Raw genomic sequence first — 57671 nt, forward strand, 5'->3', positions numbered from 1 at the left:
GTTCCGGCATCGAGTGCCGTGATGGCGGAACCGATCGGATCCCGCTGCTGCGCCAACTCTGCCACCAACTGGTCGAGGCGCTCGACCGTCGCCGAGAACTCGGGTCCGCTGCGTGCCAACGTGCCCATCACCGTGTTCAGGTTGTCGATCAGATCCTCGATCACCACTCCGTTGTCGGCCAGTGTCGAGACAAACGAGGAAGTCTTGGCGAACAGTGATCCGACCGTTCCCTCCTGGCCTTGCATGATCTGCAACAGCGACGACGTCAGATCGTTGACCTCCTGCGGACGCAGTCCATCGATGACCGGCTTCAATCCGCCCAGCAGAACGTCGAGGTCGAGTGCAGGCACCGTCTGCTCCTCGGGAATCTGGCCCCCCGGCGCCAGCATCCGGGTCGATCCGGCCCCGTCTGAGAGGTCGAGGTACCGGTCGCCCACCAAATTGAGGTACTTGACGGTGGCGTGTGTGCCTGCGGTCAGATGTACATTCCGATCCGCATTGAAGGTGACCTCGACGTGATGGTCATCCTGCAGGGATACAGCTTCCACGGTCCCCACCCGCACCCCTGCCACCCGAACGGTGTCCCCGGGCCCGAGTTCCGAAACATCCTCGAAGCGTGCCGAATAGCTGTGGGTGGAGCCGGTCCGGAAGTCACCGAAGACCACCACCAGAAATGCTGACAACACGATCATGACAATCGCGAAGATCCCGAACTTCGCCGCCTGCGGGCTCCGGAGGACACTCATCTCGCCCTGCCGTCCATGATCGGACCGAACAGTGCCCGCTGCAGGCTGTCCACGTTGACCTCGAGGCCGCGTCGGTCGGCCGCAAAGGGATTCGCCCCGACGTCGGCGACCACAAACGGGGGCTTTTCCTGATAGCCGACCGGCAGCACCTGACACTGTGGTCCGCCCGACGCCGCGATTTTGGGCAAATTGTTCGGGTATCTGTACGGCTCGGTGCCCCACAAGAAGTTCGCTGACAGTCCGAGCCCGGGAACGTCGACGGCCGGCGAGTCCGCGAGATAGGCCATGCCATCGAGCGAGCAGGTCAGCGCCTCGTTGTATTCGTTGGTCAGGGCAAGGGTCGGAACCAAGACCGCCGCCGCCGAATCGAGCAGCGGGCCGTTGGTACGCAACACCCTGTCCCCCACGTCCGCCAGCCCGATCACGCTGGCCAAGAACGCATCCAGGTTCTGTTGCTCCTCGACGATCGACTGACTCAGGCCGGTCGCATTGTCAACGGTGGTGACCAGAGCGGGCGCGGCATCAGCATAGGTCTCGAGGACCTCCGGAGCCATCTCGAGGTCGCGCTCAAGCGCAGGCAGCCCCGGTTCAACCGCGGCGAGGAAGGTATCGAAGTCCACCAGCATCTGGCCGACCTGATCGCCACGACCACTCAGTGCCGTGGAGATCGCACCCAGGGTCTCGTTCAGCTTGTCGGGTTCGATCTGGGACAGCACGGATGTCAGCTGTTCGAAGATGGTGTTGAGTTCCACTGTGACCCTGCGGGAATCGAGCACCTGCCCGGCGTACATCGGTTTCGACGATGGGTTCTCCGGGGGCAGGAACTCGACGAACTTCGCCCCGAACACCGTCGATGACGCGATCTCGACACCAACGTTGTCCGGGATATCCTGCAGCTGGGACGGATTCATGTCGAGTTCGATCGAGGCCTGACCGTCGGGCAATGAATCGATCGAACTGACCCGGCCGACCGTGACGCCCCGCATCTGAACCTTCGCGTCCGGATACATGACCAGGCCCGCACGTGGCGACAGGACCGTGACGCGAACGGTATCGGTGAAGCCACCCCGGAACATGGTCACGGCGACAACCAGGACCGCGACAACCAGCAGTATCGATCCCAGACCGACCAATGGTCGAAGAACATTCGGCGACACGCTGTTTCGCCTAGCCCGACAGGTTGAAGTTGCCGTTGGAACCGTAGACGGCCAACGAGACCAGCAAGGTAACCGAGACAACCGCGATCAGCGACATCCGCACCGCATTGCCGACCGCCACACCGACTCCGGCCGGACCCCCACTGGCAAAGAAGCCGAAGTAGGTATGGATCAACATGATCATCAAGGCCATCAGGAATGCCTGCAGGAACGACCACAGGAGATCGATCGGGTTCAGAAAGGTCGAAAAGTAGTGCTGGTACAGCCCCGAGGATTGGCCGAGGATCACCACCGTGGTGAACCAGCAGGCAACAAACGACGCCGTCAGCGCGATCGCATACAGCGGCGCCAGCACGATCATCCCCGCGATGATCCGGGTACCGACCACGTACTTCATCGGGTCGATGCCCATGGACTCCAGGGCGTCGATCTCCTCGTTGATCCGCATCGCACCCAATTGTGCTGTGGCACCGGCACCGAAGGTGGCGGCGAGCCCGATTCCGACCACCACCGGCGCAGCGATGCGCACGTTGATGAATGCCGACAGGAAGCCGGTCAGCGCTTCGATCCCGATGTCACCCAGCGAGCTATAGCCCTGGACGGCCAATGTGCTGCCGGTGGCAAGTGTCAGGAACCCGACGATCACGACGGTCCCGCCGATCACCGCGAGATTGCCTGCCCCCATGCTGGTCTCTGCGATCAACCGGAGCGTCTCTCGTTTGTATTGCCACGCCGCGCGCGGAGACCCGATCAGCGCCTTCGCATAGAAGATCGTGTGATCTCCGATTCCGCCGAGCGTCTTCACCGGCCGGTTCAGTTCCCGGACCGTCCGGCCGTACATCGTGCTCGGTGTCATGCCATCCCCCTCATCCGGCGGTCAACTGGACGCCGACCGCGGTGACCACGACGTTGACCACGAACAACGCCATGAATGCGTACACAACCGTTTCGTTCACCGCATTGCCCACCGACTTCGCGCCACCAGAGACGGTGAGCCCCCGATAGCACGCCACCAGACCTGCGATGAGGCCGAACAGAAGCGCTTTGATCGACGAGATGACCACCTCGTTGATCCCGGTGAGCAACGTGATCCCGGAGGCGAAGGCACCGGGATTGACATTCTGGACAAACACGGAGAAGACATAGCCCCCGACCACCCCGATGATGCAGACAAGACTGTTGAGCAGCAGCGCAACCAGTCCCGACGCGACCATCCGCGGCGTCACCAGTCGCTGCACCGGATTGATCCCGAGGACCTCCATGGCGTCGATCTCTTCACGGATGGTCCGCGATCCGAGGTCCGCGCACATGGCGGTGGCCCCGGAGCCCGCCACGATCAGGACGGTGACCATCGGGCCGACCTGCGTGATCGCACCGAAGGCCGCGCCGGCACCGCTCAGATCGGCGGCGCCGAGTTCACGCAGAAGAATGTTGAGGGTAAAGCTGACCAGAACCGTGAACGGAATCGCAACAAGCAGTGTGGGAACCAGCGATATGCGCGCAACGAACCAGGACTGTTCGAGCGTCTCCTTACCCTGAAAGGGTCTGCGGAACAGGAACTTCACCGCATCCGCCGACATCATGAACAGGCCACCGACCGATTCGAACGGACCGGACAGTTTGGGGCCGCGATAGCCCCCGGACCGGCCGGTGCTACTCCGTTGCCATCCGGCCATCAGAATGCCTGATCCTCGCCGACAGCCTCTGCATGCCAACCAATTCCCCACCCGCTCGACATCCTTGGCGATTGCATCCGCTCACCTCGTTGCGCAAGAAACCTGATTCGGCGGCCACATCACCTCATGCTCGATGACATTGCCCGCCAGCTGATTTGGCAAAACACGCGAAGGCAAACCGGGCCCGGGCTGCGGGCCGTATTGCCATCACACAAGTACGATCGAGCAGACGTCCTCATCATTACTGTTGCAGGCCAGTCGATCTCGACCAGCAGCCAGCCCTGACCACCAGAGGTATCAGCCACCCCTTTCGCGCCCTGAAGACACTCATACCGGCGTGCGCAGCGAGGGCGCGACCCCCTCGCCATCTGCCTGCGAGGCTGAACTTACACGCATAAGTAGATGGTGTGAGCAAAACCGCAGAGATTTTTCGAAACACCGGGGAGCCGCTCACGACCGCATCCGCCGGCACCGTCCCCAGAATCGAAAATACCGGGCACCAACACACGGATTGCGCAGTGTCCCAACAGGAATTCAGTCGATTTCCGAATCCGCCATCAGTCGACGGCTGTCCGATATATGCTCCGCACATCTGCAAGAGCCCAACTCCCGCGTAGGAGAACAGCCCTGCTGGGCCGGTCCTTCCCCTGGAGTCGGCGACGTCCATCGGCGAGATCGGCAGTACGGACGACCGGCACCCGAGAACGCGGCTCCCGCAGTACGGGTCATCTGGACCTGGCCACACCCTGACACCCGAGCCTCCCCAATCCCATCGGGTGTCCGTTGGAGGAGGATGTCAGTTGAGAACACATCGCATGTTTGTCGTCGCGATGGCGGCCGTGCTGCTGGTTGCCGGATGTAGTGATCGCGGCGGAGATGATGATGGTGGAGACGACGGTGGCGGTGGAGGTGGAACCGGATCCTCGTCCGCCGATACGGCCTCATCCACTTTCGGCGACCTGAAGGATGTATGCCAATCCGGCTCGGCCGCAGGCTCACCCACGCAAGGTGTCACCGACACCGAGATCCAGGTCGGAGTCTTCACCGACCTGGGATTCACCCAGAACCCGGAGTTCGTCAACGCGGCGAAGGTCTTCACCTCCTGGTGTAACGCACAGGGCGGTATCAACGGACGCAAGATCGTAGCCAACACGCGTGACGCCAAGTTCATGGAGGCGCGCCAGCAGATGGTGACCGCCTGCAGCGAGGACTTCGTACTCGTCGGTGGCGGTAGCGGCTTGGACGGCCTCGGTGTCAAAGAACGTTTGAACTGCCTGCTACCGAGCTTCCCGGCACAGGTTGCGCAGCTCACCTCTGCCGGTTCCGACCTCGAGATCAGTGCCGATCCCAGCCTCACCCAGGGATACGACCCGTACTACGGATTCCGAAGCTGGCTGATCAACGACGCTTACCCAGAATCAAAATCCGCGATCGGCTTCGTCAATGGCGACTCCCCCGTCACGAAGGTCCTCGGCGAACAGGCCGTCGAAGCCGTGGAGGCCGCGGGTGGCACATTTGTCTACAACGACCTGTACCCGGCGATGGGCGTGTCCGATTGGACACCTTACGCACAGGCGATCAAGAGCAAGGGCGTCAAGGGCCTGCTGTTCTATGGCGACTTCCGACAGCTCGCGAAGCTCGAAAGCGTCTTGACCGGAATGGACTACAAACTCGACTGGATCGACACCAACAACAACGCCTACGGACCGGAGTTCATCGAACTTGCCGGGACGTCGATCGATTTCCAGAACAACTATCTCGATCTCGGCGGCAACCTGCCGCTCAACAGCAACGAGCCGGCAATGCAGGATCTGCTGGCGCTCTATGACGAGTACGCGCCGGACGCCAACCTGACGTTGCCGTCCATCCGCGCGATGTCATCGTGGTTGCTGTTCGCCAAGGCCGCGGCAAGTTGTGGCGACGACCTGACCCGGACCTGCATCTACAACGCCGCCAAAGCGGAGACTGCCTGGACCGGTGGTGGCCTGCACACGGCAAGGAACTTGGCGCAGCCAGTGCCACCGACGCCCTGCTTCAACGTTGCCGAAGCCGAACCCGACGGTTGGACAGCCCCCGATTTCGGAGCGGATCAGGGCCCGTATCGATGCAATATCCCGGTGCACAAGTACACCGGTGACTACCCGCAGCCGATGACGTTGGCAGATGTCGGGAAGAGCATGGACGACGTGCAGTAGCCCGGCGGCGAGATCCCTCGACACCAGAATCGGGGGTTGTGGTGGATCCACAACCCCCGATTCTGACTGTTTTGGCTTGATTCGAGCCGGTCAGACGCCCTTGACCGCGTCCGCGATCGGGGTCTCACCGTTGACGAACTCGATGGTCGTGCCGACACTCGACGGCGTATCGAGAACTGCCGCAATCACCGCTGCGACATCGTCGCGACTGACATCAGCTTGCTCGGCTCCACGTTCCTTGGTCGCGATACGTCCGGTGCCGGGTTCGTCGGTGAGCGTGCTGGGGCCGACAATCGTCCACAGCAGCGTGGTCTTACGTAGGTACTGATCTGCCTGCGCTTTGGCCTCGGCGTAGGCATAGAACGAATTGTCTTTCGGCACACCATGATCTGGCCCCGCACCAAAGTAGGAAACCATCACATATCGCGGTACACCGACCTTCAGTGCGGCATCGATACTTCGGATCGCGGCGTCCCGATCGACGGCGTACGTGCGCTCCGGACTTCCACCGCCGGCGCCTGCGGAGAACACCACGGCGTCGTGGCCCTTGATGACCTCACCGATCTCATCGGTCGACAGGTTTTCGATGTCGGCGATCACCGGTCTCGCACCGGTCGCCCTGATGTCGTCGGACTGGTCGGGGTTACGGATCAGCGAGCTGACCTGGTGGCCTTCGTCGGCCAGCAGCTTCGCCAGCTTGCGCGCAATCTTGCCGTGACCTCCGATGATGGCGATCTTTGACATGTGAATCCCTCCGTCGTCGTTGACTCGCACTCTGATGGGCACTTAGTAGTGCAACAAGGCCCACACCGTCGGCATTCCAGTCATACGTGCCGTGCGGGGGTGTTCAACGACCGCGACACTAGTCGCCGGCACCGTCCTGCGAATAGTCGCGGATAATCTCTTCCAGAACTTCGCGGATGCGATCGGCATGGGTGATGGCGGGACTGGCCGTGTCGGGCCAGGTCTCGATTTCGGCCAGCATCCAGTCGACCCAGGAGATGATGTGGGTGAAGTGGCCGACCATGAACTTCGCGGCGAACGCCAGCAGATGCTGGCGGCTGGGAAACGATCCCGCTCCGGGAACGATGAGCAGCTTCGCGTTGCCGACGAAGATCTGCCGTTTCATTTCGGCCTGTGTACGGACGGTGCGAAGGGTGTTCCGCAAGTCGTCGATGGTGCCCTGTTCCGCCACGCACACCCGCAGCAGACCTTCGAATTCCATTGACGGAGCGCGGGTTTCAGTCGACATCCATTCGGCGAGCGCGGCGCGCCCTTCCGGGGTGATCGAATACACGGTCCGGCTGCGCTGCGTGCCGGTGGGTTCGGTGCGGGCTGACACGAGACCAAGCGCGACAAGCTTCTTGGGGGCGTTGTACCGCTGCCGATCGGCCCGCGGAACGATCTCCGACATGCCTCGGCCGATTTGTTCGGCCACTTCGTAGGCTGACCAGTCCCGAGGTGCCAGTATGCCGAGGATGGCATACGACATCGTATTGAGGTCGCCTTGTGGCACAGCAACCCTCCTGCACGGGCAAATTAATGAAAGCAGTTGTTAGCTTAGCAACAGGAATATGAGGCGCCCGATCGGATCGTCGGGCACCTCATATCGCCTGGTCATCGGTGGTGGCTAGCCTCCGCTGGTGTCGTCGGCGACCTCGTCAATGTCGCCGTCGGCATCCTTCGGCGGCATGACGTAGATGAACGGGACGAGTTCCGAGGCCACGCGCGCGGCGGCGGCCTGGCCGTCGATGGTCGGCGCGAGATTCGCCCACACCACCATGGTCACGTCGTTGACCGGGTCGTAGCCCATGAACGAGTTGTACCCCGGCATCTCACCGATGTGCCCGTACATCGGACCCATTTGAGCGATCCCGTACCCGTACCCGGCACCGTCCGGCTTAGCCGGGTCAGAGGGCTGCACACTGTCTATCCGCAGCTTCTGCGTCGCCTCGTCTAGCAATTCGCCGTCGCCCATCGCCTTCACCCAGGTGGCCAGGTCATTTGCGGTGGCGATGCCCTGTCCGGCCGACCACGTCCACGACGGGTTGTCGTTGGTGGTGACTCGCGGCTGCACGGTTCCGGCCTCGATCGCCGCGATCCGCTCCGGGGACAGCCCCGGTTCGTCGAGCGTTTCGATGTTGCCGCTGTAGGAGTAGCCACTGGCATAGGGCGCGGGGATAGCCGTGTCGGTGTTGGCGGGGAAAGAGCTGCCCGTCATTTCCAGCTTGCTGAAGAACCGGTCCTGGAAGATCTGGGCGATCGGTTTGCCGTCGAGCTCTTCGGCGATGAGTCCGAGCAACACCGTGTTGGTGTTGGAGTAGTGATACCCGGTGCCCGGTGCAAAATATGGAGGATTGGCGAACGCCAGCGCCAGCAATTGCTCTGGTGTCCACACCTTTTGGGGATCGTTGTCGAGCGCTTGATTGAGTTCGACTGTATCGGTGTAGTTGAACAGCCCGCTGCGCATGTTCAGAAGCTGGCCGATGGTGATGTTCTCACCGTTGGGGACGTCGGGACGGTACTTGCTGACCGGGTCGTCGACGGAAATCTTGCCTTCCTCGACGAGCTGCATGATCGCGGTACCGGTCCAGGTCTTGGTGTTCGAGCCGATTCGGACCTTGGTGTCCAGGTTGGGTGCGTCGGTCGAGCCGCTGGCGGTGGTGCCGAACGACTTGACGTACTCACCTTGTGGGGTACGGATCAGCACCATCATGCCGATCTCGCGGTACTCCGTGGCGAGATCGTCGACCGTCTTGTCCATGGCCGCGGTGTCGAACGGCACGAGTGCGCTGTTCGATGATCCGCTCGAGCTCGTGGATGTTCCCGTACTCGCCGCAGTGCTCGACGAGGACGAACTGTCCGAATCGTCCGAGCATGCGGTGGCGACCAGTGCCGCCGACAGCAGCACGGCCAGTGCCGCGGGCTTGGCGCGGCTCGGTCGACGCCGTCGCGTGGCCCGCGGACCTACTTCTAGTGGGGACATGAACTTTCTCCTCGAGTGGTGATCTCACGGACCGCGCTGCGGTGGTTTCCACAGCGTGGAGAACTCATTGCGGTGCTCGCGTGAAGGTGCCGAGGCCGTCTTTGTCGAGATACTCGATGGTCAGCGAACTGGCCGGTCCGGCGACGGTGAACGTGGCACCCGTTGGGCCCGCGGCATTTTCACCGACCGGCTCGAACCAGTAGGTGTCGCCGGCGTAGTGGGTGAGCGGGTAGCTCTGTTGCAGATCTTTGCCGATCCGCAGGACCAGGTTGTTGCCCTCGGCGACCACCTCGGCCGGACCGTAGTACGGGCTGGTGTACATCCCGGTGTAGTCGCTCGCCGGGCGGGCCTGCGCGGCATCGGCCGGTGGGGTGGCGTAGTCGACGTCGGAGCGTTCGGAATCGATGACCATTTTGAATTGCTCGGCGATGAAGGGCGCCCAATCCACCGTCAGCTCACCGTTGCTCACGTAGTCGAGGAACTGAGAGGTGAGGGTCTCCGACACCCCGACCGGGGCCGTGTTGGCCAGCACCACGATCCCGAGCTGCTCACTCGGCAACATCTTGACGTCGGTGCTGGCTCCCAGCGAGAACGCGCCGGCGTGACCGACCTGTACCCGACCGTGGTCATCGGTGTTGACGTTGAAACCGAGGCCGTAGAAGCCATCTCGCGCACCGGGAGTATCCGACGGATGGGCGAAGGAATGCGCCTGATGGGTGAACTGCAGAGCCGCTGGATCGACGATCTGGCGACCCTCGAACTCGCCGCCCGCCAGTTCCATACGGATCCATTTGGCCATGTCGTCTACCGACGAACTCGCGCCGCCTGCCGGCGCCTGCTGCTCGGGATCGCGGACGTACTTCGCCTCCCAGGTCTTCGCCGCGGGATCGACCACCACATGATTGGACGCATGATTGGGCGCGTTGACCCACTCGTCGAACGAGGAGGTCGTGTTGTCCATGCCGAGCGGTTCGTAGATCCTCTGCTCCGACAGCTCTGCCCACGTCATTCCCTCGGCATTGGCGGCGGAGACGCCGGCGATCGAGAATCCGTAGTTGGTGTAGTCGTAGTTGTCGCGGAACCTTTCCAGCGGAACCTGGTTGAGCCGACTGAGCACCTCGGGATAGGTGTAACCGAGATCCTCGAGAGTGTCGCCTGCGTGGTCGGGCAGGCCGGAGCGGTGCGACATCAGATCGGTGTACGTCGCGTTGGCGGTGACATACGGATCGGCCACGGCGAAGCCCGGTTCATGGGTTATCACCGGGTCGTCCCACGCGATCTTCCCGTCGCCGACGACGGTCGCCACCACACTCGATGCCACCGGCTTCGACACCGACGCCAATTGGAACATGGTGCTCGTGTCGACGGGGGCCGGGTCGCCCACCTTCCGGACACCGAAACCCTTGGCATACAGCACTTCGTCCTCGTACACGACCGCCACCGCGACTCCGGGCGCACCGGTGTTGGCCATGATGTCCTCGACGAAACCGTCAAGCCGGCCGATCGCCGCGTCGACGTCTGCCCGATCGAGCTGGGCGTCCGGCACGCTCGGTGGGACCTCGGCCACCGAACTGGCGGACGGATCATTCGACGATGAACTGCAGCCTGACAGCGTGAGTGCAACCACTGTGCCCAAAGCCATTGCCGAGCAGACATATATCCGGGAACGTCGACGTCGATGCGCGGGTGGGTCGAGTGCGGTTCGGGTGACCATGATGCTCCATCTGGCGGCTCCGGCGTCACTGACGGCGCGCGGATTACGGTCCAGCGAGGGCTGTCCTCGGCCACGCCGGTGCACCGACAGTACCCCAGGAAGATGCAAAGTGCAGTATGCAATTTGCAGTAAAGGGAGTACGTTGCCCTGAGATGGAACGTTCGCTCAGTGTGCTGCGCGGCGTCGACCCGACACGGAAAGTTGCTGCCTCATGCCAGGACGACGTCGCCGGACGCGCACAGCTCGAACGTTTCTGGCGGTCGCAACTGCCTCCGGCATGCTGCTGACAGCCGCCTGCTCCGGCGACTCGTCAGGTGAGTCCGAAACGGGTAAAGCCCAGGGCCAGGCGATACCGGCCGACGCCACCGCGATCATGGAAACCGACCCGTACACCGCGGCGCGGTGGTCGTATCTGGTGATCGACCCGGAGACCGACGAGGTCATCTACAGCAATCAAGCCGACACCTTCATGTTCCTTGCCTCGCAGACCAAACACTTCACAGTCGGAACGGTTTTCAACGATCTCGGCGTCGACCGGACCGTCACGACTCCCGTCTACGCGACGGCGGCACCGGCGGGCGGCACCCTGACCGGTGACCTGGTACTCGTCGGATCCGGTGACCTGGCGCTCGGCGGCCGCAACGCCGACCAGGGCCAGTTCGACTTCGCCACAGAGGGTATCGATCACGTCTACGCCGACGCACTCCCCGGTGCGGTCCTGGCGCCCGGCAACCCGCTCGCCGGACTCGATGCGATGGCCGGACAGGTTGCCGCATCAGGAGTCACACGCATCGACGGCGATGTGCTCGTCGATCCCCGGCTCTGGGAAACCTACGACACCGTCGAGGGCATGGTGCCGTCGATCTTCGTCAACGACAACCTGGTCGACATCGCGGCCCAACCCGGTGAACCCGGGCAGCCGGCCACGATCGAGATGCTGCCAGGCAACGGACTGTTCACCGTCGACGCGCAGGTGACCACCGGAGCTGCCGACAGCGACTCCACCCTGAAGGTGGTCGCCGACGAAGCCAATCCGACGCTCTTGCGGGTCACCGGCTCGGTCCCGGCAGGCAAGCCCTCATTGACCGTCTACCGCATTACCGACGCGTCAAGCTGGGCACGTCAGTTGTTCATCGAAGCACTACAGCGCAAGGGTATTGCGGTCGATTCGACGTCGAAGGCCAACAATGCGGCCGCGCTTCCGCCGTCGGGCAGCTATCAGGACAATCTGCGGCTTGCGACGCTCGACTCGGCCCCGCTCGGCGAAGCGGGTGGCATGATCTTGGCGACCAGTTACAACACCGGGGCCAATACGTTTGTCTGTCTGCTGGCCGTCGAAGCCGGCTCCGATCAATGCGCCGACGGGTTGCCCGCGGTCCGCGATCTGGCGGCCGAGGCCGGCGTTCCCGCCTCGGACTTCGTGATCATGGACGGGCAGGGCGGTGACCCGTCGTCCGCGACACCCACCGCCGTCGCCACCTGGCTGAAGTGGGTGAGCGGCCAACCGTGGGCTGACACCTTCTGGAGCGGGCAACCCATTCTCGGCGAACGCGGGTCGCTGTCCGGGGTCGGTGTGGACAGCCCGGCCAAAGGAAAGGTGGTCGGCAAGACGTCCACCTCCGCCGACGTCGAACCGGGCACCGAGCGTCTGGTGATCACCACGCAAGGCCTGTCCGGCTACCTGGACGTCGGTGATGGCCGCCGACTGCTGTTCGTGACTGCGGTGAGCAACGCCGTCTTCCCCGACCTACCGCGCGGGGTGTTCCAGGTCGGCGACGACGTCGGCATGGTGGCCGCCGCTTTCCAACAGGCGCAAGAGAATTGAGTGCGCTGTTTCAGCGCATGGTCGTCGTGCACCGTATGGCATTTCAGGAACTGGTGTAGTGCTCAACTGCCGGTGAAAATAGGCGGGCGTTTTTCGGTGCGGGCCGCCCGACCTTCGGCCATGTCGTTGCTCTGCCACGCGAGCACCATTGCGGCCACGTGCTCGGCGGGGGGTTCGTCGCGCGCGCCATCGTCGCCCAAGACCAACTTGTAGTGCCGCAGCGTCAGCGGAGCAAGGGTCGCGATCATCGCAGCCCACCGCTGGGCCTCCCCGAGATCACCGATCCGGTTGGCGAACCCGACCACGTGCGCCCTCTCGGCACTCATCGATTCGCAGCCGAGCAGGATCCCCGCCGCATCTCCGGCACCGGCCAGGGAGACAAGACGCTTGATCGTCCATTCATCCACCGTGACACCGATTTTCGCCGCCGGGATGGCGCAGAAAGACGACGGAGACATCACCCGTAGATCGGCGGCGAGCGCCAACTGCAGACCGGCCCCGAGCGCAGGACCGTTGAGGGCGGCGATCACCGGCATCGGAACGTCCTCGATCAATCGCAACATCGCCAGCAATTTGTCGAGGAATGACTGCTCGTAGACAGGACCCGAAAGATCGGCCCCGGCGCAGAAAACACTGCCGGCCCCGGTCAGAATCACGGCCCGCGCACCAGAATCGGCAGCGTCGGTCAATGCATCCGCCAACGCCTCGACCATTTCGTGGTTCAACGCATTCCGCTGCTGCACGCGCTGCAATTCGATGGTCAGCACGTCGCCGTCCCGGCTGGTCCCAATCATCAGGTCAGCGTACCGCTACTGTTCGATTGTGAACGCTAACCCTTTCGGCGATTCCACCGAGACCGATGTCCTGGTCATCGGAGGTGGACAGGCGGGGCTGTCCGCCGGCTACTACCTGGGCAAGTTCGGCCTGCAGTCGCGGACGCTGATGGTCGATCACTCACCCGGCCCCGGCGGAGCATGGCAATTCCGCTGGCCGACACTGACTTTGGCCGGCGCCAACGGCGTGCACGACCTGCCCGGATTGGGCCTGTCAGAGGCGCTGGGCATGGAGTGCGATCAGTGGCCTGCGGCCACAGCGGTGCGGGATTACTTCACTCAATACGAGCAGAAGTTCGACCTCGACGTACACCGGCCGGTTGACGTCCGATCGGTGACACACCACGGCGAGGGATTTCGGGTCGCCACCGCCGACGGACACGAGATCTCCGCACGCACCATCATCAACGCCACCGGCACCTGGGACCGCCCGTTCGTTCCCTACGTCGCCGGCATCGAAACGTTCACCGGCACTCAACTGCACACACACGATTACCAAAGCCCCACCGACTTCGCAGGCAAGCGGGTCCTGGTGGTCGGAGCCGGTATATCCGCAGTTCAGCTCCTCATCGAGATCGCCCGCAACGCCGAGGAAGTCCAGACGTTCTGGTGCAGCCGCACCGAACCGCAGTTCAGCGATGCAGCGTTCTCCCCCGACCTCGGACGCGCCGCGGTGGCACGGGTCGAGGAGCGGGTCCGAGCCGGGTTGCCCCCGGGGTCCGTGGTCTCGGTGACCGGACTACCCGTCACCGATTCGATCCGAGCCGCACAGGCAGACGGGATCCTGGACTGGCGGCCGATGTTCACCCGCATCACGCCCGACGGGGTCTGCTGGGACTGCGCGAACGAAGGCGAGGCACTGCAGCATCTGGACGTGGACGTCATTCTCTGGTGCACCGGATTTCGCAGTGCACTCGACCATCTGGCACCCCTGCGTCTGCGGGCGCCCGGGGGTGGAATCGTCATGACGGGACGTCTGGCCACAGTGGTCAAAGCCTTGCCGCACCTGCAACTACTCGGCTACGGCCCATCGGCATCGACCATCGGCGCCAACCGGGCCGGACGCGAAGCAGCCCGGGTCGTACAAGAACTTCTCGGTTGATTCTGAACAACAAAACACATCCCAGTTTGACACTTTGTTGTGTTTTCACAACACTGTGACGGGTGAGCCCGGTCAAGAAGGCAGGACATCTGCCGATATACAACCGCATCGGCGTACTACGCGCCGAGCGGCGGATGTCTCGGGCACAGCTCGCTGAACTGGTGGGTGTCAACGTTCAATCCATCGGATCGCTCGAACGTGGTGACAACTACCCCAGCCTCGATCTGGCATTTCGCATCTGCGATGTCTTCCACCTTCCGGTGGAGGCGGTATTCAGCCGACACGAGTTCAGTGCGATGTCAGAACAGTTGTACCGCAACGACAATGGAGGGGCACGATGAACCATCCGAACTCCCCGATCCCGGAATCGGCGAAGCCCGGCTGGTGGCGTGGTTACGAGTCGTGGCAGGCCAAGAGTCATGAGAAGTTCCTGCGCCGCTGGGGCACCCGCTTTCCCCGCTGGCGCAATCGCCGCTCCGCCAGACGATTGGTCGTCGTGCTGATCGTCACCTGGATACTGGTACTCGCGTGCAGCATCGCCGCCTTTTTCACCAGTTGGTTCGGACTGCCGTACATAGTGCTGATCTGTTTTGTCTTCCTGCCGGTCTTGTACATCTTGCGTGCGATCACCTTGAACGTCAGCGATGCACCTGCAGGAGCGCTCGACGAAATCCAGCTGGCCACCCGCAACGCGGCGCGTTCGCTCGCATACACGGCGCTCTGGGTGACCATGTTCATCCCCTACCTGGTGCTGATCGTGGTCTCCATCGGCGACAGCGTGAGTGGCCAGGTGGTCTACGGCGCGGGCACCCTGCTCATCGTCCTACTGGTGGCCGGGACCTGCCTTCCCACCTGCCTGCTCGCGTGGTGGCTCAACGATCCCGACCCGGAGGACTACGCCGTCTACGATCTGCCGGACGACACGCAAGCACGCCGGCCCGAAGCCCGGAATGTCACCACCACAAAAGGATTGGATACATGACAGACCCGTTGATCGTCGACAGATTGACCAAGCGATACGGATCGCTCACCGCCCTGGACAACATGAGCTTCTCCGTGGCCCCCGGCGAGATCTTCGGCTTTGTCGGATCCAACGGTGCCGGTAAGTCGACCACAATGCGCATCATCCTCGGTGTCCTGTCCGCGGACTCAGGGCGTGTTCTGCTCGGCGACGCCCCCATCGACCTCGACACCAGGCGGCGCATCGGATACATGCCCGAAGAGCGAGGTCTCTACCCGAAGATGAAGGTGGGCAAACAACTTTCGTTCTTCGCCCAGCTGCACGGGCTGTCCCGCCGCGAGGCCGACAGGCAGGTCGGACGTTGGGTCGAGCGACTGGGTATCGCCGAGCGGATCAACGATGACGTCAACAACCTGAGTCTGGGCAACCAACAGCGCGTGCAGTTGGCTGCGGCGCTGGTCCACGACCCAGATGTACTTGTTCTCGACGAACCCTTCTCGGGCCTCGACCCGGTCGCCGTCGACGTGATGAGTGAGGTACTCGAAGAAAAGGCCGCACAAGGTGTTCCGGTCATCTTCTCGAGTCACCAACTCGAGCTCGTGCAACGACTCTGCGACCGGGTTGGCATCATCACCAAGGGCACGATGCGCGCGCTGGGCACTGTGGACGAACTGCGTTCGGTCGGAGACATCCGCCTCGATGTCGTTGCGCCGCAGGCTCCTCCCGGATGGGCCGACCGGATCCCAGGCGTGCAGAGCAGCAACCACAACGGCACCACAACCACTGTCACGATGACGCCTGAGAGCGACGAGCAGGCAGTGCTCACGACCGCATTGAGCACCGGCCCGGTGACACACTTTGCCGTCTCCAAACCCGACCTGACCGAACTGTTCCGAGAGGTGGTAAGCGCGTGACCACGAATAGTCCTCGTACAAATGGCAATTCAACGTCAGCGCACGCTCACCGACTCGGCGCCTGGCGCGCGATCCGGCTTGTCGCCGGCCGTGAGATCACCACACGCGCCGCAACCAAATCGTTCGTCATCACCAACGTTCTGCTGCTGGTGGTGATCGTGGCCGGCATCATCGTGCTCTCGATGTTCGCAGGCAACAGCAAACCCACGAAGGTGGGTCTTGTCGGCGACGACCCTGCCATCTCACAGACCATCGTGGCGATCGGCGACGCTTCCGGCGAGAAGATCGAGATCGTCCCAATCGACAGCCCTGACGACGCCCGCGCGCAGGCCGAAGACGGAGACGTGAAGGTCGCCCTGGTCCCCGGTTCGGGGAACAACTACGAGGCCATCACCAAAGACGATCTCGACGGCACCCTCGAAGGCGTCTTACGGACCGCAGTCAGCCAAGACGGGCTGAGTAAGGCTCTGGCACAGCAAGATGTCGACCTCTCCACCATCAGTGCCGACTCATCCCTAACGATCACTGAGACCAAACCGGCCAAACCCGATGAGGGACAACGTATCGCAGTAGCGCTGACCGGCATGTCGCTACTGATGTTCGCGGTACTGCAGGGCGGCGGCATGGTCGCAGGCGGAGTGGTCGAGGAAAAGACATCACGGGTCGTCGAGATCCTCCTGGCCACGATCAAGCCCCTGCATCTACTGTGGGGCAAGATCATCGGCATCGGGGCGATGGCCTTTGCGCAGGTGATCGTTCTCGGTGGAGCCGCGTTGATCACCGCGCTCGCTACAGGACTGCTCGACGTGCCCTCAGCTGCCGGGTCCATGTTTGTTGCGGTGCTCGTCTGGTTTGTCCTCGGATTCCTGTTCTTCGCCACGCTGTACGCCGCCACCGGCGCAGTGGTCTCGCGGCAGGAAGAACTCGGCTCGAGTTCGGCGCCGCTGACGATTCTCGCGATGGCGGTCATCTACGCGGCGATCTTCGGCATCAACGCCCTCGACAGCACGCTGATGCAGACCCTGGCCTGGATTCCACCGTTCTCGGCGTCCATCATGCCGATCCGCATAGCCACCGGGGATGCGTCGATGTTCCAGATCATCGGTAGCGCGGTCTTGATGATCATCGCCTGCGCGGTGGCCACCTGGTTTGCCGCCCGGATCTACCAGCGCAACGTCTTGCGCACCGGTGCGCGGGTCAAGTGGATCGAAGCGATCAAAGGCTGATCCCAACCCGAAAGCGGTGGGGTTCTGATGGACGTCACCCGGGCGAGTGCTCGCCAGAACCCACCACTTTCGGGGGTCGGCGGATGAGGTAGTCGCCCTCGTCCGGAGCGGTGAGCATCCGTGTCAATGTGGCGCGGTCGAAGGGCCACAGATCGATGGTCTCGTTGTCCGTGAAGTACCAGGAATTGCATCCGGTGTTCCAGACCGTGGGGCCCATCGCGTCCGCGACCTCCCGGTTGAACCGATCGGTGGCCGGCTCTGTGACTTCCACCGCGGTGATTTTGTTGTCCCTGAACTGCTCCAGCCATCGAGTGATGTAACGAGCGGTGAGTTCGGCCGTGTACTGCAGGGATATCGAGCCCGTTGGTGAGTTGGGGCCGAGCACGGTGAACAGATTGGGAAACCCCGGTATGGCGGTCATCCGGTACGCACGCGGGCCGTCGGCCCACGCTTCGTCCAGGGTGATGCCATCGCGGCCCTCGATGCGCATGGGCCGCATATAGTTGTGCGCCTTGAATCCCGTGGCGAGAACGATCACGTCTACATCGTGGTGTGTCCCGGATTCCATGAGGATTCCATCCGGCGTGATCTCTGCGATGGCGCCGGAGGCCAATTCCGTGTTGGCGGCGGTGATCGCCTTGTAGTAGCTGCCCGACAGGACCTGCCGTTTGCAGAGTGGTTGATAATCCGGGGTCAGGTCCTCGCGTAACGGCCGGTTGCCTACCTGCGCTCGCAGCGACCACCGGGCATAGGCCTGAACCAATCGGCGTCGCCACGACGGTTTGGTGACGATATCGGCCAGAATCCCTGAAGCCCAGAGCAATTGCCGATGGACGGAATCGTGGAATCTGGGGTATTTCGCCAAGACTGTCGCCAACGCCGCCGGCTGCGGTAATTGCATCGGCGCCCACAGGATCCATTGGGGTGAGCGGACGAAGTGGATCAGCCGGGCGGCAGAAGGCTGCAGGGCGGACACGATCTGCACGCCGGTGGATCCGGTACCGATCACCGCAATCGATCTGCCTGCGGTGACGAGGTCGTCATCCCAGCGCGCAGAATGTACGGTCGTACCCGAAAAAGACTGCAGCCCAGCAATATCCGGAACCGCAGGATGATGCAGGACCCCGGTGGCACAGATGACGAAGTCGGCGATCTCAGTCGCACCATCGCCGGTCGTGACGTGCCACCGCCCCTCGGACCCGTCGTAGCGGGCACCGACCACCTCGGTGCTCAACCGCAGGTACTTGTCCAGCCCGAAACGGTCGACGACGTCACGGTGATAGCGCTGGATCTCGTCCCCACCGGCCCATATCTGCGACCAGTCCGGATTGGGAGCGAACGAGAATTGGTAGATCTGCGACGGCACGTCGCAGGTCAGCCCCGGGTAGCGATTCCAATGCCAGACGCCACCGACGTCAGTGCCCTTCTCCAGGATCGTGAAATTGGTGAACCCGGCCTTTTGCAGGGTGTAGGCGGTCGCGATACCTGCGACCCCGGCACCGATGATCACCACGCGGGGGTCTCGCTTCGGGGCCGTCATGCGCGTATCTCCGCGTCGGCCAGGGCATGCCGCACGGTGAGGGCCGCGATCGCGCCGTCGACCGGCTGCGTTCTGTTCCTGGTCCCCATCAGTTCCCCCCGTGTACGAACGTGGTGAACTCTGCCGCACACCACTTCGAGTACCGAAGGTATTCAGATACTGTGAGTACGTCAATCACCTCGCACAGCCCGGCTAAGGTTCAACCATGCCGCGACTGACCCGCGCCGAACGACAGGCCCAGACTCGTACAGAGTTGGTCGCAGCCGCCCAAGGCCTGTTCCTGCACCGCGGCTATGCCGGTACCAGCGTTGACGATGTCGCAGAGGCCGCAGGCTACTCAAAGGGCGCCGTCTACTCGAACTTTCAGGACAAGCGTCACCTCTGCCGCGCGGTTCTCGATGCCATCCATCATGAGAAACTCGGAGAGATCGCAGACATCGCCGCCACAGACGTGGACGTCGACAAGCGAATCGACGCGCTGGGCACCTGGATCGAGAACACCGCAGGTGACGTCGGATGGACCATGCTCGAGATGGAATTCGCCGTCCTCTCCCGTAACGATCCCGAACTCGCCGCGATGGTGGTCACCCTCCGCAACGACGCCCAAGAGATGGTCACCGCCGTATTGAGGTCATTTCTTTCCGGCGTCGGAATCGGTGATACCGGCCTCGAACACCTCCCGGTCCCGCTGGACAGCATCGCGAACCTCTTGCTCAGTACCGGAATCGGACTCGGTATTCAGCGCGCTGTCGACCCTTCGGTGTCCGCGCAACCCGCTTCCGAAGCCATCCGCGGTGTGTTCTCCATCTTGACGGGCCTGGCTCCGATCCTCGAATCAGAACAGAAGTAACACGATCCGGCATCGGCGTTTCTCGAAGGCGCTGAACGAGGCATGAGCGCAGTAACGCCGACGTAATCCAGAAGAAACCCGAGCCGCCTACCGTCCCCGAATATGAGCCCTGCCGACTCCATGGGAGCAACACAGACGGACGCACAACCCTCCGTCACCGCCACGAAGAGCCGCCCTTTGGGGACCGGAATCGACATTTCGGGGCTGACCAAAGAGTTCAAGTCCAGTGGCCTACGCGGCGGGTCATCGGTGACCGCACTTCACCATGTGGACCTGCAAACCTCCGAGGGCGCGTTCCTCTCGTTGCTGGGCCCGTCGGGTTGTGGCAAGTCGACGGTTCTGCGAATCCTTGCCGGACTCGAGGAGTCCACCGCAGGCACTGCCCTGATGAACGGACTCTCGCCCAAAGAGCTCCAATCCCAGCACGAACTCGGTATCGCATTTCAGGATTCGGCACTGCTGCCGTGGCGCAGCGTGGAAGCGAACATCAAACTCCCTTTGCAGGTCGCAGGGATGCCTGTCGACAAAGGAGCCATCAACGACCTCATCGAGCTAGTCGGACTCAAGGGCTTCGAGAAGGCGAAACCGGCCACGCTGTCCGGCGGCATGCGTCAGCGTGTGTCGATCGCCCGCGCGCTGGTCGTGAAACCGACCGCACTACTCCTCGACGAACCGTTCGGCGCCCTCGATGACATGACCCGGCAACGACTCAACATCGAACTCCTGCGCATCTGGACCGAGAAGCCGGCGACCACGCTGATGGTGACCCACGGGATCGGCGAAGCGGTCTTCCTCTCCGACGTGGTGGCCGTGATGAGTCCGCGTCCGGGCACCATCCTCGAGACCGTCACGATCGACCTGCCACGTCCGCGGGTTCCGGACATGATGCGGACACCCGAGTTCCACGCCCTGCACGATCACCTCAGTGGTCTCCTGTTCGGCAGCAAGGGATCGGCGGGGGTGGCGTGAGCACCCTGACAGCGCAGAACCGTTCCGCGGGAGCACAGTTCGCCGACCGCGCGCAGCTCGCCGGAAAACGTTGGGGTGCAGGCGTGATCGGCATCATCGCGGTGTTGCTCATCTGGTCGATGGCCGGGCACTTCGAGTGGTTCAAGGGCACCATCCCCACTCCCTGGGCCGTGATCGAAAAGATCAACGACAAGGGTTTGGACTACTACGTCAACAACTTCGGCCCGACCATCGAACTGTCGTTACGAGGCTTCATGTGGGGCAATGTACTGGCCATCGGCCTGGCATTGCTGGTGGTCGTCATCCCGCTGATCGAGGGCGTGGCAACCCAATTGGCGATCATCAGCTACTGCACACCGATCATCGCGGTGGCACCCATCGTCCAGGTGGCGTTTGCCGAGGTGCAGACGATGATCGTCTTCCTGGCCGCCATCTCGGTGTTCTTCACGACGATGATCGGCACGCTATCCGGACTGCGATCACCCCATCAGGCCAGCCTCGATCTGGTCAAGGTGTACGGCGGCGGCACCATCGCCCAACTCGTCCGGGTCCGGATCGTCTCCGCGCTTCCATCGACTTTTGCCGCATTGAAGATCGCCGCTCCCGCCGCCGTGCTCGGCGCCGTGCTCGGCGAGTTCCTGGCCATGCCCGAAAAGGGTGCCGGCCCTGCGCTGATCATCTCCCAGCAGGCCGGTGACATCCCGGCGGTATGGGCGATCGCACTGCTCACCGGCGCGATCGCCGGCATCGGCTACGCCATCGTCGCCGTCATCTCGGTATACGTCACCCGCTACAGCACCGGAATGGCAGGGACCAAATGACCGCCACCACAACAGCTCCCCCGTCGGCACCGGTCCCCGCCGACGCTGCGGCACGGGCGAACTCGGGCAACGCCAAGGCGATCACGTGGGAGATCGGAAAGTTCATCGGCTCGCTGGTGATCTCGTTCATCCTGATCCTGGTGATCTGGTGGCTGTTCCTGCTGGCCTTCCCCGACATCGGACCGATCATCGGCAAAACCCCGATCGATGTCTTCCACTACCTGTTCACCGAACCGACCTCGGCGACCGACCGCGCCGAGATCATGGACAACCTGTGGATCACGTTGAAAGACGCAGGAATCGGCTTCGTCTGCGGCATGAGTGCGGCGATCATCGCTGCCGCCCTGTTCGTGATGTTCCGGCCCGTCGCCCAAACGTTCATGCCCATCGCCATGCTGTTGCGGTCGGTACCCCTGGTGGCGATGACCCCGCTGATCACGCTGGTGGTCGGGCGCGGAGTGGCAGTGGTTGCGGTGATGGGCGGCGTCGTGGTCTTCTTCCCCGCACTGGTGATGATCATGACCGGCCTGGCCAACGCACCTCGCCAGATCAACGACGTGATCATCGCTTACGGGGGAACGCGTTTGACCGCGATGCGGATGGCGTCGCTGCCCTCAGCGGTACCGGCACTGTTCGCCGCTGCGAAGGTCTCGGTGCCCGGCGCCATGATCGGTGCCACCGTGGCCGAGTGGCTGGGCACCAACAAGGGCCTCGGCGCGACGCTGCAGCAAGCGCTGCCTGCGGCCGCCTACAACGAGCTATGGGCATCGGTCCTGGTCATCACGGTCGCGTCGATTGTGTTGTACGCACTGGTCGGTGTCGCCGAAAAACTCGTCCTCGCGCAGATGGGCACCAAGACAACCTGACATCAGTTCGGGCAAAGCTCCTTCGTAACAATCTAATTCGCGCCGGAAATACTGCGGAAACCGAACCGCCCTAACGTCAGCGTCGAGCAATCACAACCAAGGAGTCAACACATGGCCTACACGTTCGACCGCCGATCGTTTCTTCGGTACTCCATGATCGCCGGCGGCGCTGTGGGCAGTGCCAGCGTGCTGGCCGCCTGCAGCTCCGGCGGCAGTGACAGCAACGGAAGCAGCACCACCAACCCCAAAGTCCAGCTGTCGTGGCAGAAGAACATCGAGTTCGCCGGTGAGTACTTCGCAATCGAGAACGGCTACTACGAGGCAGCCGGACTCGGGACGCCAGAACTGATCACCGGCGGCGGCCCGGGTACCGGCATCGAGACCGGACTGACGGCCAACAAGGTGTGGATCGGTATGTCCTCACCGCAGTTGACCGCACCGGTGGTGCTCCAAGGTGCCAAGCTCAAGTCCATCGCCGCAACGTTCCAGAAGAACCCCTTCTGCATCGTGTCGAGTGAGAAGACGCCCATTCTGTCGCCGGAAGACATGAAGGGCAAGAAGATCGGCGTGCAGGCCTCCAACGAGAACGTCTTCAAAGCACTGCTCACCGCCAACGGGATGACCGAGTCCGATGTCCAGAAGATCACCGTCCAGTACGACCCCACGCCACTGACCACCGGTGAGGTGGACGGCTGGGTCTCGTATGTGACCAACGAACCGATCACGTTGGCTGCGGGTGGCTTCCCGAACTCCAACTTCCTGTTCGCGGACTTCAATCTGCCGCTCGTCGCGGAAACGCTTGTGGTGCGCCAGGAAACAATCGACAACGAGCGCGACAAGCTCAAGGCCTTCCTCAAAGCCGATATCCAGGGTTGGTACGACGCAGTTGCCGACCCGGCAAAATCTGCCGAGCTGGCAGTGACCAAGTACGGCAAGGACCTCGGACTCGAGGTCGCTGAGCAGACCCTGGAAGCGCAGGCCCAGAATCTGCTGATCGTCTCCGACGAGACCAAAGTCAATGGCCTGCTCACCATTTCCCCGGCAATGATCGATCTCAACATCGAGGCACTGGCCAAGGCCGGGTACGACGTCAGCGCCGACCAGATGTTCGACATGTCGCTCATCACCGAGGTCTACGCGGAGAGCCCGGACCTCAACAAGCGGGTCTGACAACACCACAGCACCGACATCGCCGGCGCGCCCAGATATTCGGGTGCACCGGCGATCTCGTGTTCAGCCTCTGCCGGGTTGATAGGTTCTGTGCATGCCCATTCGCGAAGAAGTCCACGGACGAACGCTGATCGTTCACCTCGAGCGCGAAGAGAAGCGAAACGCGATCAATGTCGAGATGGCGCTCGGAATCAGTGCAGCCCTCGACCGTCTCGACGATGACCACGACTTGTGGACCGGGATCATCACCGGCACCCCCAAGGTCTTCTGTGCGGGTACCGATCTGCGCGAGGGCGTCGGCGCCCACACCGACCGCGGCGGCGAGTACGGCGTGATCAGACGCAAACGGATCAAGCCATTGATCGCGGCCGTCGAAGGTCCGTGCATGGGCGGCGGTCTGGAGATCGCGCTGGCGTGTGACCTCATCGTCGCTGCGACCACCGCAAAGATGGCACTACCGGAAAGTCGTCGCGGGCTGGTTGCGACGTCGGGTGCGCTGTTCCGGGTCACCCGGGCACTGCCACCGAACATCGCCAAGCAGTTGCTGATCACCGGCACCGGATTGACCGCGCAGCGGGCTTTCGATCTGGGTCTGGTCAACATCGTCAGCGAGCCCGGGCAGGCTCTGACCGATGCGCTGACCCTGGCCGACGACATCAACGCGTCCGGGCCGGTTGCGGTGCGGGCGACCCTTGCAGCATTGGCCGAACTGAACACCGGCGCCGATGCCGCGGGGTGGCAGGCCACCGAGCGCGCCAAAAAGACCATCGTCGCCTCCGATGACATGCGCGAAGGCGTCGAGGCGTTCTTCAGCAGGCGCCTTCCCGAATGGAAAGCGCGCTAGCCGATTTCCCGTCGGTTCAGGGGAGGCTCTTGTAGCGGTCGAGTGCCACTTGGCGCTGCAGTTTGTGGTCGACGATCGGCTCGGGATAGTCGTCGGGACGTAGCGCGCCGGGCTCATGGACCGCGGCTCCGCTGATCCCTCGTAGTTCCGGAATCCAGCGCCGCACGTAGTCCCCCGACGGGTCGAATTTCTTGCCTTGCGTGGTCGGATTGAACACGCGGAAGTACGGGGCAGCATCGGTGCCGCACCCCGCCACCCATTGCCAGCCATGCTGATTGCTGGCCATGTCACCGTCGACGAGCTGTTCGAGGAACCAGGCGGCGCCGCGTTGCCAGGGCAGATGGAGGTCCTTGACCAGAAACGATCCGACAATCATCCGGACCCGGTTGTGCATGAAACCGCTACCCAGCAGCTGCCGCATTCCGGCATCGACGATCGGGAATCCGGTCTTGCCCTCGCTCCACGCGGCGAAATCCGCGTCGGCGTCAGCGCCCGAATCATGTTCCATCGCATCGAATTTCTTGTTCAGATTCCACCAGCTGCTGTCCGGACGCTGATGCAGTACGTCGGCATAGAAGTCACGAAAGGCCAGTTCGCGAACGTATGCCGCGCGGCCCTCGCCTTCGCGTGCGTCGAGGTCGGCGAGCATCGCGCGTGGATGGATGTTGCCGAACTTCAGATACGCCGACATCCGACTGGTCGATGCCAGGTCCGGCCGGTCGCGGTGGGTGCTGTAGTCCACGATGTCGTCGGCCATGAACTCCGCGAAGCGCTCGTATGCGGCTCGTTCACCGGCGGGAAAGTCCAACTCGGCCTGGGCTTTCGGTATCTTGATCCCACGAACTCCGGACACGTCGTCCGGGTTGATCCACGTTGCACTGCCGACGCCGCTATCTGCCGGTGCGCGCCAACCGTGATCGCGCCACCGCCGAAAGTACGGCGTGAACACCCGATAGGGCTCGCCATCGTCTTTCAGGACTCGCCCGGGAGCCACCGCGTACGGTGAGCCTTCCGCCCGCATCGGTATGTCCCCCAATGCCGTTCGAACCCTGTCGTCACGCCGGATACCGTACGGCGCGAAGTCGGCACTGACATGCACGGCCTCCGCGTCGATCGACCGGGCAATCTTCGGAATCACCGTCTCCGGGGCGCCTCGCACGACCAGCACCGAACCGTCGAGCTGATCGTGGATGTCGCGCAACGAATCGTAGAGAAACGACAGCCGGCGCTCACCCGACGACGCCTCGAGCGTCGGGTCGAGCACAAAGCAGGCCAGCACTTCCCGCCCCTGCGCGGCCAGCAGCGGTGGTAGGTCACTCAGCCGCAGGTCCCGACGCAGCCACAGCACAATCGGTTGCTCGCTCATCCCTCCATCGTGCACGTTGCGTGCGCTCGACGCGTCAGTGGTGGGAGTGGTTCGGCGGACGCAGCAGTAGATCGATCACCAACGCCGTCCACCCGGTCTGGTGGGTGGCTCCGAGGCCGGCACCGTTGTCGCCGTGAAAATACTCGCTGAACTGCAGGTTGTCTTTCCAGGCCGGATCGCTCTGGAAGATCTCCGTCCCGCCGTAGACCGGACGCCTGCCGTTCGCGTCGGGCAACCAGATGGCGATCAGACGTTCGGCCATCTCGTGGGCGATCTCGAAGAAGGTGTGTTCGGTATCGCTCCCGGTGGGAAACGGAATCCTGGTTTCTTCCCCGAAGAACCGTCCGTACTGCACCAACGCGCGGATCGCCAGATAGTTGACCGGGAACCACACCGGTCCACGCCAGTTCGAATTGCCGCCATACATCGCGGTCCGCGACTCCGCCGGCTCGTAGTCGATGATCGCCCCGTCCGCATTCGGTAGTTCGTAGGGCACGGAGTATGCCTTCGACAACGACCGCAGCCCATACGGCGAGAGCAATGCGTCCTCGTCGAAGACCGTGTTCAGAAGTCGGCGCAACTGATCGGCGTTGAGCACGGAGAGCAGAACCTTGGTGTTCCCCGTCCCGTCCGACCGAATCCGCCAGGATCGACGGTTCTGCGCCTCCACATCACTGAATCGGCGCCGAAAACGTTTGCGGAGTCGTTGGGCACGGCTGGCGTCGTCGATCGAGACCGTCGCCGCGGCCAGGGCCGGGATCACCCCGACCAGCGACTTCACCTTGATGGCCGAACAGTTTCCGGTGGCGTCGGTGAGGCGATCGTAGAAGAAACCGTCCTCCTGGTCGTACAAGCCCGACCGGTCAAGTGCCTCCCCGATCAATGCGAACTGTTCGAGGAACTTGGTGACCATGTCCTCATAGACCGGATCGAAGTCGGCGAGATGCTGGGCGATGCCAAGCATCGCACTCGAGTAATACGCCATCCAGCCGGTGCCATCGGATTGTTCCAGCGTGCTGCCGGGCGGCAGATGGGATCGGTCAACCGGACTGATGTTGTCCAAGCCGAGGAATCCCCCGCCGAAGATGTTGTTGCCCTCGGGATCTTCCCGGTTGAGCCACCAGGTGAAGTTGAGCAACAACTTCTGGAAGACGCGTTCGAGGAATTGAACATCTTTGGCACCGTCGATGACGAAGACCCGGAGCGCGGCCAACGCATGAACCGGCGGGTTCACATCGTCGAAGCTCCATTCATATGCCGGCAGTGCGCCGTTGGGGTGCTGGAACCATTCGCGCAGCAACACAACCAGCTGGTACTTCGCGAAAGCCGGGTCCAGATGGGACCAGGGAACCGCGTGGAATGCCAAGTCCCAGGCGGCAAACCAGGGGTATTCCCAGGGGTCGGGCATGGCCAGGATGTCGTTGGCGTCGAGGTGACACCATCCGGTGTTGCGGCCGGTCCGATGCCCTGGCGGTGGCGACGGCTGCGCGGAATCTCCGTCGAGCCACCGACTCACGTCGTAGGAGTACATCTGCTTACTCCAGATCAGGCCGGCACTGGCCTGGGTGAGGATGCGCATGCGTTCGGTGTCGATGTCGGCGGGCGCCAGCGCGGTGTAGAACTCATCGGCCTCCCGCTGTCGATCGGCAAATGTGTCAACGAAGAACGAGCCGGACCAATCAGCCTTGCTCACAGCCGATTCGGCATCTGCGAGCCGAAGGCGCAACTGGACGCTCTGCCCCGCCGGTACAGACAGCCGATACCGCCACGACACCTTCGTCCCGCGCTGATCCGGATTCACGGTGTCAGCACCGGCGACGACGTGGTCGTTGATCCCGTCTTTGGGATACGCCGTGATCGGCTCGCCACCGAAGATCTTCGGGATATTGGTTTCGTTGTTGCAGAACAACACCTGCGGTTCGGTACCGTCGCCGGCGAGCGCGGCCTGCAGCCGATAGCCGCCGAGCCGATGATGTTCCAGCACCACCGCACCGTCCTGCATCGCCAGATCCGGCAGGTCACCGTTGCCGTCCGGACTCCAGGTGTTGCGAAACCAGCCGGTGGGCAATACGTCGATGGTCTGTTCGTCGGGTCCGTTGTTGGTGATTTCGATCCGCATCATCAGGTCCGTGGGACTCGCCTTGGCATAGGTGACATCGACGATCCAAAACCGGTTGTCATCAAAGACACCGGTGTCGAGGAGTTCGTATTCGAACTCCTCCCGACCACGCCGGGCGTTCTCGTCGATCAGATCCTGATAGGGAAACGCGGCCTGCGGATAGTGGTAACGCCATTGCAGCAGTGCATGACTCGGCAATCCCTGCAGATACCACCAGTATTCTTTGACGTCTTCACCGTGGTTGCCCTGCGGTCCGGTGAGACCGAACATCCGCTCCTTGAGGATCGGGTCGGCACCGTTCCACAGCGCGAGCGCCAGGCAGAACTCGTGGCCGATGTCCGAGACGCCTGCCATGCCGTCTTCATTCCACCGATAGGCACGCGATCGGGCATGTTCATGCGGAAAGTACGACCAGGCGTCGCCGTTGTCGCTGTAGTCCTCCCGGACTGTGCCCCAGGCTCTCTCCGAGAGATACGGACCCCACTCGTACCACGGGTTCGCCTCGTGTAAGCCGTCTTCGAGCCGACCGGTCGCCTCTGCGAGTCGATCGTGTTCACGCGTTCCGCCGGGCGGCTGGCGATGCTCCATCACGAACGCTCCTCGGTCACAGGTTCGATCCGAAAAAGGTGCCAGAGCCACGGATCGAGCTCGACGAACAATCCATCACTCAGGTCGTCACCGCTGCGCAGATACTCGATGTCCCGGGTGTTGTCGACCAGCCGGAACTGACTGCCGCGCAGATCATCCCAGTGGGTCGCCACCTTGCCGGTGGCCGGTTTGTCGCCGACGTTGACCACCACCAGCCATCGACTCTGGCCACTGCGGGTCCACGCCAGCAGATCCCCGAAGGAATCATTACCCTCCCACCCGGCCACGGCACACGGCGCCAGGTCGCCGGTGCGCCAAACCTTCTCCCGCAGCGACCTGAGCAAGGAGTGATAGAACTCGGCCAGATCCTTGTTCGGCTCTACAACCGGGCCTCGACCGAGTTGCACCGGCAACCGCGTGGCCGCACCGGAGAGTTGGCCGTCGTAGATCAGCTTGGCGCCGAGCGCAGTGAATGTCGCCACGGCCACTGCCTTTTCTTCGTCCACACCAAAGGTTGCCGCGGCGCGCGGTTCGTCATGATTCTCCAGGAACCGGAGTAGCCCGCGCTGATAGCCGGTATCGGCGAGGAGTTGTTGCCGAACAGCTTCAGCGCCGTCGTGTTCGGCGACAGCATCGTAGAGACGCTTGTCGTAGCAGTAGTCGAATCCCTGCTCCTGAAGCTGAGATTCGAGGTCCCAGTAGGCCTCCGCGATGAACGTGAAGTCCGGATGAACCCGGCGCACCGCGGCGATCGTCGTCGTCCAGTATTCGTCGCCAGGCGGGTCGCCCGCGCGCTCACCCCAGGTCCGGGTCACCACATCGTCAAGCGGCAGCATCGCCATATCGCAGCGGACTCCGTCGCATTGCTCGGCGATCGACATCAAGGTCGAAACGGTCTGAGCCCGTAGTTCCGGAGAAAATGTGTTGAGTTGCAACACATCACGCCAGGCCGGAAAGTATGGATCCCGTCCGTTCGCGAAAATCGTTCCATCGACCTCCACGAACGACGTCGGATCATCACGTAGGTCGTCCTCGGTGCCGGTGATGAAATAGTCGGGATTGCTGTGGGCCCAGGGATGATCGGATGCGACGTGATTCGGGACGAAGTCGAGAATCAGGGATAGACCCCGCTTGGCCAGCGCGCGCCGGGCTGCGGCCAGACCTTCTGCTCCGCCCAGGCGGTCATCAACTCGATAGTCACGGATGCAATAGGCGGATCCGACGACGTCATCGGCGGTGAAGTCCGGGAGGACATCCTCGAAGGTCTGCACGAGCGCTGCGTCCGCCAGTGCGATGGAACGACCGGCCGGGCTACGCTGCCACACCCCCATCAGCCACACCGCATCGAAGCCCAGGTCGGCGATCGTGTCCCATACGTCGTGGGGTACGCCTGCCAGGTCGGTGCCGAGATTCTCCAACCACGGCCACGTATTGATCTCGTAGATGAAGGGCTGTGCGATCACTGTGCCTACCTATCCGCGGTGACGAGGCATCGTGCAGGGGTTCGGTCGAAAGTACAGGTGTAGCAAGTGCTGCAGACAAGAGAAAACCCTGCACGTGAACCGTGCAGGGTTTTCAGAAGAACAGTTGGGTAACGGGTTAGCCGACACCCAGCAAGTCGATCACGAAAATCAAGGTCTTGCCCGACAACCGGTGGCCGGCACCTTCGGGGCCGTACGCCAGCAGCGGCGGGACGATGAGCTGACGGCGTCCGCCGACCTTCATGCCCGGAATGCCTTCTTGCCAGCCCGGGATCAACCGGTCGAGCGGGAAGTTCGCGGACTGACCGCGGTTCCAGGATGAGTCGAACTCGTCGCCCGTCTCGTATTCGACACCGACATAGTGCACGTCGACAACGCCACCGGCGACAGCCTCGGGGCCGTCTCCGATCACCAGGTCGGTGGTCACCAGTTCGGCGGGTGCGGGGCCTTCCGGCATTTCAATCTCAGGTTTACTCATGGCTCAACGCTGATCCATCTTCAAGTAGTCACGTTCGGTGTATCCGGTGTAGATCTGCCGCGGACGGCCGATCTTTCCGGTCGGGTCGGCGTTCATTTCACGCCAGTGTGCGATCCATCCGGGCAAACGGCCCAGAGCGAACAGCACGGTGAACATCCGGGTCGGGAACCCCATCGCACGGTAAATCAAACCCGTGTAGAAGTCCACGTTCGGGTACAGCTTGCGGGAGATGAAGTAGTCGTCCGAGAGGGCGACCTCTTCCAGACCCTTTGCGATGTCCAACAGGTCGTCGTTGACGCCGAGGAGCTGCAGGATCTGGTCCGCGGTCTCTTTGACGATCGCGGCGCGCGGGTCGTAGTTCTTGTAGACGCGGTGTCCGAAGCCCATGAGCTTGACGCCGTCTTCTTTGTTCTTGACCTTGTTCATGAACGCCTTGGTGTCGCCACCGGACGCCTTGATCTCGTCGAGCATCTCCAGGACCGCCTGGTTGGCGCCACCGTGGAGCGGGCCCCACAGCGCGTTGATGCCGCCCGAGATCGACGTGAACAGGTTGGCCTGCGACGACCCGACCAGACGCACGGTCGACGTCGAACAGTTCTGTTCGTGATCGGCATGCAGGATGAAGAGCATATCGAGGGCTTTGACGATGTCCGGGTTGACCACGTAGGGCTCGGCGGGCAGGCCGAAGGTCATCCGCAGGAAGTTCTCGACCAGGCTCAGCGAGTTGTCCGGGTACAGGAACGGCTGGCCGACCGACTTCTTGTAGGCGTAGGCCGCGATGGTCGGCAGCTTGGCCAGCAGACGGACCGTCGAGAGTTCGACCTGCTCGGGATCCTTCGGATCCAGCGAGTCCTGGTAGTACGCGCTCAAGGCGTTGACGGCGCTCGACAGGACGGGCATCGGGTGCGCGTTGCGCGGGAAGCCGTCGAAGAAGCGCTTGAGGTCTTCGTGCAGCAGGGTGTGCCGGCTGATCTTGTTGGTGAAGCCGTCGAGCTCGGTCGGCGTCGGGAGCTCACCGTTGATCAGCAGGTAGCTGACCTCCATGAAACTCGAACCCTTTGCGAGCTGCTCGATCGGATACCCCCGGTAACGCAGGATTCCGGCATCGCCATCGATATAAGTGATCGCGGACTTTGTCGAAGCGGTGTTGACAAACCCGCCGTCGAAGGTGGTGAGCCCGGTGTCGGAAAGGAATTTGCCCAACCCGACCCCGTCACTGCCTTCGGTGGCCTTGACGATGGGAAGTTTGATCTCTCCGCCCGGATAGCTGAACGTGGCGTTTGCCTCCGCTGCGGCTCCATTGGCGGACACTGTTTCGGCGGACACTGGGTCTTCCCCTTTTCGACGGGCTGACCGGTCTTGTGGACCGGATACAGATGTTTTGAATCCAGAGTCGTCGAACCGGTCGAACCGGCCGTGCAACCCGTTAACAACTTAGTCGGTTTACAGCTCGCCCGCCCATGGAGGGTCCGCCCCAGACCGTGAGATGGTCACCGAGGCTGCCTTCGCAGCGAACTCCAGCGCCTCTGACCAGTCATTACGGCTCATCGTACGCATCAACGTCGGGTCGAGCATGCGCCGGGCCCCCAGCTGGTGGAGCACCGCACCGCAAATCGTGTCGCCCGCTCCGATCGTGTCGATGACGGCGACCGGTGGGGCCTCGACATCAACAGTGAAATCGGTCGTCATGGCGGTCAGGCCGTCGCCGCCGCGGGTGATCAGCACCGCGCCCACGCCGGCCGCCAGCCACTGCGCCGGGCCGGTTCCGGCCGGGCCGAGGGCCAACCAGGCCGCATCGTCATCGGAGACCTTCACGATGTCGAGGTCGGGCAGCCAACTGGCGAAACGGCGGCGATAGCCATCCGCGTCGTCGATGACACCGGACCGGATGTTCGGGTCGAGGAGTGTCAGCCGTCCCTCCGCATGGCTGCGACGCAACAGTTGTTCGTAGACACTCGCACCCGGCTCCAGCACCATCGACAGGGTCCCGAATGCCATTGCGCCGACGGTTCCGGGCAGCGGACCCGGATCGGTCACCAGCCGATCGGCGGTGCCCTCGAGATAGAAGGAGTACTGCGCCGATCCGTCGGCCCCGACGCTCGCCAGCGCCAGCGTTGTCGGTTCCGGGCCACGTTGTAGCAGCGACAGATTCACCCCCGCGCCGCGCAGCGCCTCCGTCAGCGCCTGCCCGTATCCGTCGGTCGACAATCGCGAACACAGCGACACCGCCGATCCCAGGCGCCCGAGCGTGATGGCCACGTTGAACGGGCCACCGCCGAGCGCCGGTGTCAGTGGAGCGAGCGGATCATCACCTCCCGGAACAAGATCAACCAACCCCTCACCGCATACGACGATCTCTTTCACGCCTGCTCCACTCCCCGATGTCGACCCGGAGCCTGATACCGCAGGCCCCAGCGTCCGGTCCAGACCTGCCCCGGTTCCAGAACGATCAGATCGATTCCCGACGCCAGCGTATTAGGAGGTGCGGTCATCGGTTCGATCGCGACGGCGCGCCCGCGTCCGGGATAGGCCTGATCATTTGCGGGATCGGCGGTGAACGCCTGAACCCAGCCGAAGTTGAGGTCTGTCCACAACTCTGTGGTGCCGGTCGGACCGATCAGCCGGTGCGTGATGATGCCGTCGTCGGCGACCATTGCGGTGAACGGGGTGTCCAGCCATTGCCCGGCGAGCGGCCGCGGGGTCCGGTAGTCGTAGTCGGTACCGGCGACGTCGCGCGGATCTCCGCTCGGGAGCTGCCGCTCCGGGTCGAGCGGCTGGTACTGCTGCGCTGCCAGTTGCAGCGAACAGTCATCGGCCGGGTCGTCCCCCACTCGGACAAATGTGTGCTGCCCCAAGGCATATGGGGCCGACTCGGCGCCGATGTTGGTGGCGGTGTGGGTGACGACCAATCCGTCGGCACCGACGACATGGTCGGCGGTCAGATAGAGGTCGTACGGCCATCCCGGATGTTGTCCCACCGAAACACCCAGCTTCACCGATGACGCGGTCTGGTCGAGGATGTTCCAGTCGACCATGCGAACGAAGCCGTGGTTTGCGTTGTTGCGGCCGGCCTCGGTGATCGGCAGGTGATGGGTCACCCCGTCAAAGGTGTACGTGCCGTCGGCGGTCCGATTGGGCCACGGAGAGAGGACCAAGCCGGCGGACATCGGCGGTTTGACCCCCGGTTCGATCTCCCAGGTCTCGGTGAGGAGCCGATCACCGCAACGCACCGCGCGCAGTCCGGCACCCGCTGTTGCGATCTCGGCGCTGTACCCGTCCGATTCAATGCTGTATCCAGCCACGCCTGAAGTCTGCCATCACCGCCACCGCCAGTCTCGATTTCACCGGGGCCCAAGAGGAGCCGTTGCTGCTTTACTCGGTATGAAACGAACGAACGAAGGGTCGGGAGATGAGCGGCAGGAAGGTGCGGCGGCCAGATGCGTGAACTACCCGCCGGGCGTGATGCCGTATTGCTCGACTTCAGCGGTGAGCCGCACCCGTCGATCGCGACACTCAAGGCGCATTCGGTCCTGAAAGCCGCGATGTCCGTGGGACTGCTGCCCGGCGTCCTCGACGTGATCCCGGCTGCCGAGACCGTCCTGGTGCAGGCCGAGCCCGGAGCAGGCCTTGACGAACTGTCGATCCGGCGCGCGCTGCGTCACGTCGACTTCGCCGAAGGCTCCACCGGCCCCACAGAGCACGTCGATCCGATTGCGATTCCGGTGCACTACAACGGCATCGACCTGGACGAAGCAGCCGAGCGGTGCGCACTGTCGGTCGCCGACGTCATCGCCGCGCATTCCCAGACCCTGTGGCGAGTGCAATTCATGGGATTCGCGCCCGGGTTCGGTTACCTGGTACCGCAACATAATTCGACGGCAACAGCCCTGACATCCCTGCCCCGTCGGGCGCAGTCCCGGCCACGTGTCCCATCCGGTTCCGTTGCGGTCGCGGCCGGTTACAGCGCCGTCTATCCACGCGAGAGTCCCGGCGGGTGGTGGCTTCTCGGTAGCACCGATCTCACGTTGTGGGACAACGACTCCGAACGTCCGGCACTACTGAACCCGGGCGCAGTGGTCCGGTTCACCGATGCGGGCGTGGGCTCATGACCGACCTCGTGGTGGTCGCGCCGGGACCACTGACCACGGTCCAGGATCTGGGCCGCCCGGGCTACGGCGACCTCGGCGTCCCACTGTCCGGCGCTGCCGACCGGCGGGCACTCAAGTTGGCAAACCGGCTGGTGGGCAACACCGAACGCGCCGCCGGCCTCGAGGTGACGCTGGGCGGCTTGCGACTTTCAGCCCGGCGCCAACTGCTGATCGCGGTCACCGGGGCACCCGCCGACGCCCAGATCGACGGCGTCGACCGTGGACACCACAACGCGACAGTACTTCTCGCAGGCGCGGAGTTGTTCGTGCCGCCCCCACGCAGTGGCCTGCGGACCTATGTGGCGGTACGGGGCGGCATCGACGTCGAACCGGTGCTGGGGTCGAGGTCGACCGATCTGTTGTCAGGGCTGGGCCCGGCCCCGCTACGCGCCGGCGACGAACTCGCCGTCGGAGTCTTGGCCGGGCCCTGGCCGCCGGCAACCGAAGCACCGTGGGATGTGCTCGATCCCCACCGTCCGGTGCCGCTGTATGCATCTGCAGGCCCACGGCTCACCCACTTGGAACATCCGGCCGGCCTCTACACGGGCATCTGGACGGTCAACGCCAACTCCGACCGTGTCGGTGTACGCCTCGACGGGAATCAGGAGTTGCGGTTGCGCAGCGACGCCGGTGAACTGCGGTCGGAACCGGTTGCGCTCGGCTCGGTGCAGATACCGCCTGGTGGGCAACCGGTCGTCTTCCTGGCCGATCATCCCACCACCGGCGGCTATCCGGTGGTCGCGGTCCTGGTGGCGGAGTCGATCGACGCTGCAGCGCAGCTGGTACCGGGCAGGCAGGTTCGATTCGTCGCGGATTAGCGGCCGTGACATCGGTTTTCGCGGCCTGGATGCCATCTGACGCGAGGCTGCGATGCCGTTTAGCATACGCAACGACCCGGCTCAAAATCCGGCGCGGGTCTTTTGCTCACCGTGAATCTTTGTCTTTCCCAACCTTCAACGCCAGGATTACCGTTCCCGTATGCCTTGCACCACGACAGCGCGGACGGAGACGTCATGACCGTAGATGCGCCACCCGTCTCACCGACCCGGAAGGTCGCGACAACGCGCCTCACACCTGAAGGTGGATCGAAGCGCAGGCGCAAGGTTCCGCGTTGGGCGATCAAGACGCTGAGCCCCGTCGCCATCGTGGTGTTGTGGCAGATCCTCGGAGACACCGGCGTTCTGGACGAGGACACACTGGCCACCCCGTGGCAGGTGTTCCAGACCGCGCGTGACATGTGGGAAGACGGAAGCCTGCAGGACGCGGTGACCACATCGCTGCAACGCGTCCTGTTCGGTCTGGTCATCGGTTTGGCGGTCGCCACCGTGCTGGCCACCATCTCCGGTCTGTTCCGCCTCGGCGAAGACATCATCGATGCACCCATCCAGATGCTCCGGACCGTTCCGGTCATCGGACTCATCCCACTGCTGATCGTCTGGTTCGGCATCGGCGAAGAGCCCAAGATCCTGCTCATCGCGCTCGCAGTGACCTTCCCGCTGTACCTGAACATCTACGCCGGTATCCGTGGTGTCGACTCCAACCTCATCGAGGCCGCACGAACCCTCGGCCTGAGCTGGTTCGGTCAGGTGCGCAACGTCGTGCTGCCCGCGGCCCTGCCCAATGCACTGACCGGCCTTCGCTACTCGCTCGGATCGGCCTGGTTGGCGCTGGTGTTCGGCGAGACCATCAACGCCACCGCGGGCATCGGCTACGAGATGAACACGGCCCGTGAGTTCTTCCGCACCGACGCCATCATCGTCTGTCTGGTGCTCTACGCACTCTTGGGCCTGGTGGCCGATTTCATCGTTCGATTCCTCGAAAGGACCCTCCTGTCATGGCGACCGGCGTTCAGCGGAGCGTGACCCCGGACCGGACCGAAGAACTACCGGTCACGGTCCGTGGGTTGACCCGAACTTTCGGTGACAAAGACGTCATCGACAACCTCGATCTCGACATCGAGCCCGGTCAGTTCGTTGCCCTCCTCGGTGCCAGCGGCTGCGGAAAGAGCACACTGCTGCGTATTCTCGCCGGACTCGACGCCGACATCTCCGGCGATGTGACCGTGGCGCAGGCGCGGGCAGTCGCGTTCCAGGCTCCACGGTTGATGCCGTGGAAGAAGGTCTGGCGCAACATCATTCTCGGTCTCAAAGGCGCGAACAAGGCGACCGCACTCGCCGCACTCGACGAGGTCGGACTGAGCCACCGGGCAACGGTGTGGCCGAAGGTTCTCTCCGGTGGCGAAGCACAGCGAGCCTCGCTGGCCCGGGCTCTGGTCCGCTCACCTGATCTGCTGCTACTCGACGAACCCTTCTCGGCGCTCGACGCCCTGACCCGGCTGAAGATGCAGGATCTCGTCGAACAGCTGTGGCGCAAACATGATTGCGCGATCCTGCTGGTCACCCACGATGTCGAAGAGGCCCTGATCCTCGCCGATCGGGTACTGGTGATGAAAGACGGTCAGATCGCCCACGACCTGACCCTCGACACCCCGCGCCCGCGCGACATCGCCGCACCCGACCTCGCCGCGCTTCGCGTCCAGCTTCTCGGCTGGCTGGGCGTACACACCACCGCATTCGGCACTGATGACCCCGGTACCAACACACTCGGTGCCAACACACCCGACATCAACAAACAGGGAGCCAACTCGTGAGCAACGACGCCGCCGTCGAGATCATCGGCATGATCGGAACTCAACACGTCTCGGAGATCCACGCGCCGACGACAGATGCCGTTGATCCGGGCTTTGTCGCCCGGTTCGCCAAAGTCCACGAGGAAGCCGGATTCGATCGCGTGCTCATCGGGCACAGTTCCAGCACTCCCGACGGCCTGCAGGTGGCCGCATACGCTGCGGCACACACCGAGCGGCTCAAGTTCCTGATCGCACATCGTCCCGGATTTGTCGCGCCCACGGTCGCGGCCAGGGCCCTGGCCACCCTCGACCAGTTCAGCGGTGGTCGCACCTCCGTGCACATCATCTCGGGTGGAAGTGACGCCGATCAACAGCGTGACGGCGACTTCCTTTCCAAGACAGAGCGTTACGCACGCAGCGCCGAATTCATCGAACTGCTCAAACTCGTCTGGACCAGTACCGAACCGTTCGACTACAGCGGAGATCACTACCAGGTCAACGACGTTCGGTCGGAAGTCTTCCCCGTCCAAGCGCCCCGGATCCCGATCTACTTCGGCGGTTCGTCGGCCGATGCCTACCGGGTCGGCGGAACACACGCCGATGTCTTCGCCCTGTGGGGCGAACCGCTGGCGCAGACCAAAGAACAGATCGACTCGGTCCGCGAAGCCGCGGCAGCAGCAGGCCGCACCGACGACATCAAGTTCAGCGTCTCCTTCCGTCCGATCATCGGGCGCACAGAAGAAGAGGCCTGGGCGCGCGCCCACCGCATCCTCGAGAGCATCAAATCCACGAACGGTCACTCCTTCACCGGCGCCCGCTACGACAAGAACGGCACCAGCAACGTCGGTTCGCAACGCCTTCTCGAGGCGGCCGCTGCCGGCGATCGCCACGATCGCGCCCTGTGGACTGCCACGGCGGCGGCCTCCGGCGCGAAGGGCAACTCCACCGCCCTGGTCGGCACGCCCGAAACCGTTGCGGCCGCACTGCTCGACTACGTGGACATCGGAGTGCATGCACTGCTGATCCGCGGCTACGACCCCTACGACGACGTGATCGAGTGGGGCAAAGAACTGATCCCACTGGTACGCCGCGGTGTTGCCGCGCGCCAGGAATCCGCATTGGCAGGAGCACATTGAGCAACAACGACCCCCTCGTCTACGAGCCCACCGCCGCGGTCCGCGGCACCGTTGTGGTGTTGCACGGTCGGGGTGAGCATCCAGGAGTGTACGAACGCTTCAGCACGCGTATCGCTTTCGATGGCTACCGCGTGGTGGTACCGCCCGTCACCGATACGCTGGATGTGGCGGCGCTGTTCGCCCCGTACACCGAAGGCGGGCGCATCCTCGTTGGCCACGACAACGGCGCGGCCCTCGCCTGGAACCTTGCTGACTCACTGAACGCGGACGCCGTGGTGATCAGCGGCGCAGGCCCCGAATCCCAGGCCGCTCCAACACCTTCTGATCACACCGAGGAGCTGGATCTGCGGTCGGCCTGCCCCGTGCACCGGGCCCGGCTCGATTCCGATGAGGCTTTCGGCTGGGGCCACCTGGGCGCCACCCCGGTCGCCTACAACACCGACGGACCGTCGGCACCGGTACTGTTCGTCCACGGCGAAAAGGACCTCGTCGCAGACGTGGCTCGTGCCGCATCGCTTGCAACCCAGTCGGATTCATACCGCATCTCGGTATTCGAAGACGGTCGTCACGACGTCCTCAACGACAAGATGCATCGCAGTGTGGCCGCCACCATCATGTTGTTCCTCGAGGACGTCTGCAAGGGCATCCGGACCACCGACACGGCCGCGGCTGCCGCGGAGGCACCTCTGAGATCAAGACGAACTGCGCCGGTCCACATTTCGGCCCGCCTGAACTACACCCTCAAGGCCCTCGCCACGCTGGCGTCCGACGATGACGGACCGGTCAAATGCGAAACCCTCGCCCGCACCTGGGATCTGCCGCTGAATTCCCTGGTCAACATCATGGGCCAACTGCGACGCGCCGGAATCGTGACCAGCCAGCGCGGCTGTGACGGCGGCTATCAACTGGCACGTCCGGCCACAGAGATCTCGGTCGCCGAGGTGGTCCAGGCGATCGAAGGGGCGGTGGTGACACAAAGCGTCGCCGACGCGGGGCAGGCTGTCTGGTCAACCCTCGAGACCCACGTCACCGATCTTCTCCAACAGTGGAACCTGGGCCAACTGCCCGGAGTACAAGCACCAAAGGAAGCAATTCATTCATGAGTACGCACGACGGTTTTCATCCGGATCTCCACACCACGAGCAGTGATTACGGGAAGCAATCGTTGCGCGCCCGCCTGCACCACGTGAAGGCCTCGGACGTCAACGACAACACGACGCAAACCGAAGGCATGCAGCGCTTTGCCGCGATCAGCGGCACCACGGTCGGCTCCGAGAAGATCTGGATGGGCGAAACCCACGTCGCCCCAGACACGGCTTCGGACAATCATCACCACGGTGAATCCGAGACCGCCATCTTCATCCGGAGCGGCAACCCCGAGTTCGTCTTCCACGATGGCGTCGAAGAGGTCCGGATCGCAACGACCGCCGGTGACTACATCTTCGTCCCACCGTTCGTACCCCATCGCGAAGAGAATCCGGACCCGAAGAATCCCGCAGTGGTCGTGATCGCCCGCAGCACCCAGGAGGCGATTGTCGTCAACCTGCCCGGCTTGTACCCCCTCGAAGACGAGAAGTGAAGGCAACAGCCACACCATGAAGAACATCACCAGAAAACTGCGACTCTCGGCGACCGCGGCAGGTGTCGCCGCAGCGCTGACCCTGTCCATGGCCGCGTGCTCGGATGACGAGTCGACCACCAATTCCGATGGCAGCGTCAATCTCTCGGCCGTAACGCTCAAGGTCGGCGATCAAGCCGGAATCCAGCAGGCCATCCTCGAGGCCTCCGGCGCACTCGATGGAGCCGAGTACCAGGTGGAATGGGCGCAGTTCCCGGCCGCCGCACCGCTGCTCGAAGCCGAGAAGGCAGGAGCGATCGACATCGGCTACACCGGCGACGCTCCCCTGATCAACGCACTCGCGGCCGGCGCCGACGTCTCGGTCGTCGCCGCCAGTGTCAACGAGGGCGCCAATGGCCTGGCGCTCATCGTCCCCGAGGATTCGTCCATTCAGTCGGTTGCCGACCTGAAGGGCAAGACCGTTTCGCCCACGACCCAGGGCAGCATCGGACACTACGAACTCCTGTCGGCTCTCAAAGAAGCAGGATTGACCGCGGACGACGTGACGGTCAGCTTCCTCGATCCGGTCAACGCCGCGGCCGCACTCAAGTCCGGCTCCATCGATGCCTGGGCCACCTGGGACCCCTACACCGCTGCGGTCGAGATCGACGACAACGCGCGCGTCATCCGCGACGCCGAAGGGATTTCATCCAAACTCGGCCTCCTCAGTGCGAACAACGAGTCGCTCGCCGACCCCGCCACCAAGGCCGCGATGGAAGACTTCGTCGGCCGCTTCAACACGGCGTTGCTGTGGGCGAACGACAACGAAGACGAGTACGTGCAGATCTACAGCAAGCTGACCAAACGGCCGGAGAACATCGCTGCGCTCGTCGCCAAGCGGTCGCAGCGTGTGCCAACGGCACTCGACGCGGAGCAGGTCGCGAAGTTGCAGACCGTCGCCGACAACTACCTGCAGTTCGGGGTCCTCAAGAACCAGGTCGTCATTGCCGACAACGTTCAGGATCTTGCTGCGGCGCCCGTCGCCACCGGCTAGAGCCTGTCCACACCCCAAGCAAGCTGTCCCCGCGCCGACATTCGGCGCGGGGACAGCTGCATTCTGGTGCGCCAGAAGCCGCCCGATCGAGCGCACCACCGAATTGATGGTCCGAATGCTCCGGCCGGGCGGTCCCCACACCGCCAGCTGGCACGTTGACACCCCAATGAGACGGTTCTAAACTTTCGTCTCAAGAGGTGTGGTGTTCTGCACCGGCGACGAGAGGCCGTCAATGACCGACGTGCATGAGCCCGAGTTGGCTGCCGAGAGGTCCGCACAGACCACGCCCGAGGTGAACCCACTCGGCCCCGATTCCGTGACCTGGAAGTTCTTCGGCGGTTGGCACGGCATGCTGATCGGCCTGTGGTCGGGGTCGATGCAGAATATGCATCCGAAACTCGGCGCCGCGGTCTGGGAGCACTCCGACTTCTTCGGCGAGCGTTGGCAGCGCCTGAACCGGTCGCTGTATCCGATCATCGGGGTTGTGTTCGACGGCACCACCGACACCGGACACGAGGTCCGCGACTACCACCGTGAGATCAAGGGCGCGATGCCCGATGGCAGCCGGTATCACGCACTCGATCCCGACGTCTTCTATTGGGCGCATGCCACGTTCTGGTACGGCAACATCAGGTGCGCGGAAGTGTTCGGCCCGCCGATCACCGAAGCCGAGAAGCGCGCGTTGTTCGAAGAATCACGCACCTGGTACGCGATGTACGGCGTGAGCACCCGCCCCTGCCCCGATACCTACGAAGAGTTCCTCGAGTATTGGGATCACATGTGCCGCAACGTCCTCGAGGACCATCCCGCGGTGCGCACCGTCCTCGACATCTCCCAGCTTCCGCCGCCACCGTGGATGTCTGCGATGCCACTGCCGATCTGGAAACTGATGGTCCGGCCGACGGAACGGTTCTTCACCTGGCTGACCACGGGGCTCTACCACCCGGCGGTGCGCGAGATGATGGGCTTCACGTGGTCCGAGAAGGATGAGAAACGGTTCCGGCTCTTCGGCAAGGGGGTCAACGCCTTCATGCAAGCCCTACCGGAGCGTTACCGTCGGCATCCGCGTTGTCGCGACGCGTGGGATCGGTTGTCGGGCAGGGTCCCGGCCGACGCCCCTCTGCTCGAAACACCGCTACGCAACCTGCCACCGGAGGCCGTACGCGACAAGCCGATGCATTACTGCCCGGTGACCGCGGCCCGTCGGGCCCAACTCCCCTGGCAATCCGATGAAACCGGAGAATGTCCGGTCGCGCACTGAGACCTGTTGACATCAAAGGCTTCGATGCCAACAGGTTTGGGGATCAGTACCGCTCGGGCTCCGGGCCCAGAACGAAGCTGCGACCAGTGACCTGACCGGGGGTGATCTCGACGTACTCGTACTTCAACGTCGCGATCCACGGCGTCAGCGCCAGCTTGTCTGCCTCGAGAATCTCGCTGGCCGACACCAGGTTCCGGGCGGTTCCCCGGATGATCACACTCCACGCCCAGCCGTCGGCGGGCGAGGACGCGTCGACCTCGAACAGAACCGACGAATTGATGGTCAATTTCAGGAGTTTGCTTCCCGGTGCGGTGCGAAAGTAGATCCGACCTTCGCTCGCAACATAGTTGACGGGAAAGATGTCGATCTCGTCGTCGACAGAGACGACAACCCGTCCCAATTCGATCTCTGCCAACTTCTCCCAGCACTCGTCGACGGTCATCTCTTGGACCGGACCACCCAATAACATCGACTCATCTCCTCGCCTACCACCTGACCGGTCGGCACTGTGCCAACCGCTTCGATCTCGCCGCCTGGGCGATCGTCCGCCCGGCCACCGAACGTGGTCACCTCTGTAGCGTCGCATGTCGACGCCTCTACTGCTAGGGGAGAAATGCCCTACCATGGCCCCGAAGCATCCTGACCACCTGAAGTCTGGGGAGGGCACAGCGAGCCGCCGCTCCTCACCTGCGGAGGACACATGACAGCGACGACACCAACAACACCAACCGCGCCCCTGACGCTTCAAAAGGTTTCGCTGACCAGCGAGGCAGCACGGATCGGAGCAACCGCCTGGCAGGCGGTCTGCGGTGGGGCCCGGTTTGCCGCACGCGCCGTCGGATCCGACGATCTGGCCGCAGCCGGAGCCGGTGAAACGCGCAACACCTTCGCCGCGCTCGGACCCACCTACGTCAAGCTCGGGCAGCTGATCGCATCGAGCCCCGGGGTGTTCCCCCGGGTGTTGTCCGATGAGTTCCGCACGTTGCTCGACCGGGTTCCACCGGCCGACCCGGATCAGGTTCGCCGACTGCTCACCGACCAGCTCGGCCGCGACCCGGATGAGGTGTTTGCGCAATTCGACCCCGAACCAATCGCGTCGGCGTCAATCTCGCAGGTGCACAACGCGGTTCTGTCCACCGGCGAGCATGTGGTGGTGAAGATCCAGCGGCCCGGGATCAAAGCGAGATTGGCGGCCGATCTGCAGATCCTGCAGCGGGCCGCGGCTGTGGTCGAGTTCTCGCCGTATGGACGCATGCTCAGCGCCAAGGCCGTGATCGAAGACTTCACCGCAAACCTCAACTCCGAACTCGACTTCCGGACCGAAGCCGCCGCGATGGAGGAATGGACCGACGCGATCTCCGGGTCGCGTTTCGCCGATCAGGTCCGGGTGCCAAAAGTCTTCTGGGACTACACCACCGAGCGAGTGATCACGCTCGAGTTCGTCGATGCCATCCGCATCGACAACGCAAAAGCAATCCGTGAAGCCGGCCATGACGGCACCAAGATCGTCAAGACGTTGTTGCTCTCCCTGCTCGAATCCGCCTTCACCGACGGGATTTTTCACGGCGATCTGCACGCCGGGAACGTGTTGGTGGATCCCCAGGGTCGAATCGTCCTCTTGGACTGGGGAATCGTCGGCCGCTTCGACGACCGGTCTCGGCTGATCGTGCGTGAACTGCTCGGCAACCTGATGCGCAGCAACTATGAGGCGGCCGGGCAGGCACTGTCCGCGCTGGGAACGTTCGGCAAACCGGGTTCGGTGCGCGAGACCGCAAAGGATCTGCGCCGGGTTGCCGCACCCATCGGTGGCACCAATCTCGGTGACATGTCGTATGCCGACCTGGGTAGGCAACTCGCCAATCTCGCCAAGACCTACGACGCCCGACTACCCCGAGAACTGGTCCTCGTCGGCAAGCAACTGCTCTACGTCGAGCGGTATATGAAGCTTTTGGCGCCCAGCTGGAAAGCCATGTCCGATCCCCAGGTCGTCGGCTACACCGCCGGACTCCTCAAAGACTCCGCCCGCTCCCGATAATGTGCCCTTCTGGCGAACAAAACCCCAGGTGAGGACAACCAAAACAGCACATCATCGGGTGATTCGGTAGCGGACGAAGGCCGGAATCGCCAGGGCGGCAATCCCTGTTCCGACAACGACGAGGACGCCGCCACCGGCGGTGGCGGCCGCGGTCCCCACCGAAACGGCCGCAGCACCGTGCAGGACATCGGCGATGCGGGGGCCACCGGCGACGACCACGGTGAACACACCCTGCAAACGGCCACGCATCTCGTCGCTCGCAGCGGCCAGCAGAATCGACTGCCGAAACGCCGACGACGCCATGTCGGCCGCACCACCGATCATGAGCAACGCGACCACGATCGGCAGCATCGGAAGCGCGGTGTGGTTGGCGAATCCGACACAGATCCCGACCCCGATGATGGCCACACCCCAGATGATCACGCAGACGATGACGGCAAGGCCCTGCCTGCGCACCCGTGACACCCACCCGGAGAAGATGCCGCCTGCCAGCGCGCCGAGCGCAATTGCGGAGAACAACAGGGCAAATGCGACTCCGCCACTTTCAGGTCCACCGAAACTCTCGTGTGCCATCTGCGGGAACAACGCCCGGGGCATTCCGAAGATCATGGCGATCAGGTCGACCACGAAGGACGCCATCAGGACCGGTTGGCCTCGCAGGAACACGAATCCCTCGATGATCGAGCGCACGCCCGCGGACGTCGGTTTCCGATCACCTCCACCCGGCCGCAACGACGGCAATTTGATGACGGCCCACAGCGTGGCGAAGAGGAACACGGTGTCGACCAAATACAGCAGCGAGTATCCGAGTACCGGGATCAGCGCTCCACCGACCAGTGGTCCGGCAATCGCACCGGCCTGCATCACCGTCATGTTCAGCGAAGCGGCAGCAGGCAGTTCGGCATTCGACATCAGCTTCGGGAGAATCGCTGTGCGGGTTGGCTGATTGACGGCGAAGAACGCTTGCTGCAACGCGAAGAGCGTGAGGATGACCCACACGTTGCCGAACCCCATCGCCGACTGCACGTAGAAGAATGCGCTGGTACCGATCAACCCACATGTGGTGATGATCAACAGGATTCGACGGTCCATGGCATCGGCCAATGCGCCGCCCCACAACCCGAAGATCACCAGTGGCACCAGCCCGAACAAGCCGGTCAACCCGACGTACGCCGAGTTGCCGGTGATTTGGTAGATCTGGGCCGGAACAGCCACCACCGTCAATTGCGCACCGATGACGGTGACAATGTTCGCCCACCACAGGCGACGAAAGTGGGGGTGCTTGAGCGGGGTGGTGTCGGCCAGGAACCGGCGGGTCACCTGCTGCGAACCGGAAGGTGGTCAAACATCTACGGCTGCAACCTCGTGACGTTCCACCGGCCGTCTACCAGCGACGCCCGCACCCGGTTGTGCAACCGGTTCGCGCGGCCTTGCCAGAACTCGACCTCGACGGGGGCGATCACGTAACCGCCCCAATGCGGCGGCACCGGAACCGGTTGCTCGCCGTCGAACCGTGCCTCGATGGCGGCGGCCTTGTCCTCCAACGCTTCCCGCGACTCGATCGGCGCCGACTGCTGCGACGCGAACGCTGACAGCTGCGAACCACGTGGCCGCTTGGACCAGTAGTCCGCAGTGTGGCCTTCCGGCACCTTCGTCACCGGTCCACGGAAATGGACCTGGCGCTCCATCGCGATCCAGGGGAACGTCACCGCCCCATACGGCACGCCGTCGAGGTGCCGTCCCTTGTCGGATTCGTAACTGGTGAAGAACGTGACCCCGTCGGCGTCCACACCTTTGCAGAGCACCGTGCGGGTCGACGGGTGACCGGCGGCATCGACCGTCCCGAGCACCATGGCATTCGGTTCCGGGATCATCGCATCGACAGCTTCGCGCAGCCATTTACCGAACAACTCCAGCCACGGCGGGTCGCCTGCGAGCCAGAGCGGGTCGAGGTTGTCCTTGACCCCGTCGGCACCGGCTGCGTCATCCCCGGATCCGGGGCGCCCGACACCGCCGGAGGCTGCATAGGCCATCCGCATGTTGGCCAAGTCGATCGGTTTGCGTTCCACGGCCGATAACGCTACTCCCGGGTCGTCCAGAATGCCTCGGGCACTACAGTCCTAATCAGTACGCATACAGGGCAATGGCAAGGGAGCTCGAGCGATGGCAGTCAACGTTGAAATACCCGAAGGATTCGTCGAAGGTCTCGAGGGTGTCACCGCATTCACCACCGAGATCGCAGAACCCGACAAGAACGGTGGCAACCTCCGGTACCGCGGCGTCGACATCGAAGACCTCGTAGAGAACAACGTCACGTTCTCCGACGTCTGGGCACTGCTCGTCGATGGACGTTTCGGTGACGGACTGCCGCCTGCCGAGCCGTTCCCACTGCCCATCCACACCGGCGACGTCCGCGTGGACGTGCAGGCAGGCCTGGCCATGCTCGCACCGATCTGGGGCTATCAACCACTCCTCGACATCGACGACCAAACCGCCCGCGACAACCTGGCACGCGCCTCGGTGATGGCACTGTCCTACGTCGCGCAATCGGCCCGCGGCATCCATCAACCCGCCGTCCCACAGAAGGTCATCGACGAATGTGACACCGTCACAGCACGATTCATGACCCGCTGGAAGGGCGAACCCGACCCCGCGCACATCCGTGCGATCGATGCCTACTGGGTCAGCGCCGCCGAACACGGCATGAATGCCTCGACCTTCACCGCCCGCGTCATCGCCTCCACCGGCGCCGATGTCGCGGCTGCCCTCTCCGGCGCCATCGGCGCGATGTCGGGACCGCTACACGGCGGCGCGCCCGCCCGCGTGCTGCCGATGATCGAAGAAGTCGACCGGACCGGCGACGCCCGCGGCCTGGTCAAGGGCATCCTCGACCGCAAAGAAAAACTGATGGGCTTCGGACACCGGGTGTACCGCGCCGAAGACCCCCGGGCCCGGGTGTTGCGCCGCACCGCAAAAGAACTCAACGCCCCGCGATATGAGGTCGCCTCGGCACTGGAACAGGCTGCGCTCACCGAACTCCGCGAACGACGCCCCGACCGGGCGATCGAGACCAACGTCGAGTTCTGGGCCGCGGTCATCCTCGACTTCGCCGAGGTCCCGACCCACATGATGCCTGCGATGTTCACCTGCGGGCGGACCGCAGGCTGGTGCGCGCACATCATGGAGCAGAAGCGTCTGGGCAAACTGGTCCGTCCGGCCGCGCTCTACGTGGGCGCCGCCCCACGTCGTCCCGAGGATGTCGACGGCTGGGACGTCATCGCACCGAAGTAGCTTTCCGATGATGGTGGCTATTTGGCGCGTAAACCCGCAGGTCGCGCTCACCAAAACCCACCATCATCGGGCGCAGGGCGGGACTCTAGACTGATCGCATGAGCGAAACGATCTCCATTCCGGCCAACCTCTTGCCCAGCGACGGCCGTTTTGGTTGTGGCCCGTCCAAGGTTCGCCCCGAGCAGCTGCAGTCGCTGGTCGACACCGGCGCATCGGTATTCGGTACCAGCCACCGTCAGGCCCCGGTCAAGAACGTCGTCGGTGCGATCCGCAGCGGACTGTCCGACCTGTTCTCGCTCCCAGACGGCTACGAGGTCGTCCTCTCCAACGGCGGCACCACCGCCTTCTGGGACGCCGCCGCATTCGGCCTGATCTCCAAGCGTTCGCTCAACCTGACCTACGGCGAGTTCTCCAACAAGTTCGCCACCGTCGCGAAAAACGCTCCGTTCCTCGAAGACCCGGTGGTCATCTCGACCGAACCCGGTACCGCGCCGAGCGTGAGCGCGATCGCGGCCGACAAGTTCGACGGCGTCGACCTCGTGGGCTGGGCCCACAACGAGACCTCGACCGGTGTGGCAGTGCCCGTCAGCCGCCCTGCGGTGGCCGGCGACGCCCTGATCGCCATCGACGCCACCTCCGGCGCAGGCGGCCTGCCCGTCAACGTCGCCGACACCGACGTGTACTACTTCGCGCCGCAGAAGTCCTTCGCATCCGACGGTGGACTGTGGATCGCCCTGATGAGCCCGGCCGCGCTCGAACGAGTCGCCACCATCGGTGCCTCCGACCGCTGGTGCCCCGATTTCCTGTCACTGCCGACCGCCGTCGAGAACAGCAGCAAGAACCAGACATACAACACCCCGGCCGTCGCATCGCTGCTGTTGCTGGCCAACCAGATCGAGTGGATGAACTCGAACGGCGGCCTCGACTGGTGCACCGCGCGGACCGCGGACAGCAGCTCGCGACTCTACGATTGGGCGTTGGCAAGCGAGTACGCCACCCCGTTCGTGAAGGACGCCGCATACCGCAGCCAGGTCGTCGGAACCATCGATTTCAACGATGACGTCGACGCCGCAGCGGTCGCTAAGGTGTTGCGCGCCAACGGAGTGGTCGACACCGAGCCCTACCGCAAGCTCGGCCGCAACCAGCTTCGGATCGGCATGTTCCCGGCCGTCGAACCCGACGACGTGAGCCGCCTGACCCAGTGCATCGACTACGTCGTCGGCGCACTGTAGCGGCCACCCGCACTCAGCCCACCCCTGCTGAGCTGGCATTTTTATGCGTGTCATGCCCGCCTTTGGGGCTTGACTGCATTACGCTGACGCCAATGCACACCGACACAGATGTTGAGGCTGGCTCCGAGTCGTGAAGGAGAAGCAGATGCGTGAGCTTCGAGTCATCGGCCTTGAGCCGGACGGCAAGAAGGTGATCTGTCAGGACACCGAGTCGGGCGAGAAGTTCCGTATCCCTGCTGATGACACCCTGCGTGCGGCTGCCCGTGGCGATCTGACCCGGCTGGGGCAGATCGAGATCGAGATGGAAAGCACTCTGCGGCCCCGCGAGATCCAGGCCAGGATCCGCGCGGGCGCCACGGTCGAACAGGTGGCTACGGCCGCCGGGGTGTCGATGAGTCGTGTTGAACGTTTTGCCCATCCGGTGCTGCTCGAGCGCGCTCGTGCGACCGAACTGGCGGCGGCGGCACACCCGTTGCGCTACGACGGGCCTGCACTGTCCACCCTCGGCGAGGTTGTTGCAGCTGCCCTCGGTGCCCGCGGGCACAACCCCGAGAACACCGAATGGGACGCCTGGAAAGCCGAGGACAACCGCTGGGTCGTCCAGGTCAGCTGGCACGTCGGACGCTCTGTCAATCGCGCTCATTGGCGTTATCTGCCCGGCTCGAACTCGGGCACGGTGGAAGCAATCGACGAGGTCGCCGACGAGTTGATCGATCCGGATCTGAGCCGGCCGTTGCGTAGCGTGACCGCGCTCTCGCCCACCGTCGACGACACCGGTTCCGACGAAACCGAACTCGCCTTCGACTACACACCGCCGAAAGCGGCTCGGGTATCACCGATTTCGCGTTCGGCGCGCCTGACCGTGAAGTCCGACGGGTCTGGCGAGGTCACCGTGGACGCCGATTCGGTCACCGGTGAGCAGACGGCCCGCCGAGCACCTCGTCCGGCCACGCCCGAGCCCCGTCCCCAACCGACAGCCGCCCAGATCGACCCGGTTGACGAAGCCGACGATCTGCCCGAGGCGATCACCGACGAGCAAACGCCGGAGGAGCAGACGCCCGAGGAGCAGACCGAGGCGTCGGTAACCACCGAAAAGCCCGAAGCACCGCAGAGCCCGGTCACAACGACCGGTCCCAAAAACCCTGAGACCGGGGACAAGTCGGAGCCGAACCGCAAGCGCGGACGCGGGAATCGCAAGCCTTCGCTACCCGCCTGGGAGGATGTACTTCTCGGGGTCCGCAGCAGCGGCAACCCGTGAAGGGCGTTTAATTGTTCCGTACGTGAGACAGGTCGGCACCGACGAAAGGACTTGAGTTGGCAGCGAAGGCGTCGATGCTCTGGTTCATCAACTCAAGCGATCCGGTAGCCGAGATCAGGCAAGGCCTGCGACACGATCCCGCCGCGGCGGCCAGCCTTGCCGGCGCGTTGTGCCCAGACCTCACCGCTCTGCCCATCGGTGAGACAGACCTTGCGTCCGCCGCGACTCCGGCCGATGATCAGCTGTTCGTCGGCGTCTACGGCTCGCTTGTGGTGGTCACCAGCCCGGTGCTCTCGACGACCACTCCGTCCACTCTGCCCGAGGCCTGGATCACTGCGGTCCCGTCGGACGAGGTGATTGTCCTGCACACCGAACCGGAATCGTCGCTGGGAGCCTTTGCCCGCTGGGAGAACGGCACACTGCGCCGCTCGTTCTCGGCAGACCCGGTCACCATCCACGAAAACATCGGGCTGCCTTTCATATTCGAGGGTCCGTTCTGGGCCGGCGAGCATCCCCTGATGTACGCCGATGGCGCCCAACCAGATCCACAGGCACTGCCATTTCACCCACAGGAGTTCGCCGAACAGGCGATCCGCGAATGGCTCGGCTTTCGCTTCACCACGCCACTGGGCGACGAGGACTCCGATCCGGCGAACATCGTCGTCTCAGGCTTCGCGATTCGGCCAAAGGGATATGTACCGACAGAGGCCGATGTCGAATTGGGATTGTCCACCGGCAACGGGTCCACCAACAGCGGGCCCACCGGCAACGTGGTGACAGACGGCGGTGACAACCACGAGTCGAGCGAGCACAAGCCGGGCCGGGTCGCCCGCTGGTTCGGGTTCGGCCCCAAGCACTGAGCAGGCGCGAAGCCCTGACTCCCGGCACCCCGGCATCAGGTCACGCGAGGGCTCAGCGTGCCCGCTCGTAGAAGGCGAGCGCCGCGGCCGTCGCCACATTGAGCGAGTCGGTCCCCCTCGCCATCGGAATACGTGCTCGCACATCGCCGGAACGCATCGCCGTCTCCGACAGACCCGGACCCTCGGCCCCGACCATGAAGGCAACCCGCTCGGCGTCCACTGCTTCTGACAACGGGACGGCAGCATTGTCGGGCGTGAGCGAGATTATCCGGAAGTTGTTGTCGCGGAGCACTTCCAGATCCGATGGCCAGCTTTCGACGTGGGCAAAGGGAACCAGCAGCACATGTCCCATCGACACCCGGACCGACCTCCGATAGAGCGGGTCCGCGCAGGCGCCACCGAAGATCACCGCGTCGACCCCCAGTCCCGCGGCGTTCCGAAAGATGCTGCCGATGTTCTCGTGATCGTTGACACCTTCGAGGACGGCCACCGTCCGGGCGCCGACGAGCACATCGGTGAGCGTGATCGGCTCAGGACGGCGGGCGACGGCGAGGACGCCGCGGTTCAGATGAAATCCGACCACCTGCGCCATGACGGTGGCACCGACCCGATAGAAAGGCACCCCGGCCACCGCGTCGGCGGAGAGGGTGGGAGCCAATTCCTGCAGGCGCTTGTCGACGCCCAGGAACGCATGCGGCGCGAACCGGGAGGCAACCATTCGCTGGGCGACCAGCACACCCTCGGCGATGACGAACCCCTTACCCGGCAGGCCGCCGGGCAGAACGGGCAGGTCAGGTCGTCGGTCGGCGGAGTTCAAGTCTCGAAAGTCATCGACCCGCGGATCGGTGGGGTCGTCGATGTCGATCACGTCGACTGTGAGATCCGACATGACGCCGCCTGGGTGAGTGTGCGATCCGACCATCCGGCTAGTCTGCCCGACCGTCGATGTGACAGGTTGAAAGGGTGAGCAACGGTAATCTGACGCTTCGTCGCGCAATCGAATCCGACTGGTCCGACATCGCCATCGCCGATGCGCGGGCGTTCGCATTTGTCGAACCGCTCGACGACGAAGCCCTGGCCGACATCCGATCCAAGGTCACCGATGGCGACGCCATCGTGGTCCACGACACCTCCGATCCGGAACGTCCCGTCCTCGTGGGTGTGGCGATGTTCTTCCGGATGAAGATGTCGATCCCCGGTGGTCTCCAGGTCGACCTGCCCGGATTGTCCTGGGTGTCGGTCGCAGCTACGCACCGTCGACGCGGAATCCTCCGGCTGATGATCACCGAGATGTTCGAGCAGTGGGAACGCGAGCAGTCGATATTCTCGATCCTGACGGCCTCTGAGGGAACGATCTACGAACGATTCGGATACGGGCCCGCGGCTTTCGACCACACGTTGCGTCTGGACCTGCGGAAGGCCTCCCTGCGGGCACCGGCGCCTGCAGACTCGCGGATTCGGTTTGCCGACGCCGACCAGGTCCGCGCATCAGTTCCCGAGATCCACAACCGTTGGGTTTCGACCCGGCCCGGCGCGATCGTCCGAACGCCGGTGTGGTGGAACATGATCTTCGCCGACCGCCCCATCCTCCGTAACGGGCGCAGCGGACTCCACTACTTGGTGCACCCCGACGGTTACGCCAGCTACCGGATCCATCACGAGTCCGAAACCGTTTCCATCGCAGAGGTTTCCGAGCTCTTCACCGTCACCGACGAGGCCCACACCGAGCTGTGGCGGGTCCTGTCAGGACTCGATCTGATACCGGCGCTCACTGCAACGACTCCGGTGGACGATCCTCTCCCCCTCAAACTCACCGATCTGCGTGCACCGACGGTCACCGGTATCCACGACAGCATGTGGCTCCGCATACTCGATGTCGAGCAAGCCCTTTCGCTGCGCGACTACGGTCACGACACGGACTTCGTGCTCGAGGTGAACGATTCGTTCCGTGACTCCGGTGGGCGCTGGAATGTGTCGATCACCGACAGCAAAGCCACGGTCAGTGCCACCGACGCCGAACCCACTGTCCGAATGGACATCTCGGTGCTGGGCAGTCTCTATCTCGGTGCGTACCGTGCAGTCGACTTCGCTGCCGCGGAAAGACTGTGGACCGTCGATGGCGCCACCCTGCACGCAATCGATCAGGCGTTCAGCACGGACCGCCGACCGGTTGCCGGCACGTCCTTCTGAGAACACCGGCCACCGCCGGTGGCGACGCTCAGTCGCTTTCGGTGACGATCGACTCGATGATGCCGACCGCACCGCGGAGGGTGGCCAACTGCTGGTCGTCGAGCCGTTTGAGCTGAGCCCGCAACCATTCCTCACGTGCGTTCGCCTCGTCGACCACCAGCGCGTCCCCTGCCGATGTCAGGGTCACGATCACCTGCCGGCCGTCGGTCGGATGCGGCTCACGCTTGACCATTCCCAGGTCTGCCAGCGAGGCGATCACGCGCGTCATCGACGGCGGCTGGACGCGTTCGCGTGCGGCGATGGCACCCGGGGTCATCGATCCCTCGCGCTTGAGTGTGGACAGAGCCGACAGCTGCGTAAGCGACACGACAGATGACGCCCTGCGTCCACGTAAATGCCTGGTCAGCCGCACTACAGCTATCGCCAGATCACTTGGCAACTTCTCGTCATTCTGCTCCACGGTTCGAGGATAGGTGAGCATGATCGAAATGCGCGCTGAACTGCCGATATTCATTTGTTCACCTCACAAGTGAGCAGCTGTCGACTTTAATTGCAGAAACTGCAATTCGCGCACCGCTCGACGGCGGCACGAATTCGTGTGTGGTCGAATGCGGTTTAACCTGACTTCATGCACGCAGAGATCCCCGAACTCCCCGCCCGGTGGACCGCGCCCGGTCCGGTGATCGTCGTCGGGATGACGGCCTGGCTGATCGCCACCCTCGTCGTGGCGATCTGGGACCTCGGCACCGACACCACACTCACGATCTGTCTGGTGGGCCTTGGTGTGGGTCTGTTCGGGTGCTTTGTTGTGTATCTGCAGAAGCTTGCGGTGCGGCGCGGGAGCCCGGCGGCTCAACAGGGCCTGTCCTGAAGGTCATCCAGGTCGCAGCTGCCACAAAGAGCGCCCCCAGCGTCCATCCTGCGACGACATCAGTCATCCAATGCGCTCCGAGGTACACACGGGTGACGCCGATGGCCAGCGCCAGCAACGGCGCGAACAACAAGACCCACATGTGTGCCCGAACCCAGGGGCTGAACCGGTAGATGGCCACTGCTGTCAATCCGTAGACCACGGTCGACGACATGGCATGACCTGACGGGAACGAGTGGGTCGAAAGATCCACCAAACGTTCTGGCATGGGCGGCCGATCGCGGGAGAACAGTTCCTTCAGGGCGACCATCATCAGTGAACCCACGGCCGAGCCGAGGCCGACGAAGAGTGCGAGTCGCCACTGGCTGCGGAGAGCGAAGAAAGCGGTGACAGCGATCGCGACCAGGAACAGCGTCAAGGTGTTGCCCAACGTGGTGATCGCCTTCATCACCGTGGTCCAGGTATCTGTGCGGTGATCGACCATCCAGTCCAGGACGTGCTGGTCCGGACCGAACGATGTCTCCCGGTCGGTCGCGGCCACCAGACCGCTGCTGTCCGGTAGATCAGCCGGGTACGACGCGGGACTCTGTATCAACATGGATCAGTCCATCCTCGTCACGCCACCACGGCACCCGGTACTCGGCACTGCTGCCCCCTCGGCGCAACACAACGGTCAGTTCCGAGTGCACCCTGATGGGTCCGACGGGCAGCTCGCGGTTTTGCGACAGGGCCGTCTCCAAGGCCCAGGGCTGCGCATCCCAGGTCGATTCCGACCCAGCCTCGACCGGCCCTCCGACGAACTCCTCGCTTGCGGTCGGGATATCAAGCAGATCAGCGAGATTGGCGGCCAGAGCGTATTCGCCAGGCAGCACCGACACGGCCACGGCCGGGTCCAGTGCGGCCACCATCCACGGCGCGTCGAGTACAACCGCCTCCGGCGCCACCGATCCGGCCAGGGTGCGATATCCCACCGGTGGTTCGAGGTCATCGAGACGGATACGACCATCGCGCAGTGCACGCGCCATTTCGGTATGAACCGCCGCCGCCACCGATGGCGTGATGCTTCGATCCACATCGGCCAAGTGCTGCAACATCATCCGCGCCTGCTCGGTGTCTTCCACGTCGATGCTGCCGAGGGCGCCTGCGAGACCGTCGGCCTGTGGGTGCTCCAGTGGATCGAGCAGACCCCGGGCGGCCCGGTCGCTCGGCGCCCGCCACCCGCCCAACCGAATCCCGTCGATCACGGCGAAATGTCGTAGCCACCAGGCCGTATAGCCGCGGCGTTCGGCGAGCAACACGGCGACGTCGGGCGATTCGGCCAGCAGCGTGAGCGCCTGCGACCACTTCTCGGGGTCGACCAGGTCGAGATCACGGACCGCAGTCAATGTTTGAGGTGCATCGGTCAGCGTGTCCCACCACTGCGATTCGTCGGGCAGGTCGTGGTCGGGACCGGTCGGATATTCCTCGCGGGCCAATGTGAAGTCCCAGCCGACTCCAAGTGCCCGCAGGGCCGCTGCCCCGTACTGCTGCACCCACTCCGGACTGACCACTCCGAACGGTGAATCATCAACCAGCACAGCGGCCAACGGACTGTCCGGCAGCAAGAGTTCGTCCGCCGGACGGGGTTCGTCATCGATGGTCGGCAGCTCCAGCGAGCCCAGCCATCCCGGGACCGACGAATCCGGGGCGCTGCGAAGAAGACCCAGCACACTTCGGGCGAGTTGTTCACTGCCCGGATCGGATTCGATCTCGGCCTGCAGCGCGGGGTCGGCGAGCATCTCCCCCACCGAGATCCGCCGGGCTCCGAGGCGCTCGAGCAGTTCGTGGACCGCATCGGGGTGAATGGTGGGCAGCCACGACGGTGCTGCCGTCTGTGTGTCGTCGGCGTCGGCAGATGCGTACGGCGGCAACACGGTGCCGCGAGCACCGGGCATCGTCCGGCCATCGACCAGTGGCACCGGCAATGCTCCGAGTTCGTCCACCTGCCCCTGCGCGAGTACCGACAGCTCGGCGTAGAGCTCTCCCCACCACCGTGGTTCGCGCACCACACCGGTCAGCCGCGCCGCGATGTCGGCCAGTCCGATCTCGGTGACCCCCACCGAACGCAACCGACTCAACGCAAACCGTTCGGACAGATCCGGATGTACCAACGTGGCGACGATCTCGCCGATCAGCGCAGCGAGACCCGGGGTCAGGTCGACCAACACCTCGGAACGGGAGGGAATCAGATCGTTCCCGTCGGCGCCGGGCAACCACCGATGCTCGCGCAGTTCATCGATCAGCGCGGTCCGCAACCGCTCGTCCTCGTGACCGGCGGCAAAACCCGGCGCCGGAACCAACACAAGCCGATCCACCGCAGGCAGAGCAACAGCGAAATCGGCATAGCCCGTTGCGAGCGTCGCGATATCGGCATCCGGATGTAGTCCGCGACGATCTGCCGTCAGACGGACGTCACCGACACAGATCGCAGGCACCGTGAGTTCGACATCGGTCCGGGTCGGTGCCCGGAGCACCCCGGATGACACCGGAACAACGTGATCGCCCTGCACCGGGAGTAGCCAACGGGCATGTGGCGCGACGTATTCACGCCAGTGCTCGGCGCCGATGGTGACAACATCGCCGTCGCGGGTCCGCGTGAAGTTCTTGTCGCCAACCGAAATCGTCTCGACGGCAGGCAGTTCCAGCAGCAGCTCGACACTCTCGGCGCGAAAATCGGTGACCATGGCAACCGCGTCGACCGCGCCATCGAGTTCCAGCACGATCTCGGTGTCGAAGCCAGGAGCCGGTTGGGTGTCGATCGGCCACGCCAGCCGCAGAGTTGGCACCGGATGCCCGGCCAAGTCGGTTCCGGCGAGCTGCGCCCTGGTGCGCGTCGCCGAGAACTCGATGGATCCGGTGCGAGAACGGATCTGGACGTGGTCGGTGACCGCGGCCACCGCACTGAATCCGACCCCGAAACGCCCGACCAAACCGTGACCGGTCTTGCTCGAGGACCGCAACGCGGTCAGCGCCTGCACGCCCGACCGGTCGAGCGGGGACCCGGTGTTCGCCACGTGAAGATCTCCACCGTCGATCCACACCGCCACCCGGCCCTCGACACCGGCTTCGGTGGCAGCATCGGCGGCGTTGGCAACAAGCTCGGTCAGCAGGCGATCGCGGTACCCGACCCCGACGAGATCGGATTCGGCAGCGGTGTCCTCACGCAAACGAGTGGGCGAGGCCAACCACGACTGCAGGATCGAATCCCGCAACCGATCAACACCAAACGGATCCGGCCCGGTCATCACCGGCACCCGCCGGAGTGCGCCATCACGCGCAGCTCAGGTATTCGCGTGGATTTCGACCGCGCCATCGTCGTAGGCGTCGTAAGCCGGACTGCCTGCACCCTCGGGTGCCTTCACATCCGAGTGCGCCCCGCAGCCGTAGTCGGCGTGGACCACATGCCCATCGGCAGAGAACTCATTGGCGCAGACGCCGAACGCCGCACGCAAGGAGCCCATCACCGGAAGATAGAACGCGCACGAGACGCAGTTGTGCTTCGCGGTGCGGGCCATCTCGGCGGCCGGACCGTGGTCGCCGTCCACCCAACGCTGCGCGGCCTCGATACGGCCCTCGTAGCTCAACAAGCGCTTGCGGCCGAGCCCGATCGCCTCGCCGACCGCCGCTTCTTCGTCGACGAGATCAAAATCACCGTTGTCGACGTAGCCGGGCACCAGCCGCG

At 63.7% G+C, this 57671-nt stretch carries 55 protein-coding genes (2 of these 55 cut by a window edge); 30 read left to right on the forward strand and 25 right to left on the reverse strand.

The window, feature by feature from the left end:
• The 4 genes in view from AC1TQG_RS21455 to AC1TQG_RS21470 are tightly spaced (at most 10 nt apart) and all read right to left on the reverse strand, a layout consistent with a single transcriptional unit that may run on beyond the window.
• On the reverse strand, positions 1-746 hold the 5' portion of the coding sequence (locus AC1TQG_RS21455) for an MCE family protein (RefSeq protein WP_482140054.1). It extends 280 nt beyond the left edge of the window; only the first 746 of its 1026 coding nucleotides appear in the window; it begins with the start codon at positions 744-746; the stop codon falls past the left edge of the window.
• Positions 743-1903, reverse strand: a complete 1161-nt coding sequence (locus AC1TQG_RS21460; protein ID WP_482140056.1) for an MCE family protein — start codon at positions 1901-1903, stop codon at positions 743-745. Before AC1TQG_RS21460 ends, AC1TQG_RS21455 begins: the two co-directional genes overlap by 4 nt.
• A 10-nt stretch (positions 1904-1913) precedes the next feature.
• Entirely contained in the window at positions 1914-2759 is an 846-nt protein-coding gene (locus tag AC1TQG_RS21465; protein ID WP_482140058.1) for an MlaE family ABC transporter permease, read from the reverse strand.
• Positions 2760-2769: 10 nt separating this feature from the next.
• Positions 2770-3579 carry an MlaE family ABC transporter permease gene (locus AC1TQG_RS21470; protein ID WP_482140059.1) on the reverse strand — a complete coding sequence of 270 codons (810 nt, stop codon included), beginning with the start codon at positions 3577-3579 and terminating at the stop codon, positions 2770-2772.
• Positions 3580-4394: 815 nt separating this feature from the next.
• On the opposite strand from AC1TQG_RS21470, the gene AC1TQG_RS21475 reads away from it, so the two are divergent.
• Positions 4395-5774: an ABC transporter substrate-binding protein gene (locus AC1TQG_RS21475; protein WP_482141399.1), complete on the forward strand. Its 1380-nt coding sequence runs from the start codon at positions 4395-4397 to the stop codon at positions 5772-5774.
• A 90-nt stretch (positions 5775-5864) separates the two neighbouring features.
• Here AC1TQG_RS21475 and AC1TQG_RS21480 read toward each other — a convergent pair whose 3' ends face one another.
• The 3 genes from AC1TQG_RS21480 to AC1TQG_RS21490 all read right to left on the reverse strand — a co-directional run bounded on the left by AC1TQG_RS21480 (position 5865) and on the right by AC1TQG_RS21490 (position 8538).
• Positions 5865-6518 (reverse strand): SDR family oxidoreductase, encoded by a 654-nt coding sequence (locus AC1TQG_RS21480; RefSeq protein ID WP_482140061.1) that lies wholly within the window; start codon positions 6516-6518, stop codon positions 5865-5867.
• A gap of 118 nt (positions 6519-6636) precedes the next feature.
• Positions 6637-7266 (reverse strand): PadR family transcriptional regulator, encoded by a 630-nt coding sequence (locus tag AC1TQG_RS21485; RefSeq protein WP_482141401.1) that lies wholly within the window; start codon positions 7264-7266, stop codon positions 6637-6639.
• Positions 7267-7404: 138 nt separating this feature from the next.
• The gene (locus AC1TQG_RS21490) at positions 7405-8538 is read right to left on the reverse strand and encodes a serine hydrolase domain-containing protein (protein WP_482140063.1); all 1134 of its coding nucleotides are present in this window, start codon (positions 8536-8538) and stop codon (positions 7405-7407) included.
• Between AC1TQG_RS21490 and AC1TQG_RS21495 the strand changes: the two genes are divergently transcribed.
• The gene (locus AC1TQG_RS21495) at positions 8537-8782 is read left to right on the forward strand and encodes a hypothetical protein (RefSeq protein WP_482140065.1); all 246 of its coding nucleotides are present in this window, start codon (positions 8537-8539) and stop codon (positions 8780-8782) included. The genes AC1TQG_RS21490 and AC1TQG_RS21495 overlap by 2 nt on opposite strands.
• Before the next feature lie 42 nt (positions 8783-8824).
• Here AC1TQG_RS21495 and AC1TQG_RS21500 read toward each other — a convergent pair whose 3' ends face one another.
• A complete protein-coding gene (locus tag AC1TQG_RS21500) occupies positions 8825-10474 on the reverse strand; it encodes a serine hydrolase (RefSeq protein ID WP_482140067.1) in 1650 nt (549 codons plus the stop codon).
• A 277-nt stretch (positions 10475-10751) separates the two neighbouring features.
• On the opposite strand from AC1TQG_RS21500, the gene AC1TQG_RS21505 reads away from it, so the two are divergent.
• Positions 10752-12299: a D-alanyl-D-alanine carboxypeptidase/D-alanyl-D-alanine-endopeptidase gene (locus AC1TQG_RS21505; RefSeq protein WP_482140069.1), complete on the forward strand. Its 1548-nt coding sequence runs from the start codon at positions 10752-10754 to the stop codon at positions 12297-12299.
• A 62-nt stretch (positions 12300-12361) separates the two neighbouring features.
• On the opposite strand, the gene AC1TQG_RS21510 is transcribed toward AC1TQG_RS21505, so the two are convergent.
• A complete protein-coding gene (locus tag AC1TQG_RS21510; RefSeq protein WP_482140071.1) occupies positions 12362-13093 on the reverse strand; it encodes an enoyl-CoA hydratase in 732 nt (243 codons plus the stop codon).
• A gap of 28 nt (positions 13094-13121) precedes the next feature.
• Here AC1TQG_RS21510 and AC1TQG_RS21515 point away from each other — a divergent pair, with 28 nt between their 5' ends.
• The 5 genes from AC1TQG_RS21515 (at position 13122) to AC1TQG_RS21535 (ending at position 17335) form a co-directional block, all read left to right on the forward strand.
• Positions 13122-14234: an NAD(P)-binding domain-containing protein gene (locus tag AC1TQG_RS21515; RefSeq protein WP_482140072.1), complete on the forward strand. Its 1113-nt coding sequence runs from the start codon at positions 13122-13124 to the stop codon at positions 14232-14234.
• 62 nt (positions 14235-14296) lie between these two features.
• Positions 14297-14575, forward strand: a complete 279-nt coding sequence (locus AC1TQG_RS21520; protein WP_482140074.1) for a helix-turn-helix transcriptional regulator — start codon at positions 14297-14299, stop codon at positions 14573-14575.
• Positions 14572-15216 (forward strand): hypothetical protein, encoded by a 645-nt coding sequence (locus AC1TQG_RS21525; protein ID WP_482140076.1) that lies wholly within the window; start codon positions 14572-14574, stop codon positions 15214-15216. Before AC1TQG_RS21520 ends, AC1TQG_RS21525 begins: the two co-directional genes overlap by 4 nt.
• A complete protein-coding gene (locus AC1TQG_RS21530; RefSeq protein ID WP_482140078.1) occupies positions 15213-16109 on the forward strand; it encodes an ABC transporter ATP-binding protein in 897 nt (298 codons plus the stop codon). Before AC1TQG_RS21525 ends, AC1TQG_RS21530 begins: the two co-directional genes overlap by 4 nt.
• Entirely contained in the window at positions 16106-17335 is a 1230-nt protein-coding gene (locus AC1TQG_RS21535) for an ABC transporter permease (protein WP_482140080.1), read from the forward strand. The genes AC1TQG_RS21530 and AC1TQG_RS21535 overlap by 4 nt, the downstream gene beginning before the upstream one ends.
• Positions 17336-17369: 34 nt before the next feature.
• Here AC1TQG_RS21535 and AC1TQG_RS21540 read toward each other — a convergent pair whose 3' ends face one another.
• A complete protein-coding gene (locus AC1TQG_RS21540) occupies positions 17370-18875 on the reverse strand; it encodes a flavin-containing monooxygenase (protein ID WP_482140082.1) in 1506 nt (501 codons plus the stop codon).
• Positions 18876-19080: 205 nt separating this feature from the next.
• Between AC1TQG_RS21540 and AC1TQG_RS21545 the strand changes: the two genes are divergently transcribed.
• From AC1TQG_RS21545 to AC1TQG_RS21570, 6 genes are all read left to right on the forward strand, one after another.
• The gene (locus AC1TQG_RS21545) at positions 19081-19725 is read left to right on the forward strand and encodes a TetR/AcrR family transcriptional regulator (protein ID WP_482140084.1); all 645 of its coding nucleotides are present in this window, start codon (positions 19081-19083) and stop codon (positions 19723-19725) included.
• Positions 19726-19845: 120 nt separating this feature from the next.
• Complete coding sequence (locus AC1TQG_RS21550) at positions 19846-20694, forward strand: ABC transporter ATP-binding protein (protein ID WP_482141403.1); 849 nt, start codon at positions 19846-19848, stop codon at positions 20692-20694.
• A gap of 119 nt (positions 20695-20813) precedes the next feature.
• Positions 20814-21515, forward strand: a complete 702-nt coding sequence (locus tag AC1TQG_RS21555; RefSeq protein ID WP_482141405.1) for an ABC transporter permease — start codon at positions 20814-20816, stop codon at positions 21513-21515.
• Positions 21512-22381, forward strand: a complete 870-nt coding sequence (locus tag AC1TQG_RS21560) for an ABC transporter permease (RefSeq protein ID WP_482140086.1) — start codon at positions 21512-21514, stop codon at positions 22379-22381. The genes AC1TQG_RS21555 and AC1TQG_RS21560 overlap by 4 nt, the downstream gene beginning before the upstream one ends.
• A 111-nt stretch (positions 22382-22492) precedes the next feature.
• A complete protein-coding gene (locus AC1TQG_RS21565; protein ID WP_482140088.1) occupies positions 22493-23551 on the forward strand; it encodes an ABC transporter substrate-binding protein in 1059 nt (352 codons plus the stop codon).
• A gap of 94 nt (positions 23552-23645) precedes the next feature.
• Positions 23646-24395 carry an enoyl-CoA hydratase-related protein gene (locus AC1TQG_RS21570; RefSeq protein WP_482140090.1) on the forward strand — a complete coding sequence of 250 codons (750 nt, stop codon included), beginning with the start codon at positions 23646-23648 and terminating at the stop codon, positions 24393-24395.
• 16 nt (positions 24396-24411) lie between these two features.
• Here the strand turns inward: AC1TQG_RS21570 and AC1TQG_RS21575 are convergent, their stop codons facing one another.
• The 7 genes from AC1TQG_RS21575 to AC1TQG_RS21605 form a co-directional block, all read right to left on the reverse strand.
• Entirely contained in the window at positions 24412-25761 is a 1350-nt protein-coding gene (locus AC1TQG_RS21575) for a cryptochrome/photolyase family protein (protein ID WP_482140092.1), read from the reverse strand.
• Positions 25762-25795: 34 nt separating this feature from the next.
• Entirely contained in the window at positions 25796-28468 is a 2673-nt protein-coding gene (locus AC1TQG_RS21580) for an MGH1-like glycoside hydrolase domain-containing protein (RefSeq protein WP_482140094.1), read from the reverse strand.
• Positions 28468-29931 (reverse strand): alpha-amylase family glycosyl hydrolase, encoded by a 1464-nt coding sequence (locus AC1TQG_RS21585; protein WP_482140096.1) that lies wholly within the window; start codon positions 29929-29931, stop codon positions 28468-28470. Before AC1TQG_RS21585 ends, AC1TQG_RS21580 begins: the two co-directional genes overlap by 1 nt.
• 136 nt (positions 29932-30067) lie before the next feature.
• On the reverse strand, positions 30068-30427 hold the full coding sequence (locus AC1TQG_RS21590; RefSeq protein WP_482140098.1) for an FKBP-type peptidyl-prolyl cis-trans isomerase: 360 nt from the start codon (positions 30425-30427) through the stop codon (positions 30068-30070).
• Positions 30428-30430: 3 nt separating this feature from the next.
• A complete protein-coding gene (locus AC1TQG_RS21595) occupies positions 30431-31753 on the reverse strand; it encodes a citrate synthase (RefSeq protein WP_482140100.1) in 1323 nt (440 codons plus the stop codon).
• A 117-nt stretch (positions 31754-31870) separates the two neighbouring features.
• Positions 31871-32791, reverse strand: a complete 921-nt coding sequence (locus AC1TQG_RS21600; RefSeq protein ID WP_482140101.1) for a carbohydrate kinase family protein — start codon at positions 32789-32791, stop codon at positions 31871-31873.
• Entirely contained in the window at positions 32788-33729 is a 942-nt protein-coding gene (locus AC1TQG_RS21605) for an aldose 1-epimerase family protein (RefSeq protein ID WP_482140103.1), read from the reverse strand. Before AC1TQG_RS21605 ends, AC1TQG_RS21600 begins: the two co-directional genes overlap by 4 nt.
• Before the next feature lie 135 nt (positions 33730-33864).
• Here AC1TQG_RS21605 and AC1TQG_RS21610 point away from each other — a divergent pair, with 135 nt between their 5' ends.
• From AC1TQG_RS21610 to AC1TQG_RS21650, 9 genes are all read left to right on the forward strand, one after another.
• Positions 33865-34536 carry a 5-oxoprolinase subunit B family protein gene (locus AC1TQG_RS21610; RefSeq protein ID WP_482140104.1) on the forward strand — a complete coding sequence of 224 codons (672 nt, stop codon included), beginning with the start codon at positions 33865-33867 and terminating at the stop codon, positions 34534-34536.
• Positions 34533-35393, forward strand: a complete 861-nt coding sequence (locus AC1TQG_RS21615) for a 5-oxoprolinase subunit C family protein (protein WP_482140106.1) — start codon at positions 34533-34535, stop codon at positions 35391-35393. Before AC1TQG_RS21610 ends, AC1TQG_RS21615 begins: the two co-directional genes overlap by 4 nt.
• Positions 35394-35588: 195 nt before the next feature.
• Positions 35589-36437 carry an ABC transporter permease gene (locus AC1TQG_RS21620; protein ID WP_482140108.1) on the forward strand — a complete coding sequence of 283 codons (849 nt, stop codon included), beginning with the start codon at positions 35589-35591 and terminating at the stop codon, positions 36435-36437.
• The gene (locus AC1TQG_RS21625; protein ID WP_482140109.1) at positions 36410-37225 is read left to right on the forward strand and encodes an ABC transporter ATP-binding protein; all 816 of its coding nucleotides are present in this window, start codon (positions 36410-36412) and stop codon (positions 37223-37225) included. The genes AC1TQG_RS21620 and AC1TQG_RS21625 overlap by 28 nt, the downstream gene beginning before the upstream one ends.
• Positions 37222-38340 carry an LLM class flavin-dependent oxidoreductase gene (locus AC1TQG_RS21630; protein WP_482140111.1) on the forward strand — a complete coding sequence of 373 codons (1119 nt, stop codon included), beginning with the start codon at positions 37222-37224 and terminating at the stop codon, positions 38338-38340. Before AC1TQG_RS21625 ends, AC1TQG_RS21630 begins: the two co-directional genes overlap by 4 nt.
• Positions 38337-39443 carry an Rrf2 family transcriptional regulator gene (locus tag AC1TQG_RS21635; RefSeq protein WP_482140113.1) on the forward strand — a complete coding sequence of 369 codons (1107 nt, stop codon included), beginning with the start codon at positions 38337-38339 and terminating at the stop codon, positions 39441-39443. Before AC1TQG_RS21630 ends, AC1TQG_RS21635 begins: the two co-directional genes overlap by 4 nt.
• Positions 39440-39919: a cupin domain-containing protein gene (locus AC1TQG_RS21640; protein WP_482140115.1), complete on the forward strand. Its 480-nt coding sequence runs from the start codon at positions 39440-39442 to the stop codon at positions 39917-39919. Before AC1TQG_RS21635 ends, AC1TQG_RS21640 begins: the two co-directional genes overlap by 4 nt.
• A 16-nt stretch (positions 39920-39935) precedes the next feature.
• Positions 39936-40952, forward strand: a complete 1017-nt coding sequence (locus tag AC1TQG_RS21645; protein ID WP_482140117.1) for an ABC transporter substrate-binding protein — start codon at positions 39936-39938, stop codon at positions 40950-40952.
• Between the two features lie 232 nt (positions 40953-41184).
• Complete coding sequence (locus AC1TQG_RS21650; protein WP_482140119.1) at positions 41185-42213, forward strand: oxygenase MpaB family protein; 1029 nt, start codon at positions 41185-41187, stop codon at positions 42211-42213.
• Between the two features lie 43 nt (positions 42214-42256).
• On the opposite strand, the gene AC1TQG_RS21655 is transcribed toward AC1TQG_RS21650, so the two are convergent.
• The gene (locus AC1TQG_RS21655; RefSeq protein WP_482140121.1) at positions 42257-42682 is read right to left on the reverse strand and encodes a pyridoxamine 5'-phosphate oxidase family protein; all 426 of its coding nucleotides are present in this window, start codon (positions 42680-42682) and stop codon (positions 42257-42259) included.
• Positions 42683-42913: 231 nt separating this feature from the next.
• Between AC1TQG_RS21655 and AC1TQG_RS21660 the strand changes: the two genes are divergently transcribed.
• Entirely contained in the window at positions 42914-44248 is a 1335-nt protein-coding gene (locus AC1TQG_RS21660) for an ABC1 kinase family protein (protein WP_482140122.1), read from the forward strand.
• A 51-nt stretch (positions 44249-44299) separates the two neighbouring features.
• On the opposite strand, the gene AC1TQG_RS21665 is transcribed toward AC1TQG_RS21660, so the two are convergent.
• Together AC1TQG_RS21665 and pdxH are read right to left on the reverse strand one after the other, a co-directional pair.
• Positions 44300-45568 carry an MFS transporter gene (locus tag AC1TQG_RS21665; RefSeq protein ID WP_482140123.1) on the reverse strand — a complete coding sequence of 423 codons (1269 nt, stop codon included), beginning with the start codon at positions 45566-45568 and terminating at the stop codon, positions 44300-44302.
• Positions 45569-45597: 29 nt separating this feature from the next.
• The gene (pdxH, locus tag AC1TQG_RS21670; protein WP_482140125.1) at positions 45598-46317 is read right to left on the reverse strand and encodes a pyridoxamine 5'-phosphate oxidase; all 720 of its coding nucleotides are present in this window, start codon (positions 46315-46317) and stop codon (positions 45598-45600) included.
• A 94-nt stretch (positions 46318-46411) separates the two neighbouring features.
• Here pdxH and AC1TQG_RS21675 point away from each other — a divergent pair, with 94 nt between their 5' ends.
• From AC1TQG_RS21675 to AC1TQG_RS21690, 4 genes are all read left to right on the forward strand, one after another.
• A complete protein-coding gene (locus AC1TQG_RS21675; protein WP_482140127.1) occupies positions 46412-47539 on the forward strand; it encodes a citrate synthase 2 in 1128 nt (375 codons plus the stop codon).
• A gap of 98 nt (positions 47540-47637) precedes the next feature.
• Positions 47638-48771 (forward strand): phosphoserine transaminase, encoded by a 1134-nt coding sequence (serC, locus tag AC1TQG_RS21680; RefSeq protein ID WP_482140129.1) that lies wholly within the window; start codon positions 47638-47640, stop codon positions 48769-48771.
• 145 nt (positions 48772-48916) lie between these two features.
• Complete coding sequence (sepH, locus tag AC1TQG_RS21685) at positions 48917-50029, forward strand: septation protein SepH (RefSeq protein ID WP_482140131.1); 1113 nt, start codon at positions 48917-48919, stop codon at positions 50027-50029.
• Between the two features lie 56 nt (positions 50030-50085).
• Positions 50086-50889, forward strand: coding sequence for a DUF6928 family protein (locus AC1TQG_RS21690; protein WP_482140133.1), 804 nt, complete (start codon positions 50086-50088; stop codon positions 50887-50889).
• Positions 50890-50941: 52 nt separating this feature from the next.
• Here AC1TQG_RS21690 and AC1TQG_RS21695 read toward each other — a convergent pair whose 3' ends face one another.
• Positions 50942-51778 carry a TrmH family RNA methyltransferase gene (locus AC1TQG_RS21695; RefSeq protein ID WP_482140135.1) on the reverse strand — a complete coding sequence of 279 codons (837 nt, stop codon included), beginning with the start codon at positions 51776-51778 and terminating at the stop codon, positions 50942-50944.
• A gap of 74 nt (positions 51779-51852) precedes the next feature.
• Here AC1TQG_RS21695 and AC1TQG_RS21700 point away from each other — a divergent pair, with 74 nt between their 5' ends.
• A complete protein-coding gene (locus tag AC1TQG_RS21700; protein ID WP_482140137.1) occupies positions 51853-53079 on the forward strand; it encodes a GNAT family N-acetyltransferase in 1227 nt (408 codons plus the stop codon).
• Positions 53080-53107: 28 nt separating this feature from the next.
• Here the strand turns inward: AC1TQG_RS21700 and AC1TQG_RS21705 are convergent, their stop codons facing one another.
• Positions 53108-53560: an Rv0880 family HTH-type transcriptional regulator gene (locus AC1TQG_RS21705; protein ID WP_482141407.1), complete on the reverse strand. Its 453-nt coding sequence runs from the start codon at positions 53558-53560 to the stop codon at positions 53108-53110.
• 147 nt (positions 53561-53707) lie between these two features.
• Here AC1TQG_RS21705 and AC1TQG_RS21710 point away from each other — a divergent pair, with 147 nt between their 5' ends.
• Positions 53708-53950 carry a DUF2530 domain-containing protein gene (locus tag AC1TQG_RS21710; protein ID WP_482140139.1) on the forward strand — a complete coding sequence of 81 codons (243 nt, stop codon included), beginning with the start codon at positions 53708-53710 and terminating at the stop codon, positions 53948-53950.
• Here the strand turns inward: AC1TQG_RS21710 and AC1TQG_RS21715 are convergent.
• The 3 genes in view from AC1TQG_RS21715 to AC1TQG_RS21725 are tightly spaced (at most 36 nt apart) and all read right to left on the reverse strand, a layout consistent with a single transcriptional unit that may run on beyond the window.
• Positions 53838-54548 carry a phosphatase PAP2 family protein gene (locus AC1TQG_RS21715; protein WP_482140141.1) on the reverse strand — a complete coding sequence of 237 codons (711 nt, stop codon included), beginning with the start codon at positions 54546-54548 and terminating at the stop codon, positions 53838-53840. The genes AC1TQG_RS21710 and AC1TQG_RS21715 overlap by 113 nt on opposite strands.
• Positions 54514-57234, reverse strand: coding sequence for a sacsin N-terminal ATP-binding-like domain-containing protein (locus tag AC1TQG_RS21720; protein ID WP_482140143.1), 2721 nt, complete (start codon positions 57232-57234; stop codon positions 54514-54516). Before AC1TQG_RS21720 ends, AC1TQG_RS21715 begins: the two co-directional genes overlap by 35 nt.
• A gap of 36 nt (positions 57235-57270) precedes the next feature.
• A protein-coding gene (locus AC1TQG_RS21725) for a DUF3027 domain-containing protein (RefSeq protein WP_482140145.1) crosses the window boundary here: on the reverse strand, positions 57271-57671 show its 3' portion. The gene runs 391 nt beyond the window's last position; only the last 401 of its 792 coding nucleotides appear in the window; its start codon lies beyond the right edge, outside the window — the gene reads right to left on this strand; the stop codon is at positions 57271-57273.

This window comes from Williamsia sp. Y844 (assembly GCF_056786475.1).

Coding starts and splice junctions, on each gene's coding strand:
- AC1TQG_RS21465 (WP_482140058.1), bottom strand. CDS start 2,759: ATGACACCGAGCACGATGTACGGCCGGACGGTCCGGGAACTGAACCGG.
- AC1TQG_RS21470 (WP_482140059.1), bottom strand. CDS start 3,579: ATGGCCGGATGGCAACGGAGTAGCACCGGCCGGTCCGGGGGCTATCGC.
- AC1TQG_RS21475 (WP_482141399.1), top strand. CDS start 4,395: ATGTTTGTCGTCGCGATGGCGGCCGTGCTGCTGGTTGCCGGATGTAGT.
- AC1TQG_RS21480 (WP_482140061.1), bottom strand. CDS start 6,518: ATGTCAAAGATCGCCATCATCGGAGGTCACGGCAAGATTGCGCGCAAG.
- AC1TQG_RS21485 (WP_482141401.1), bottom strand. CDS start 7,266: ATGTCGTATGCCATCCTCGGCATACTGGCACCTCGGGACTGGTCAGCC.
- AC1TQG_RS21495 (WP_482140065.1), top strand. CDS start 8,537: ATGGCCGCGGTGTCGAACGGCACGAGTGCGCTGTTCGATGATCCGCTC.
- AC1TQG_RS21490 (WP_482140063.1), bottom strand. CDS start 8,538: ATGGACAAGACGGTCGACGATCTCGCCACGGAGTACCGCGAGATCGGC.
- AC1TQG_RS21500 (WP_482140067.1), bottom strand. CDS start 10,474: ATGGTCACCCGAACCGCACTCGACCCACCCGCGCATCGACGTCGACGT.
- AC1TQG_RS21505 (WP_482140069.1), top strand. CDS start 10,752: ATGCTGCTGACAGCCGCCTGCTCCGGCGACTCGTCAGGTGAGTCCGAA.
- AC1TQG_RS21510 (WP_482140071.1), bottom strand. CDS start 13,093: ATGATTGGGACCAGCCGGGACGGCGACGTGCTGACCATCGAATTGCAG.
- AC1TQG_RS21525 (WP_482140076.1), top strand. CDS start 14,572: ATGAACCATCCGAACTCCCCGATCCCGGAATCGGCGAAGCCCGGCTGG.
- AC1TQG_RS21530 (WP_482140078.1), top strand. CDS start 15,213: ATGACAGACCCGTTGATCGTCGACAGATTGACCAAGCGATACGGATCG.
- AC1TQG_RS21540 (WP_482140082.1), bottom strand. CDS start 18,875: ATGACGGCCCCGAAGCGAGACCCCCGCGTGGTGATCATCGGTGCCGGG.
- AC1TQG_RS21545 (WP_482140084.1), top strand. CDS start 19,081: ATGCCGCGACTGACCCGCGCCGAACGACAGGCCCAGACTCGTACAGAG.
- AC1TQG_RS21550 (WP_482141403.1), top strand. CDS start 19,846: ATGGGAGCAACACAGACGGACGCACAACCCTCCGTCACCGCCACGAAG.
- AC1TQG_RS21555 (WP_482141405.1), top strand. CDS start 20,814: ATGGCCGGGCACTTCGAGTGGTTCAAGGGCACCATCCCCACTCCCTGG.
- AC1TQG_RS21560 (WP_482140086.1), top strand. CDS start 21,512: ATGACCGCCACCACAACAGCTCCCCCGTCGGCACCGGTCCCCGCCGAC.
- AC1TQG_RS21565 (WP_482140088.1), top strand. CDS start 22,493: ATGGCCTACACGTTCGACCGCCGATCGTTTCTTCGGTACTCCATGATC.
- AC1TQG_RS21570 (WP_482140090.1), top strand. CDS start 23,646: ATGCCCATTCGCGAAGAAGTCCACGGACGAACGCTGATCGTTCACCTC.
- AC1TQG_RS21575 (WP_482140092.1), bottom strand. CDS start 25,761: ATGAGCGAGCAACCGATTGTGCTGTGGCTGCGTCGGGACCTGCGGCTG.
- AC1TQG_RS21580 (WP_482140094.1), bottom strand. CDS start 28,468: ATGGAGCATCGCCAGCCGCCCGGCGGAACGCGTGAACACGATCGACTC.
- AC1TQG_RS21590 (WP_482140098.1), bottom strand. CDS start 30,427: ATGAGTAAACCTGAGATTGAAATGCCGGAAGGCCCCGCACCCGCCGAA.
- AC1TQG_RS21610 (WP_482140104.1), top strand. CDS start 33,865: ATGCGTGAACTACCCGCCGGGCGTGATGCCGTATTGCTCGACTTCAGC.
- AC1TQG_RS21615 (WP_482140106.1), top strand. CDS start 34,533: ATGACCGACCTCGTGGTGGTCGCGCCGGGACCACTGACCACGGTCCAG.
- AC1TQG_RS21620 (WP_482140108.1), top strand. CDS start 35,589: ATGACCGTAGATGCGCCACCCGTCTCACCGACCCGGAAGGTCGCGACA.
- AC1TQG_RS21625 (WP_482140109.1), top strand. CDS start 36,410: ATGGCGACCGGCGTTCAGCGGAGCGTGACCCCGGACCGGACCGAAGAA.
- AC1TQG_RS21640 (WP_482140115.1), top strand. CDS start 39,440: ATGAGTACGCACGACGGTTTTCATCCGGATCTCCACACCACGAGCAGT.
- AC1TQG_RS21645 (WP_482140117.1), top strand. CDS start 39,936: ATGAAGAACATCACCAGAAAACTGCGACTCTCGGCGACCGCGGCAGGT.
- AC1TQG_RS21650 (WP_482140119.1), top strand. CDS start 41,185: ATGACCGACGTGCATGAGCCCGAGTTGGCTGCCGAGAGGTCCGCACAG.
- AC1TQG_RS21655 (WP_482140121.1), bottom strand. CDS start 42,682: ATGTTATTGGGTGGTCCGGTCCAAGAGATGACCGTCGACGAGTGCTGG.
- AC1TQG_RS21660 (WP_482140122.1), top strand. CDS start 42,914: ATGACAGCGACGACACCAACAACACCAACCGCGCCCCTGACGCTTCAA.
- AC1TQG_RS21675 (WP_482140127.1), top strand. CDS start 46,412: ATGGCAGTCAACGTTGAAATACCCGAAGGATTCGTCGAAGGTCTCGAG.
- serC (WP_482140129.1), top strand. CDS start 47,638: ATGAGCGAAACGATCTCCATTCCGGCCAACCTCTTGCCCAGCGACGGC.
- sepH (WP_482140131.1), top strand. CDS start 48,917: ATGCGTGAGCTTCGAGTCATCGGCCTTGAGCCGGACGGCAAGAAGGTG.
- AC1TQG_RS21695 (WP_482140135.1), bottom strand. CDS start 51,778: ATGTCGGATCTCACAGTCGACGTGATCGACATCGACGACCCCACCGAT.
- AC1TQG_RS21705 (WP_482141407.1), bottom strand. CDS start 53,560: ATGCTCACCTATCCTCGAACCGTGGAGCAGAATGACGAGAAGTTGCCA.
- AC1TQG_RS21710 (WP_482140139.1), top strand. CDS start 53,708: ATGCACGCAGAGATCCCCGAACTCCCCGCCCGGTGGACCGCGCCCGGT.
- AC1TQG_RS21715 (WP_482140141.1), bottom strand. CDS start 54,548: ATGTTGATACAGAGTCCCGCGTCGTACCCGGCTGATCTACCGGACAGC.
- AC1TQG_RS21720 (WP_482140143.1), bottom strand. CDS start 57,234: ATGACCGGGCCGGATCCGTTTGGTGTTGATCGGTTGCGGGATTCGATC.